The organism is Cruoricaptor ignavus, from assembly GCF_900141665.1.
Lineage (GTDB): Bacteria > Bacteroidota > Bacteroidia > Flavobacteriales > Weeksellaceae > Cruoricaptor > Cruoricaptor ignavus.
The window spans coordinates 1-56,421 of sequence record NZ_FQYI01000006.1 but is presented as its reverse complement, the minus strand read 5'-3'; the positions used below and the strand labels follow the sequence as shown (position 1 = coordinate 56,421).

The window sequence follows — 56,421 nt, the reverse complement described above, 5'->3', positions numbered from 1 at the left end:
GCGCTGAAAATGGTGGAAGATGCAGAGAAAGACGGAAGGCTGAAGCCCGGCGGAACCATTATTGAAGGGACTTCCGGCAATACCGGTATGGGTTTGGCGCTAGCTGCCATCGTGAAAGGCTACCGCTGCATTTTCGTGACGAACGATAAACAGTCGAAGGAAAAAGTAGATGTGATGAAGGCTATGGGTGCGGAAGTTGTGGTGTGCCCAGATGATGTGGCACCGGATGATGAGCGCTCGTATTACTCTGTTTCTCAGCGACTTGCAAATGAAACGCCGAACAGCTGGTATGTGAATCAGTATGACAATTTGTCAAACCGGCAGGCTCATTACGAACAAACGGCGCCGGAAATTTGGGAGCAAACTGAAGGGAAGCTCACGCATTTCGTGGTGGGTGCAGGAACCGGCGGAACGATAACAGGTTGCGGAAAATTCTTCAAGGAAAAAAATCCGGACATCAAAATTATCGGTGTGGATACCTATGGCTCGATTTTGAAAGAATTCAAGGAAACCGGTGAATACAGGCCGGAAAATGCGTATGCCTACATTACCGAAGGCATCGGTGAAGATATTATTCCGCAGAATTATGATTTTTCAGTAATTGACCATTTCGAAAAAGTAACTGACAAGGATGGCGCACTATTTACGAGAAAATTAGCAAAGGAAGAAGGGATTTTTTGCGGATATTCTGCGGGAAGTGCGATTTCGGCAATCAAGCAAATGCAGTCGCAATTTACTGAAAATGATGTAGTTGTGGTTTTACTTCACGATCACGGTTCGCGGTATGTGGGCAAGGTTTACAACGATGATTGGATGAAGGAAATGGGCTGGCTTTAAGATAAGCCGTTCAAAACTTCCGCTAATTTTTTCGTGAGATTTCTTCTTGAGAATTCTTCAATATTGCTCGTCTTATTTTGAGAATTTCCTAATTTCCATTGATTGTAGGTTTTTAAGATAAATTCTTCAATCTTTGCGGAATCATTAAATTGGAAGTGTTTTCCAGAATTTGTTTTTTCAAGAATTTTTTCAACATCTGCATTTTTTGGTCCGAAGGAAATAATATGGTTTCCTGTTGACAAATATTCGAAAAGTTTTCCGGGAATGATTCCACGGGAATTTTCCTGGGGGAAATTTGTAATTAACAGTAAATCAGAGCTTTGCATTTCCCGATAGGATTCGTCGTGAGAAAGATAACCCAAATTCTTGATGTGGTTTTTTAAAATTTTTCTTTCCAAATCCTGTAAAATTTTCTCATCTATTTTGCCGACAAATTTGAGTTGAAAATCATTGGCAAATTCAGCATTCTGTTTTATCAATTTCTCTAAGATCTGCCATAAAATTTCAGGATTTCGTAATTGCTCCAAAACACCGATATAGCTCAGCGTAAATTTTTCAGTTTTATAATTTGAAACTCCTGGTACAAAATCGAAACCATTAGTTATGGTCACAGACTTTGCGCCTCTTTCTCTGAATTTCTCAGCATCTGTAAAGCTGGTGGCAATTGTAATATCGGCAGTTTTAAAAACTTTCCGCTCAAGTTTATGGTGAATGGAATTGGCTAGCTTGCTGAGCCTCAGATGTTTATAGTATGAAATTTCTGTCCAGGGATCACGGAAATCTGCAATCCATTTTAGTTTGAGATTTGCCTTTTTCAATGCTAATCCGATGAGATGCAAAGAATGTGGCGGACCGGTTGTGATTACTGTATCTATTTGATTTTTAATTAAATACCTTTTCAGAAAATTTACGGATGGCTTCACCCAGAAAACTCTTGCATCCGGAATGAAAAAATTGCCGCGAATCCAAACTGAAAGTTTTGATTTCCAGGATTGGTGTTTCCCGACATCAAATTGCCCAGCTTTAAATTTTTTATTTTGCGGATTTAATTTCTCTGCAAAACGGTACGGTTCCCATATTTTTTTTCTTATAACTTTCAGGTTTTCAGGCACTTCCTTCAAAAGTGATTCGTCAGAAATCGGGTAGCTTGGATTTTCCGGTGCGTAGATTACTGGCTCGAAACCAAACTCCGGAAGGTATTTCGCAAACTTTAGCCAGCGCTGAACACCTGGTCCGCCAGCAGGCGGCCAGTAGTAGGTGACGATGAGGACTTTTTTACTTTGCAAAATTTTTCTGTTTTCTGAAATAGAAAATTCCGGCAAGGCTCAGCGCTAAAAATAAACCGAAGGAGATCCAGGAAAAAAGTTTGCCGCGCTGTAAAACTTCCGGCTCGAAAATCATTTTCACATCGTGCTTTCCGGCTGGAATGTGCAGCGCACGAAGCAAGTAATTCGCCTTGATGTACGGCACTTCCTCACCATCCAAAAACATTTTCCAGCCGTGCGGATAAAATATTTCTGAGAAAACTGCCAGTTGTGATGTGGAACTGTTAGTTTTAAAATGCAACTCATTCGGTTGGTAGCTTGTTAGTTGGATGCTCGCCAAAGAATCACGCTGCAAATTTTTCCCATTGAAATATTCCTTGTCATTTGCCGAAATTATTGCGAATTTTTTAGTGTCGATTTCACCGATTTTTTCAATTTCTTCGTTTGGTGTATTAGCAAACTGAACTTCGGAAACAAGCCACGCATTTCCATTGTTGTTCGGATTGGCAATCACCTGTCCACTTTCAGTGCCAAGCACAAAGTATTTGGCGTTCAGCATATTAAGAATCTCCAACGTCTTTTTTTCTTCGATGGAATCCTTCGGCGAAAAGTATTTCCCGATTAAATCATCGTACCGCCTAAGCTTTGCAGCAGAATATCCACCCACCGAAGATTTAAAATAGGAGGTGTTTGTTTCGCTGAAAGTGCCCAAAGCCTGATTGTAAATTCTGTAATGATTCTGGTCTTTTTCTGCGATTTCTTCAAGGCGTCTGTTGATTCCGATGCTTGCTAAAAGTGGTTCAAGTTTGGGATTTTCCATCATACGCTCATCGAATTCAGTTTGGAAAGGATGATCGGCGAAAACTTTTTCCACGAAATTATCATTGTTCAAATAGCGCCTATTCACCGTCCACAAATCGAAAGTGCTCACGAGTGCAATGACAATAAGCGCCACATTCCCTGAGATTTTTTTGGAAACAGCAAGGAGCATCGCAGCGGCGGTTATCACGATATAAATTATGGCTTTCAGAGTATCTGCCTGAAACATTCTGTGGCGCTCATCTATCAGATAATCAAGCAGATAGGGTGGAAGGTAAGTCTTTTCATTCTCGCTGTAGAAACCTAAAATAGGTTTCCCAAAAATCATCAGCAAAAGCAAAAATCCTACAAATCCAGCAGTCAGGAAAACCAGCGTTTTAGCTTTCGGGTTTTCTTTCAGATTGATGAATTTAGCATTACTTTCTGCTTCAAATTTCAGCTTTTCATTTTTTGTAATTTTTTGATTTTCATTGGGTTGGAAAAAATAATAAAGCCCGACCATTGCAATTAATGGCAACAATAATTCTGGTACTACAAGTATGGAACTTGGCGCGCGGAACTTGTTGTACAGCGGCACAAATTCGATGAAGATATCGGATAGCCACATTAGATTGCTGCCCCAGGCCAGCATTATGGTGAGAATTGTGGCGGCTAAAATCCAGTAGCGGTAATTTTTCGGTGCGAAGAAAAACCCTAGACATGCCAGGAAAATCACCACCGCACCCTGATAAGCCGGTCCGGAAGTTCCCGGCTGCTCACCCCAGTAAGTCGGGCTTTGAAGGCCGCGGTAAATGTTCTGTAACTCGTTTTCAGATTTTACATTGTCTTGCACAATCTGCGATATCTCCTGCATCATTTTTTCCGAACCTGGCTCATCACTTGCACCACCCATCAGTCTGGGTATCAATAAGTTAAGCGTTTCCATTTTGCCGTAGCTCCACATTAGCATACTTTCCTTATCCATCCCGGATTTTGTGGAAGAGCCGCCTTCATCCTGCAATATTTTCTTTCCGCGCACAGTTTCTGTCACATATTCAGCGTTCGCCATCAGGCGCTGTGCATTCATCCCAACACCCAAAACGCAGGCGATGCCCACGATTCCGGTGGAAATCAGGAAGTGCTTCCACGAGGATTTTTTCTGAATGGCGCGGATTAACTCTGAAATGAACAGAAATGCCAGCGCAATGAACAGATAATAGGTCATTTGTGGATGGTTGGCAGCCACCTGAAGCCCCATAAATAAAGCGGTGACGATGAAACCGAGCAAATATTTTTTGCGGATGTAAACCAGCAAGATACCGGCTAAAAGCGGTGCAAAGTACGATATGGTGTGCACTTTGCCGTTGTGCCCTGCCGCTATGATGATGTAGAAATAGGTGGAAAGCCCGAAGAATAAAGCGCCGAGAAGTGCGTACTTCCAGTTTCGCACGGCCACCATTCCCAGAAGGAAAAAGCCTGCAAACAGCGTGAACAGGTAGTTTACAGGTTTCGGGAAAATGTTCAGCACATTGTCAATTTTGTTGATAACATCGCCGCTGAAACGGGCACCCATTTGATAAGTGGGCATTCCGCCGAACATACTGTTGCTCCAGTAGGTTTCCTTGCCGTGCGCTTCGCGGTAATCCAGCAGTTCCTTCGCACCGCCTTTGTACTGGATGATGTCGTGCTGGAAAAGCTTCTGCCCGGAAAGCACAGGGTTAGCATAAATGAAGCCCAGCAGCACGAAAAGCAGTAGGCAAGCGAGAATGTACAGCCAGTTTCGTTGGTTCTTTTGCATAAAAAAACTTTGGTCTCGCAAAAATAGCAAACCAAAGTTTAAGAGTTTAAAATTAAATTACAAATCTAAGAAACGTTTTTCGCGCAAACTTTTGGCGTGAAGCACGGCGAGAATTACTACGGTTTCATCCATCACCACAAAATAAATTTTATAAGGAAAATTTTTGACAAGTACAGTGCGGATTTTCCCGCTAAATTTTATTTCGTAGCCTAAAGGATTTACAAGGATTTTTTCAACGGTTTTATGAAAACTGATGATGAAACGCCGCGCTAATTTTGGCTCGATGGCAAAATAATAATCCGCTGCTTCCTCGATGTCCAGATAAGCTGATGGACGGATGATGGATTTCCAACTAAAATCCATACTTTTTCTTCAGGCTCAGCATTGCAGCTTCAAGCCCGGTGCCTTCCGCACCGTCTCTATCCAGTTCTTCCAGCCGCTGTTTCAAAATTGGCTTGTGGAATTCCGGGATTTCGTCGGTTAAATCTTCGCCAAGGAAATCACTAGAAATTACCTTCCATTCTTCCGCCGGAATGTAAACGCCGGTTGTATTTCCCTGAGAATCCTTCAAATACTGCATCGCCACTTTTCTGCAAAACTAAAAAAAAACAAAATCACTTCTCGGGATACTTTATCCACATGTTTTTCTCGAGTGGGTTTTGGCTGTTTCTTATCGCTTTCTGCTGTGCCAGCCTTCTTTGGTCCAGCTGTGTAGGCGATGTAATCGGCTGATTGTCAATCGTTACCGTGCCGCCATCTTTCAAAACCCGAATCAAATTCTCGAACGGATTTTCATAATCATCCAGCTTTATTTTCTCGTACTGCTTCCAGCTTACCGCTATTGGCTGTGCGCCGTAGTGCGTTTCCACGAAATCCGTAGTGTTGTAGGTTTCCTTCAGCATCTTGTTCTTCACAAGTTTGTAGATGAATAGCTGCTCATCATCGGAAATCTCGAAGATTAAGCCGGGCAAGCCGCGGAATTTGTACGGCCCTTCGTTGATGTTCACATCGTGGGCAAACCACGCCGTCCAGTGCCTTCCGCCGAAATCCGTTTCCGCTTTTTGCAGCTTGTAGCCGTCCACCGTTTTCGTTTCCTTGCCCAGCTTCCATTTCATTTCGTCCTTGGTTTTCAGCTGGAAATAATCGCCACGGTTGTTGGTGAGGTAAGAAATGTTTTCGTTGGAATTTCTCTTCCGCTTCAGCACCTGTCCGCTCTGTGAGTTCGTGCGGAAGTTATGCCCCGGCGTTTTCTTTGTGAGAGAGTCCGTCTCGATGAATTTATAATCGTAAAACTTCGTCTCATCAGGGTTTACATCCAGCGCCATATAGAGTTGGGTGTAGTTGTTCCAATCCGGTTTTTTGCTTTTGTATTCATAAACGAAGCGGTTGGTTTGCGCGAAAACATTCGCGAAAACAAGGCTTAATGCCATTAGCAAAATTTTTCTCATAATTCTTTTTTTTTGATAAATTTATAATGTTTAGGTTAAATCCTTCAAGCAAATTTAATGCAATATTATAAAATTTTAGGTTAAGGTTGATATTAAGTTTTAGGTTAAGTCTTAGGGTGGGCAAAATTTTAAGGTAGAAGCAATGAAACGCAATTTGCTCTTGGCTCTTTTTCCTATCTTTACGAAAATTTTTTCCCAATGAAAAAGTTGGCATACCTTCCGCTGTTTTTCGCCCCGCTTTTCTCGGCGCAAATTCAGGATTACAAATACATTGCCGTGCCTTCCGAAATGAAGGACTTCCGAAAAAATGATTACGGCCTACCGAAAATCCTGAAGCAAAAACTGAACGCGAAAAACTATGCCGTGCTGGAAGGAAAGCAGCAGGAATGGCCTGCCGAAGCGCAGAACAACTGCAATGTCCTCAGCGCAGAAATCGCCAATTCTTCCAGCCTGCTGAAGAATAAAATCACCGTGAATTTCTCGGATTGTAATGGCAGGCAAATCGCAAGTTTCACGGGCGCTTCCAACGATAAGGATTACGACACCGGCTATCCCGATGCGCTGAACAAGGCGCTTGCCAGCCTTCCGGAATCGAAGCCTGTGCAGAAGGATTTTGCCAAAACCGAAGCTCCGAAGATAGCTGAAACGCCGGCGAAAACGGAACCGAATTCCACCACGAATTCCAAAGCGGAAATCTACAGCAATGGCACCATTTCTCTCAGCAGAATCAATCTCAATTCCAAACAATTTATCTTGTCGAACGCTTCCAGTTCTGTGCCTTTTGCAACTTTCACGCAGTCCGGAAAGCGCGATGTTTACCACTGCAAATTGGAAAACGGCAATTTTGCGCTGGGCTATTTCGATGGCAATGATTTAATCATCGAAATCCCAACAAACGACGGCAATTTTGCGAGAACGGTTTATAAAAGGGCGAAATAAAAAGTAAGGTTTGGGCTGAGGTTAAGTTTTAGGTTAAGGTTGAGATTGAGGTTTAGGCGGAGATTAAGTTTGAGCGGATTGTCACCTGAGCTTGTCGAAGGGCAAAAAATTTTTAAGGTTTAGATTGAAAAATTTAAACGCTTCGGCAAGTTCAGCGGGACGACACTTTTACCTTTTACCTTTTACCTTTTGCCTTTTTCCTTTTTCCTTGGCTCTGGGCTCTTACCCATTAAAATACTCCCACACCACTTTTCCTTTGCTTTTGCCCAGGATTTCTTCCAGCGTTTCCAGCGGTGCTTCCTTTATGCGCTTCACGGATTTCAGCTTCGTGAAAAGCAGCTGCACGCTTTTCGGACCAACGCCCGGAATTTCGTCCAGCTCGGTTTTTATCGTTGAATTTTTCCGGCGCGTTCTGTGGTGCCTTACGCCAAACCTGTGCGCTTCGTCTCGCACTCTTTGCAGGATTTTTAGCGTCTCAGATTTTTTATCCAGATATAGCGGAATGGGATCTTCTGGGAAGAATATTTCTTCCAGCCTTTTCGCAATGCCGATGACTGTGATATTGCCGTACAGCCCAAGTTGCTTCAGCGATTTTACTGCGGCGGAAAGCTGGCCCTTCCCACCATCTATCACGATGAGCTGTGGCAAAGGCTCTTCCTCATCCAGCAACCTTTTGTAGCGGCGGAAGATCACTTCTTCCATCGTGGCAAAGTCGTTCGGCCCTTCCACAGTTTTGGGATGGAAGATGCGGTAATCTGCCTTGCTCGGTTTGCCGTCCTTAAAAACCACGCAGGCTGAAACAGGGTTGCTGCCCTGAATGTTCGAGTTGTCAAAGCCTTCTATATGCCTCGGTTCTTCGGGCATTCTCAGGTTTTTCTGCATCTCTGCCATTATTCGGTTGGTGTGCCTATCGGGATCTACGATTTGGATCTGCTTCAGTTTTTCGATGCGGTATTCCTTCGCGTTTTGTGCGGAAAGCTCTACCAGACGCTTTTTATCGCCAATTTGCGGCACTATGAATTTCACGCCAGGTATTTCGAAATTCAGGTGGAATGGCAACAGGATTTCCTTTGATTCTGAAGCGAATTTCTGCCGGATTTCTATCAGCGCTTCTTCTAGGATTTCCTCGTCGCTTTCTTCCAGCACCTTCTTTATTTCCGTAGTGTAGCTTTGGATGATGTTCCCATTCTGAATTTTGAAATAATTGACATAGGCAGCCGTTTCATCACTCGCCATCCCGAAAACATCCACATCGTTTACCGCTGGGTTTACCACGGTATGCTTCGCCTGGTAGTTTTCCAGCAGGTCCATCCGTTCCTTCACGAGCTGTGCGTTTTCAAATTCCAGGTTTTCGGCGTAGCGCATCATTTCCTCCGTAAGATAGGCCTTCGCCAAGCGGAAATCCCCCTTGATAATTCCACGGATGGCATTGATTTTCCGGTTGTATTCGTCCTCCGCTTCCAGCATTTCGCACGGCCCGGCGCAGTTTTTTATGTGGTACTCCAGGCACACCTTGTATTTTCCCTCGGCTATTTTCTCTGGGCTAAGGTTCAGGTTGCAGGTGCGGATTTTGTAGATGTGCCTTATCGTATCCAGCAGCACCCTGGCTGGCTTTACCTTGGCGTAAGGGCCGTAGTATTCGGAGCCGTCTTTTATCACCCTTCTTGTCAGGAAGATTCTGGGGAAATGTTCGTTCTTGATGCAGATCCACGGGTAGCTTTTATCGTCCTTCATATTTACATTATAGAAGGGCTGATGTTCCTTTATCAGGTTGTTTTCCAGCAGCAGGGCATCGTACTCGCTTGGTACTATCGTGGTTTCCAGCCGGTGTATTTTCCCTACCATTATCCGCGTTCTGTAGCCGGAAAGGTTTTTGTTGAAGTAAGATAATACCCTGTTTTTCAGGTTCTTAGCCTTTCCTACATACAGTAGCTGATTGTTCTTGTCGTAATATCTGTAGACGCCCGGTTCATTCGGCAGAGATTTCAATTGAAGTTCCAGCTCAGAATTCATAGGGCAAAATTACGAAGTATGCGCGCCATCCGCAATTCTGTGGATTTTGGCAGTCGCCAAAAAAAAGACCGCGAACCCGCGGTTTTATTTTGTATTGTTCGGTTCATTAGGAATTTCCTCGTACTCAGCCGTCTCCGCATCCCACTTGATTTTACCCGAAGTTCCTTTCGGAAAATTTTCTTCCTTCGGTTTCCTGCTGAATCTTCTCTGGGGAAAAAAGCCCTGCAGCCAGTTCCAAACAAAGAAGACGATGGCAGTACTCAGGATAAGTTCCAGGATGTATTTCATGGCGTCTATTTATTACCCGGGTTTACGATTACTGTGGTCACCGCATTGTTTTTTATCGTCTGGCTCTGTTTCCCATCCGAGATGCTTTCGCTCTGGCTAGTCTTCACGGCGATGTTCTGATTGTAGACCCACCCCGTATTCCGGTCGAAAATTACCGTGCCGCTCTGGCTCATTTCCGAGCTGATGCTGTGCGTCATCCCGTCTTTGCTACGCTTGTCAGACTTCTTCGGAATCCCTCCGGATACGCTGAGGATAGCTCTGGTATCATCTACCGATTTCAGAGTGTAGGTAGTAGTAAGTTTTACGGAGCCATCAGGAGAGGCATTTTCCGTGTGCGTCCAGCTTTCCCCGATTTTCGCCCCCTTTTTTGGTAAAACATTCAAGTTCTTTTCCAGCTGCTCTTTTAGCGACCTATCACTTAAACTTTGTTTAAAACCAGCCATAAAATTTTGCTGCTGTTCGGCACTTTTCAGGTGTTTTTTTATCACACTTTCCACCTTAGTGTAAATATTGTCAAAACCAGAAACGGACAGCACTGTGCCATCCGGCTTCATCATCATTTTCAGCTGGTTGCCAGCCAGTGCCTTGTTCACCGCCCACATCAGTTTCAGGTTCTCGTCCTTCGGCTCGGGGGAGTTGGTATCTATGGAAATTTTCTGCCCGTTCGCTGTTTCAGAATTCTTCTTCCCGATGAGGTTTATCGTGATGTCATAAATATTATTTTCAAATTTATTCACCCTAAAGCTCATCTCGTCAGTCGCCTCCGAAGTTCCGGAGACCGCCTTGCCGTCTGGAGCGGTAAGTGTCTGTACATTTTTCGTATAAGTCGTCAGCGGGTAGCTCTGCCCCGGCACCAGTTTGTAAGATTGCGTGTAGACCCCCGCAGAGTCGGAAATAGCGGGCTTCACTTCGGCTATCTCGGGGGCAGGCTCCTCCGTCCGCTCCGTATTTGCGGGCGCTTCTGCACTGGCTTTTCCTGCTTTATTCGTCTCCTTGCTGGCGGTTTGCCCGTCCTTTTTGCACCCGGTGAGAGCTATGCCGATCAGCGCGATTGCTGTTATTTTTTTCATTCTGATGATTTTTTTTAGATTGGCAACTCTGCTATTTCTATGCCGAATTCTGCAGGAGAGCCGGAGATTTTTTATTTTAAATTTCCGCCGCCGGATTTCTGCCGTACCGCCTCGTAGAGGATCGCTCCGCACGCTACGGACACATTCAGGCTCTGCGTTTTGCCAAGGAGGGGCAGCTTTACTTTTTCATCGGCGTGATGCAGAACTTCCTTCGAGATTCCCGCCTCCTCATTCCCCATTACAATGGCGCAGGGCTCTCGCAGGTCGGCATCATAGATGTATTTTTCGGCCTTTTCTGTAGCCGCAAAAACCTGGACGCCACTCTGCTGCAGGTAGTCCAGAGTGTGCGCGAGATTGCTTTCCTTGCAGATTTTAAGGTTGTAAATGGCACCCGCAGAAGTTTTTATCGCATCGGAATTTACCGGCGCCGCGCCCTTCTCCGGGATGATGATGGCGTGAACGCCCGTGCACTCCGCCGTGCGGCATATCGCCCCGAAATTCCGTACATCCGTAAGCCTGTCCAGGATGAGAAGGAAGGGAGTTTCCCCTTGCTCAAAAATACCCGGCAGCACATCCTCAATTTTGTAAAAAGGAACATCTGAGATGAATGCCACCACGCCCTGGTGGTTCTTCCGGGTGAAGCGGTTCAGCTTTTCGGGGGGCACAATGTTCGGCTTTATTTTCTGCTTCGCCAGAAGGGCTTTCAGCTCGGCATAGTTCTGCCCCTGGAGGCCTTGCTGAAGGAAAACTTTGTCAATAGTTTTCCCAGCATCCAGAGCCTCCATCACGGGGCGGATCCCGAAAATGAAGTCTTCTTTTTTCTCCTTATTCAAATGTAAATTTTTCGCAAATTTCGGGATTTTTTAAAAATATGGATCACTCCTCCCAGCTCCTCTCGCCGAGGATGGCCCTTTTCTGCGCCAGCGCGTAGCCGTAGTGCTGGCATTCGTGCATATTGTTGAAGATAATGGCTTCCTGAATGTCGTGCAGTACCAGCCCGAAACTGGTGGTATATTTCTGGTATTCCGGGAAGAAATCCGCATCATAGTCCTTCAGCAGTATCTTCGATGTCTCCGTCAGCAAAAAATCCAGATCTTCAATCTCGGATGCATTTACGCTCAGGTTCGGCAGCGTACCCTTTTTGTAAGTCTCGATCCAGTATTTATCTATACGGAAGGGGTTCCCGCTAAGGTAGTAGTGCAGCAGCTGCTGCGTGGCCACGCTGTGCGCAATGTTCCAGTACATATTGTTATTGAATCCGTCCGGGATCAGCAGAAGGTCTTCCGTAGGGGTCTCGCGCAGCAGCTGGCGGAGGTTTAGTCTGATCTGCCGGTGCGCCTGGAAATGAAAATTCATCGGGAAACTTTTTCCAAAAGTAAGGATAAAGTTTTTAGAAAATTAAAATCAATAGATTTGTAAATTCGGCAACGGAAATCAGGCTTCAAAATTGGGTTCTGCATATTAAGATTCCGAGGGAGTTTTAGAAAATCTGGCAGGAGCGTTAATTGGCTTTAACAAATTTTAACCAAAATTAGACTTTGCCAGCTTGATTAATAGCGGGAATTATCGCAATTTTACCACTTATTTTTTAATAAAAAAATGGCAGAAGCAAATCAGTCCGATGATATTCGGCAGCTGACTGAACGCGTACGCGAGCAGAATTATTTTTTCAGCCTCCTAAGGCAGGAGATCAATAAGGTCATAATCGGGCAGCAGTATATGGTGGACCGCCTGCTGATCGGCCTTTTGGGGAACGGGCATATCCTCCTGGAAGGCGTACCCGGGCTTGCGAAAACGCTCGCAATCAAAACTTTGGCAGAGGCGGTACACGGGGAATTTTCCCGCATACAGTTTACGCCGGACCTCCTGCCTGCTGATGTGGTAGGCACGCAAATTTATAACATCAGGGAAAATAATTTTTCCATAAAAAAAGGGCCTATTTTTGCGAATTTCGTATTGGCAGACGAGATCAACCGGTCACCATCCAAGGTGCAGTCGGCATTGCTGGAAGCTATGCAGGAAAAGCAGGTAACCATCGGGGAGGAAACCCTTCCGCTGCCGCGGCCTTTCCTGGTTTTGGCTACGCAAAACCCTATAGATCAGGAAGGTACCTACACGCTGCCGGAAGCGCAGAGCGACCGTTTTATGCTGAAGTGCCGGATAGACTACCCCGAGCTGGAGGATGAGAGAAAGGTGATGAGGATGGTTTCCACTGCGCATCAGCCGAAGATCCAGCCTGTGATTTCGCTGCAGAATGTGGTGGATGCCAAGGCGCTCATCAACCAGATTTACCTTGATGAAAAAATAGAGACCTATATCCTCGATATGATTTTCGCTACGCGCTACCCGGAGCGGTACGGCTTGCCGCATTTAAAAAATTACATTTCCTTCGGCGCATCTCCCCGAGCGTCCATCAACCTTGCCATCGCTGCCCGAGCCAATGCATTTCTGAAGAATAGGGCATTTGTAATCCCGGAAGATGTGAAGGAGCTCGCCGTGGATGTTCTGCGCCACCGCATAGGCCTTACTTATGAAGCGGAGGCGGAAGATATTTCGGCGGAAAACCTTGTGTCTCAGATTCTTGCGAAAATTCAGGCGCCTTAATTTTTTAATCCTCAAAGCAAAAAGTTGCAGTTGGAAATCAGGGAAATCCTCAAAAAAGTACGCCAGATAGAAATCCGCACCCGCAGGCGAACGCACGCCGCGATGATGGGGCAATACCGGAGCACCTTCCAGGGGCAGGGGATGAGCTTTGCCGAAGTGCGCCAATATGAGCCGGGAGACGAGGTTCGCAGGATTGACTGGAATAAAACCGCAAGATTCCAGGATACCTTTGTGAAAGTAATGGAGGAAGAGCGGGAGCTCAGCGTTTTCTTCCTGGTGGATGTTTCGGCATCGATGGACTATGGAACTAAAACGGCGCTGAAGAGGGAATTCGTGGCGGAGATCTGCGCAAGTCTCGGCTTCTCCGCCGCGGCAAACAACGACAGGGTGGGGCTGATTTTATATTCGGATAAAGTTCATAAAATCATTCCGCCTAAGAAGGGGCGCTCGCACATTCTTACCATCATTGCTAGCATCCTCTCTGCCGACTATCGGCCTGCCGCGGCAAATCTCGATGAAGCCCTGAATCTCGCCGTAAAACTTAACCGCAGGAGAGGTTTTTTATTCTTGTTTTCCGATTTCGGAGAAGATTTTGACAGGAAAATCCTGAAGATTGCAGCCAAGAAAAACGCGCTCCTCGCCATAAGGATTTTCGATGAAAAAGACGAGATAATCCCTGATGTAGGCTATGCCTTGCTGCGCGATGCGGAAACCGGCAGAGAATTTTGGGCAAATACCTCCAGCCCAAGGTGGCGGTATAATTTTGCCGAGCAGCAGAAGCAGAGGGTGAGAATGCTTGGCAGCGAGTTCGAATCCGCATCCGCTACTTTCCTTAATCTGGCTACGGGCAGCGACTATGCCCGCGAGCTTTACCGTTTTTTTCAAAAAAGCTGAGGAAAATGAAGCTTTTTCGCATTTACATATTATTTATTTTTTCCTTTGCCGCCTCTCTTCGTGGCCAAACCCTTTATTCCTCCCTGGACAAGAACATTGTGGAGGTTGGCGAGCCCAATGTTTACCGGATAAAAATAGATGGCGTCAACGCTAAAGATGTAGCTGCAGCACCAAAGAACGAGCTGCTGCCGTTTCATTTTGAAGTTATAAAGGATTCCATCATACGGTCGCAGGATCTGTACGAGCGCACTGTGGAATTCTCAATTTTCCAGGAGGGGGATTTCCGAATACCGCCGCTGGATTTCGTGATCGACGGACGAAAAATCAGCACCATCCCTTACGAGATTAAAGTGACCAATCCCGCGCAGGCGGGCGACCCCATCATCGATATAATGAACAACAAGGAGCTGCCGCTGGGCATCCGCGACTACTGGGAGATGTACAAATGGTATGTTCTCGCGACGCTCACTGCTGTGGCGTTGGCTGTCGCAATATGGCAAATACTTCGTTATGGAAAGAAAATGCGCCGCCCGGAAGTGCGAGCCACCAACTCCACGCTGCGGCAGCTGGAAGATTTAAGGAAAAAAAATTATCTGCAGGCAGGGGATTTCCGCAGTTTTTATGTGGGTTTAATAGAAATTACGCGCCACTTTCTTTCCACCCAGTACCACTTTCCCGCTGAGGTGCTTCTCACAGAAGATTTAATTGAATATTTGCAAAAAAACAGTACGATTTCTGAAGAAAACGAAAAAGCTGTCTCTGGTGTTCTGCTGCGCGGAGACAATGCGAAATTTGCAAAAATATTCCCCGAGCCTCAGCAGGCAGTTCAGGATTTTGAGAATATTAAAGCCTTTGTGAAAAGATCATCAAAAGATTTGGAACTTCAAAACCTTAGGCAGGATGTTTAGATTCGGGAATTTTGAATTTCACTCCCCGTGGTTTCTGCTGCTTTTCGCCCTGATGATTCCGCTATTTCTGCGGGATATTTCCGCGCGCGAGAGAAAGGGTATTCCCGTACCGGCCACCGCCGGCATGCAGGAATCTGCCGGTATCCTGGGGGCGCTGGCTTTGCTGAAACTTTTAAAATATATCATCCTCAGTTCAATGATAATCGCCATGGCTAGGCCTAGAAGCTTTACGGTGATGAGCGCTCAGGACGATAACAAGGGGGTCGACATTATGCTCACCGTGGATGTGTCGCTCTCCATGCTCTCCCGGGATCTGGATCCGGACCGCCTCACCGCCCTGCAGGGCATCGCCAAGGATTTTGTAAGGCAGAGGCCGAACGACCGCATCGGGCTGGTGACCTATTCCGGCGAGGCCATTACGAAGGTGCCCGTAACCACCGACCACGATGTGATGCAGGAAGAGCTGGATCTGCTGAACCCGATGGAGCTTGAGCCTGGCACGGCGATAGGTGAGGGGCTCATTACCGCCGTGAACCACCTGAAAAACGGTAAGTCTAAAAGCAAAATCGTAATCCTGATGACCGATGGCGTGAACACCGTCGCGAACGCGATGCCGCCACACACCGCCGCGGAAGTTGCGAAAAACAACGGGATTAAGGTTTACACCATCGGGATTGGTACCAATGGCTTTGCGCTGATGCCCACCGCGATCGATGTTTTTGGAGATCTGGTGTTCAATCATACCGAGGTGAAAATTGATGAAGGTGTGCTGCGCGATATCGCTGCGATGACGGGCGGCAGATACTTCCGGGCGACTACTAATAGGAGCCTTGCGGAAGTGTATCAGGAGATCAACCAATTGGAAAAAAGCGATGTAAAAAGCCGGAAGCTCTACAGCTACACGGAGTATTTCCGCCCGTTTCTCTGGGTAGCGCTCCTCGCGCTGCTGCTGGACGCGCTGCTGCGCTGGGTAGTTTTTAAGACACTGCAATAATGAATTTTTATATTGACAATTACCGATATCTCCTTCTGCTCTTGGTGCCCGCGCTGGCTGGGCTGCTGCTTCTGCGCTTCATCCGCTGGCGGAAGGCAAAGCAGGATGCCTTCGCCGAGCCGCGCTTTCGAGAGGCAATTTTCGGGAAGGCAGGGCGTTTCAGAAAGCTTTTCCCGATGCTCTATTTAGCTGCGCTGCTATTTCTAATTTTTTCGATAATTGATTTCCTTGCAGGCAGCGAGGAGGCCATTGCCAAACAGAAAGTAAACAATCTAGTGTTTGCATTGGATCTTTCCAATTCAATGAATGCCGAAGATGTAGAGCCCAGCCGGCTGGCACAGGCGAGGAACATTATCACCAATTCCCTGGATAAATTCCAGAACGACCGCGTAGGCATCGTGGTTTTCGCCGGGCAGGCAGCCAGTGTAATGCCGCTTACCACCGATTTCGCAGCTGCAGAAAATTACATATCGGCGATGGAGACCAGCGTGCTGAAAGTACAGGGAACGGATTTCCTGCAGGCTGTAAAGACAGCGGCAGAGAAGTTTAAAAAAATCCCTCCTGGTGCCAGGCAGGTAATCCTCATCAGCGATGGGGAGGATAATGAAGGCAATGATGCCGAGGCGGCGAAACTCGCAAAAAAGGAGGGTATAAAGATAATAGCAGTGGGCATAGGCACGGAAGAAGGCGCGCCGGTGCCGGAATACCTCTACGGCCAGCTGATGGGCTACAAAACCGATATGAACGGGAATACGGTGATTTCCCGCCGTGCCGTATCTGCCCTGAAGGAAATGGCAGCTGCCACGGGCGGAGAATACATCGATGGCAATGATATGGAACAGGCGGTGCAGAAGCTGGCAGCGGAAGTTGCCAAGCAGTCGTCGGACTCCTCTATTATGGTAAAATCGCAGAATCCTGTACATTATTATCAATATTTTCTTGGCGTGTCGCTGCTGCTCTTTTTCGTGCTTTATCTTACCAACCCAAAGAGAGATCTGAATTTTTAAACCAGATTTTCTGCCAAAATTTTTTGCTCATTTTAACCCTATTTTAACAGTAGGAGAGGTGGTTTTTTAACACATAATCAAATAAATTTGCATCCTGAATATGGTGCATCTTTACAGGTTGTTTCTCTTTTTTTCGTTAATATCTTCCGGGCTGGCTACTGCCCAGAAGAACTATAATGCCCTGATTTTTGAAGGCAACCAGGCATTCCGGAATAAGGATTACGAAGGCTCTTCCTCAAAATTCGGCGATGCGGCGAGGCAGCAGCCCAATGATTTTGCCGCGCACTACAATCTGGGAAATTCATTTTACAAAAGAAAAATGTTCGCCGAGGCGGAGGCGGAGTATGCCAAGGCAGAAAACCTTGCCAAAACCCGGGAAGACAAAGCTGCCGCAACCTACAACCGCGGGAATGCTCTGATGCAGGCGGGCAGGAATATGGAGGCTGCGGAGTTTTACAAAAAAGCTCTGAAGATGGATCAGTTTAATGAGGCGGCGAGGAAGAATTACCAGATTGCGATAAAAAAACAGGAGCAGAAGCAGAAAAAAAATAAGCCTGAACAACGGGATCAGGATAAATCTCAGGACAACAAAAATGGCGATTCTCCGCAGGACGGCAAAGGGCAAACGCCTCAGGATGGCGGCGAGAACGGCGGCGAGAATGGCAGGGACGGCAGCGGGAGAATGCCGCAAAACAATGGCGAAGAGAGGAGGGGAATGCCGAAGGAGCTGGAGGACCAGCTGCTGAACCGCGCAGGAGATAAGGAGCGCGAAACTGCGAGAAAAATTTTAAACAACAATGCCTATTCCGCGCCGCGGAGCAGGCCGAAAGACTGGTGAGGGGAAGTTTACATTTCATATTCTATTTGTTTTTTGCCGGCATAGCGCAGGGGCAGGTTACGCTCATCACCGCTGTGAAGGACAGGGAGTATAGGGTTGGCGAGCAGGTCACGGTAAATTTTGTGCTGAGGATAGAGGGGCAGGATCTGGTGCAAGAATCGCCCCTGTATCTTCCTGATTTTTCGAAGTTTCAGGTGGTGGGGAATGCTTCTGAGCGCAACGCTTTCATTGATCCCGCAAAGAAAATAGCTGTGAACCAAGTAGTCTATCAGTGGGTGATTTCTCCTAAAAACCCAGGCAGGCAGCGCATAGGCTCCGCAATGGTGGATGTAAGCGGGGTGCGCTACAAGACTGAGCCCATCGATATCCTGGTTCGGGAAAATATGGCGCCGGAAAAACCGGCGCGCCAGGAGGGGGGGCAGGTGCACCTCGCGATGCACCTCAATAGTAAAAACACCTTTGAAAATCAGCCGGTTGTGGCTACAGTACGCGCTTACAGCACAGATTACAACAAACTCAGAAATGTGGGGAAGGTGCACTGGCAGGCACAGTCCGGCGTCACGGTAACGCCCGTATCCCTCGAAAAGGCGGAGATAGAGCAGGACGAGGAGAGTAAAATGGCTTCCCAGGTGATAGCGGTACTCACGATTATTCCCGACAAACTTGGAGAAATAGAGCTGAACCCCGTGATGGCGGAATACCGCACGGAGCAGAAGCCGGTGAAACTCTTTACCAATAAGCAAAAATTGGTGGTGAAGACATTGCCCGGGAAGGCACCGAAAACTTTTGACCAAACCGTAGGGCGCTACAAGATGTCGCTCACCGGCAAAAATGTCCGGAAAAAAGTGCCGCTCAATAAGCCGATTGATATCTACCTGAAGGTATCGGGCGAGGGAAATCTCAGCGTAGATAAGCTGCCGGGGCTTCTGGAGTCGGATGACTATACTTTCTACAAACCGAAAATCAGCACAGAGCTGATAGACACTGAAATGGGGAAAAGCGGGGTGTACACGGCGCACTATATCGTGGTACCCAAAAAGTCGGGAATGCTCAGTATCGGAACAGAGGGTTTAACTTTTTTTAACCCAAAACGCGGCGAGTATAAAGAAATTAGCGGGAAAACGCTGATAGTGGAGGTGCAGGAGGAAGCAGTGGGCAGTAATACGGCTGTGATGCAGCGCGTGAACGACTATTCCAACTCCGTACTGCAAACCGTAGAAACTCCGGTGCTTGGGACGCGGAAACTGATAATAGACCGGGATGAGGGGATCAGCTGGAGCACCGTGCTGGGGAATTTTGGTATTTTCGCAGTTGCGGCGGGGGCGCTGGGTGCAGGTTTTTATTATTTCCGAAAATCCAGAGCGAAAGTTCCCCAGGGCGAAGATAGCGCTTTAAGCCTTGCCGAAACGGAAAAACTTTTGCGCGATCGGCAGGCTCCGGATATTTCTGCCGATCTGGAATATCTTTCGAAATTAATCAGGGAGGGAAACATTGAGGAATTTTTCAAAACTTTCTATACGATGGATTTTGAAGTAAACGAGTTCCTGGTACGGAAATATCGCCAGAATACTGCGCAGTATCTTGAGGATAAATATGGATACGCCCTTGCTCAGCGCTATGCCCAGCTGATCAGCCGAGTAAAAATCGAGAAATATTCCCCGATGAGAGAGGCTGATACTCCAGCTTACCTTCTTGAAGAAGCTAAGGATATTTTTTCTCAGATTAAGTAATTTTTACCAATTATATTCTATTTTTGCGAAAAATTAACTGTATGCTGCAACAGCTCTCTTTCCGCGAAATTCTCACCTGCACCATGGTGCTTTTTGCCCTCATCGACATCATCGGCTCAGTGCCGATCATCGTTTCCCTAAAGCAGAAATTTGGCCGAATAGAGGCGGAAAAGGCGTCGATTGTTGCTGGCGTGCTTATGATTTCCTTTCTCTTCATCGGGAAGCAGATCCTCGGGCTTATCGGTGTTGATGTAAACTCATTTGCCATAGCGGGAGCACTCGTGATTTTCGTAATTGCACTGGAGATGATTTTGGGCATAGAAATACAGAAAAATACCGAAGCCTCCTCAGCGAGCATAGTGCCCATAGCGTTTCCCCTGATCGCCGGTGCCGGCACGCTTACCACTATACTTTCGCTCCGTGCTGAGTATCACGATATTAACATTATCCTTGCTATCATTATCAACTGCCTTATCGTTTACCTTGTTTTGAAATCTGCGGACTGGATTGAGAAGAAGCTCGGGGCAGGTACCCTGCAGGTACTCCAGAAAGTCTTCGGGATTATCCTTCTGGCTATTTCTATCAAACTTTTTACTGCTAATTTTGCACAATTGGTACAAACTTATATCGAATTTAATTAATTTGCATACTTCGCATCAAAATATAATAAATGAAAACGGTTTACAAAGTATTTTTAATAATTTTTGCAATAATTATAGCTGCCAACCTTTATTTTTTCGATTGGCAACTGGGAATAATGCATACTGAAAATACCAAATTTGTATTCTCAATCGCTGCAGCACTCATCGGGATGCTGCTGACGGTGGTGATGAACACCTGGTCTCAGTTGGGGGCTAAAAGATAGCGAGATTATCCAGTATGGCACGGGACTTCAGCTCTGTTTCGCGCCACTCCTTCTGCGGGAGGCTCTTGCTGGTTATTCCCCCGCCGGCGAAAAGCATCGCTCGATTCCTAAAAAGTTTTGCGCAACGCAGATTTACAAAATAATAAACTGCAGTTTCCGTCTCCGTTCGGGAATAGCCGGCGTAAAGTTCGCGGTTAAAATTCTCCAGGGACTTTATTGCGGATTTACATAGGTCTTTAGGAAATCCGCAGACCGCAGGCGTAGGGTGAAGCTCAGAAATAAGAGTTTCGAGATCCTCAAGATTGATGTCCGCACTAAAATCTGTACGGAGATGTTTGATGCTGCCCGAAATGTGATCATAGGTTTCGGAAACCTCTACATCATCAGCGTATTGGCGCAGAATTTTTAAGATAAAATCTGTAACGGGTGCCTGTTCCTCAATTTCTTTCGGAGTCCACTGCTCCTCCACGGGCAGGGTTCCCGCAAGGCTCATAGTGGTAAACTTTTGGCTTTTTTTATCAAATTTCCCGAGAAGTTCGGAAAATGCACCAATCCAGCTTTGGCTCTCATCCCGGAAAAAATACACAAATGCATTGGGATAATTTTTGGAAAGATTGAGGAAGCTTTCGGAGATATTTATATCATTAAAATCAACCCCGATTTTCCTCGCGATGACTATTTTCTGAAGCTGGTTTTCGTTAACTACACCAATTGCCCGGTTGATTTTTTCAAGATAATCTTCCCTGCTCTCCTGGCTAAATTCCGGGGTTGCCGGCAGCTGCTTGAAATCCAGAGCCCGGATTTCATCTGCGCTTAGGGGCTTAAATTTCCCTTTAAATACGGATGATCTTTCTCCACCGAAGGTATGAAATGCCACAGAATCTCCGCCTTCTCCATAGCAAGTATGGAAAACCCCATCGGGTAAACGGAAGATAATCAAGGCTTTGTGATGATATTGTTGGTCATCACGATATGAGAGATAAGGTTATCGTTTTCATCCTTTACCATTATTTCCGATACATGCATCGTGTTGCCTTTCCGGATAAATCTCGCAACGCCCGTTACCAACCCGGAAGTGGCGGAACGCAGGTGGTTGCAGCTGAGGTTGGTACCTACCGGAACCTGTTTTTTCTGATCTATGTGCAGGAATGAGAGGGTGGAGCCTAGTGTTTCTGCAAGTGCTGCTGTGGCGCCGCCGTGCAGCAAGCCCATCGGCTGGTGTACGCGCGGGCTTACCGGCATAGTAGCTGTGAGGCTGTCTTCGCTTATATCTGTAAAGCGGATTTCTAGAGTATCCAGCATTGTTTCGGATCCCCAGGTGTTCAGCCGCTGGAGTGTTATTTCTTTTTTCTGCTCAGTCATTTATAGTAAAATTTGGGTTCCAATTCTCAGGGACGGCAGGCACAAGATTTTTTTCCTCTACATAATCGCTTATTTCCTGCAGCACGCCTGCATAGCCGATTTTTAAAATTCTTTCGTAAGGAATTTTATATCCGAGGTAAACGGTTTTTGTGGCATAATCTCCCGCACCTATTACGATGGGTACTTTTGCCGCAAGCGCCATCTGGTAAAAGCCGCTGCGCCAGCGCTCTACCCGCGTCCTTGTGCCTTCCGGGGCTATCACGAGGCTGAAATCTTTATTCTCCAGCTGCTCTGCCACGAAGTTTACGAGGTCATTTTTTCTGCTCCGGTCTATCCCGATGCCGCCGATGCTCTTTACCAGCCCCCCGTACCAGGCGCGCGTGTGTTTGTCCTTTATAATGATTCTCAGGTCTTTGCCTAGCGCCATATAGGCAAAATTCCCAATGAGGTAGTCTGAGTTATGCGTATGCGGCACTACCACGAGGATGCACCTGTCCAGGTTGTCCGCATCGCCGTCCAGCACCACTTTCCAGCCGATAATTTTCAAAATGGCTTTGCCAAGAAACTTTCTCATCCGAAAAATAAAAAAGTATAACCATAGCGGTTATACTTCACAAATATAAGAAAAAAGGAAATGCTACCTGGCCTTTATTGTGATTTCTTTTTTGCCGTTTTCGATTTTTACGCTCACGCTTTTGGCTTCACTGTTTTTGGCATCACGCAGCATTTTTTCTGCCTGATTTTCAGTCACTTGCTTTCCGTTTACAAAAATGCTGTCTCCGCTGATTCTCAGCGTAGTGCCATAATCTTCGTCGCCGTTTTCGTCCGCATTGTCATCATCATAATCATCGGCAGAATCTTCAATTATTGATTTTGGAAAATTGTTGATAATGGTTTTATTTGCCGGAATTACCAGCTCATAATTCGTGCGGTACCCTCTCCCAATTTCAGAATATGGATAGCTTATGTAATTGGGAATCAATACTTTATTATCCAAAACTTCCACCGCCACTTTGGATTTTAGTGGAAGATTATAGCCGTCGGCTTCTTTGGTAATGATAAGGTAGGGCTTCACATCGCCTTCCTTTCTGGTAATGCGGATTTCCGGCGTTTCACCATCGTAAACCGTTTTTTTATCACTGAAATAATCGTGGCCTACCGCCTTGAAATTTACCGGAATCTGAATTTTTTTCTGCTCGATGAAAATCGAGTCCGATGCTGAATTTATCGCCACATTCTGCACATCGCTGTTTTCGCCGGAATAGCGGAATTCCTTGCGGAAAAATAGCGCCGAAAGCACGATGAGAAGCACGAACCAGGAAATCAGCATTCCGCCGAAAACATAGCCTGTGGATTTTAGCGTGGTTTTTGGCGAGAGCAATTTTATGGCGAAATAAATGAAGAGCGATGCCGGAAGCAAAATGCTGATGAGCGTGAATGCCAGGAAGAGGTAGCGCAAAAGCGGGTCGTCCAGATAGAAACGAAACTTGCCCGGAAGCTGCAGCATATTTTCGGAAAATGATGCGAAAACTACCGACATTGCACCGAAAATCAGGGCGATGCCAACCAGCGCAAAAATACCGCCGATAAAGTAGCGGAGAACATTCCAGATGCTGCTGAACGCCTTTTGGCTGCCATTTTTTCTCACCGCATTTCCAGAATTTGGCTCGATGATGAATTTTGCATTTTTCGCAGATTCCGCTTTCAGATTGTCAAAACCCAAGGGCTGCCCTTTCATTTTCAGGAAGTCTGACGCCGTTACAGCATTTGGGATGATAATCCATAACAGGCAGTAAATCAATACGATAAGCAGTGTGGAAATGTGCGCCGTGAAAATTCCAAGCACGGCAACTGCCGCCCAAATCAGCTGCATAATGTACGGCTGTATGCCGAAATAATGCGCCAGCCCGGAACAAACGCCGCCGATTTTTGCGTTGGTAGGATCGCGGAACAGCGGTTTCTCGTAAAACTTTTGCTGCGCTTGCTGCACTTCAGGATTTGCGGTGTAGCCTTCGTTCTGCATCTCTATTTCTTCGGGGTTTCCAATTTGTGTGATGACTTTCTGCACATCGCTTTCGTTGATAACTTCCCGTTTTCCGAGTTCTTCGCGGAAGATTTCCACCATCCGTATTTCGATGTCGTGCATTACCTCGTCGGCTTCTGCAGCATCCAGCGTGTTTCGCAGCGCCGATAAATAGTCACTTAGCTTGATGTAAGCGAATTCATCGATGATGAAAGAGTAGCCTGCAAGCGCTACCGATATTGTCTTATTCATGATCTTTAGTTTTATTTTGTGAAGTGATTGAATTGATCGCCGTGCTCAGTTCGGTCCAGGTTTTCTCCAGCTCGGTTAAAAATTCTCTGCCTTTTTCCGTGATTCTGTAATATTTCCTGGGCGGTCCGCCCGTAGATTCCTCCCAGCGGTAGGCTAGGATTTCAGCATTCTTCAGGCGCGTCAGCAGCGGATATACGGTGCCTTCCACCACTTGCAGCCCTCCCTTTCGAAGCGCTGCCAGCAAGTCGGCTACATACATTTCCTGAATGTTTATGAGGCTAAGTATCGCGTATTCCAGGATGCCTTTGCGCATTTGTGCCTGCGTGTTTTCCAAATTCATCTATGCTAATTTTCTGTTGCAAAGATATAAAAATTAAAATGTAATATGCAAAGCAAAGTATTAGAATTTTGATATTTACTAAATTTATGCCGTGGATTTATTCAGCACAAACATAGATACACCGATTGGGGAAATGCTGGCAATAGCAAATGCCAATGGCGTGCTGCTACTGCTTTTCAGGGATGATGAAAAGCTGGAAGGGGAGACGGCAAAAATAAGGCAGCATTCCCAAATGCAAATATCAACACAAGAGAATCCAGTGCTCTGCTCATTGGTATCAGAGCTTGAAGAATATTTTTCCGGAAAGAGGGAGGGTTTCAGCGTGAAAGTTTCCCCTCGTGGCACGGATTTTCAGCAGAAGGCGTGGCAAGCTCTCTCGGAAATCCCTTTTGGGAAAGCCGTTTCCTACCGGAGGCAGGCAGAGATGATGGGCTCTGCGTCGGCGATCCGAGCCGCTGCTGCAGCCAATGCCGCCAACAGAATTTGCATCCTCATTCCCTGCCACCGCGTGCTCACATCCTCGGGGAAGATCGGCGGCTACCGAGGCGGCGTCTGGCGGAAAAAGTGGCTGATAAATTTTGAACAGAAATCGCATCATATCCTCTCCAGCTCATCACCCGAAATCTGAGTTTTGAAGCTGCCGTAGTTCACGGTTACTTTGCCGTTTTTGTCGATGTTTTCTATGGTGCCTACAGAAGTCGAGCCTTTTATGCGCACTCTTTGTCCGGGTTTCAGCCAAACTGCCCGCTCCTTCTTTCGTTTTTCCTCGAGTTTCTCGTTTGTTTCCGCGATTTTTTCTTGAACATCCTGCTTCTTCAGCTGCTGCGTTATTTTCCGCTTTATCACTTGTAGCCGTTTGCTCTCATCCTTGTCTGCACCAAGCTTTCGGAATTTTTCCTGCTCCAGGATTTTCACGAAATCCCGTACCAAATCCTTCCGCGGTTTTCCATTGATGTATGATTTGATGAAGCCCTCAATTTTGTTCCCGAACTGCAGCTTGCGGTGCTCCTCCTCGTAAAGTTTTTGGAAATTAAACAGCTTCTGCTCCAGTTGCTCATTCAGTTTCTGCAGGTTTTCGCGCTTATCCTCCACAGATTCACGCTGCTCCGTAAGGTTCGTTTTCAGCTTCTCCACTTCAAACTTCTCCTGCTGCAGTTTCACGATGGTTTTATCCAGGTTCACCACATCTTTCTCCACCTTTTTCCGCGCATTTTTGATGATGAATCTCGGGATTTTATTCTTCTCCGCCACTTCAAAGGTGAACGAACTTCCTGCCTGCCCTATTTCCAGTTTGTACAGCGGCTCCAGCGTTTTTTCATCGAAAAGCATCGCAGCATTTGTAGCGTTCGGAAGCTGCTCCACCAGCAGTTTTATGTTGGTGTAATGCGTGGTGATGATGGCGAAGGATTTTTTATCGTAAAAGAATTCCAGGAAACTTTCCGCCAGAGCGCCACCCAATTCAGGATCGGAACCTGTGCCAAATTCATCGATGAGAAGCAGCGAATGTCTGTCGGCTTCGCGAATCATCGCTGCCATTTTTTTCAAGCGGGAAGAATAGGTGGATAGGTGATTTTCAATCGACTGATTATCACCAATGTCCGTCATTATTTTCCCGAAAAAGAACATTTCCGATTTTGGATGTACCGGCACTAAAATTCCACTTTGAAGCATCAGTTGAAGAAGCCCTACGGTTTTCAGCGTGATGGATTTTCCGCCGGCATTTGGTCCCGAAATTGCGATTATCCTGTTGTGCTCCGTTAAAGTCAGCGATTGCGGAAGAATTTTTTTGCCCTCATTTTTGTTCTGGATGAAAAGTAGCGGATGATAGGCATCGCGAAGCCTGAGCGTTTGGTGGCGGTTGATTTTCGGCAGAACGCCGTTGATTTTCAGGGCAAATTTCGCCTTTGCCATCGTTAAATCCAAATCGAAAATGTAGTGCTGATAATCCGAGAGCTGCGGCTGAAACTCCGCAATTTCGGCAGTTAGTTTCCGTAAGATTTTATCAATTTCCCGCTTTTCTTCTTCCTGGTTTTCCCGAAGTTTGAAGTGATGCTTGATCACGCTTTCCGGCTGAATATAGGTGATAGAGCCCGTTTTCGAAATGCCGAGAACTCTGCCGGAAACTCTTTTTTTGAAGCCTGATTTTACCGCCAGAACTCTCTGGTCATCAATGATGGTTTCCCTTATATCTTCCAGAAAATCAGCGTTTTGCGACAAGGCTCTGCTGAAATTTTCATCAATGGCTTTCCTCGATTGCTGAATTTCCGTGCGGATGTTTTTCAGGCTGGGCGATGCATCGCTTTTCACCTCGGCAAAACGGTTGAAGACACGGTCTATTTTTTCGATGATTTCTTTCCTGAATTCAATTGCGGAAATTTCTTCCGAAAGAATCGGGAAAGCTTCCTTAAACGATGAGAAAAATTTCTGAAGTCTGCCGATTTGTTCCGCCAGCTGTTTTATCTTTACAAAACTCTGATTATCAAGCCGATAGTTTTCAATCAGCATCAGCTTTAGCTCCGTTTCAATGTCATCAAATTCATTAAACGGAATGGTGTTTTCGCTCTCAAAACTTGCGAGAAATTCCGAAGTTTTTTTCAAAGAAATTTCCGCTTCATCGATTGGCATCGGGCGAAGCTGCGCAATCATTTCCGCTGTTTTTCGGGAAAAGGCAAATGGCGAAATTTCCGCAAGCAATGCCGGAAATTCAAGCTCGTCCAAATCTTCCTGCTGAATAATCACAACGCAAATTTAGGCTTTCGCCGCCAAATAAAATTTCGGTTTCATCAGATTTGCTCTAATTTTGCAGTTGATTTTCTGATATGAACTGGACTGAAATTTTGGCGCCGGTAAAGAATTCCGACGAGTTTAAAACGCTGTGGGCAAAAGTGAAAACCGAATATGCCACGGCTAAAATTTTCCCGCCAAAGCATCAGATTTTCCGTGCCATTGAGCTTACGCCGTTTGATGAGGTGAAGGTCGTTATCATCGGTCAGGATCCGTATCACGGTGATTTTCAGGCAAATGGGCTCTGCTTTTCCGTTTCGGAAAATGTGGAAGCGCCGCCTTCTCTCAAAAATATTTTCAAAGAACTGCACGCTGATTTAGGAATTTCGCGAACTTCCACAGAACTTGACGACTGGGCAAAACAGGGCGTCCTTCTGCTGAATTCTACGCTTACAGTACGGGCTTACAGCGCCAATTCGCACAAAGATTTGGGCTGGGAAAATTTCACGAACTATATCATCCAACAAATTTCTGAGCGGAAAGAAAGCGTGGCCTTCGTTCTTTGGGGTTCATTCGCACAGAAAAAGGCAGAGTTCATCGATGAATCCAGGCATTTCGTCATCAAATCAGCGCATCCTTCGCCGCTTTCTGCGCACCGTGGATTTTTCGGCAGTAAGCCTTTCTCAAAAATCAATAACTATTTGATTTCCAAAGGATTTCAGCCAATAAATTGGTGAAAATTATCTCACTATTACAGGCTGCTTTGTTTCGCCTTTTTCAATTTTCAAGGTCGCGGAATACAGCCCGTTGATTTTCCCGTCAGCATTTTTCGTAGGTTTCAGATTTGTAAGCGTGATGAGGTTTCCGTTAAAACTTGCCGATGAAAATTGCTCTTTCGCCTTGTCGTCAGAAGTGCTCAGCTGCACCTTTATCGGCCTGGAATAGGTGGCCATCAGCTCAAGCTCGATGGTTGCATTTCCCGCGTGAACGCAGTTTACATTTTCCGGGCAGCGTGAATCCTGCACAAGGCGAAGGAAGGTGATATTCATTTCGGCTTCCTGCACGAACTGGTTTTCGCCCAGTTTCAGCGTGATTGTTTTAGCCTTACTCTCTTCGTATTGAGAATTCTGCACTGCTGCTTTTTTTTCGCTGGGGTTTTCCCGGGGGTTGGCGGTGCAGCAGAGCATCATCATAGAGGCGGCGAGTGTGGCAAGTGGCATTTTCATATTTTAAAGTTTGGTTAAAATTAGAAAAAAATATAAGTCAGCAATAAAACTTTGCTAAATTTGTAAAAGTGAAAGACGAGTTAATAGGTACGCAGGGTCTCCTTCAGACTCTCAGTGATGAGATCCACCGCTGGACTTTCCGCGCAGTGCCGGAAGGCTTTATACTTTTTTCTCAGATATCGTTAAAAATTCTGCTCCTGCTGGCGGTTGTAGCCATTTTTAATTTTATCGCCTGGTATTTTCTGAAGAGTTTCCGCTCGCTGTTTTATAATAAGCTTAAAGACAATGCCGTGGTGGCGGCGCTTTACCAAAGCAAAGTGCTGGATTCCGTGGCGAATTTTATTGCGCTTTTTATAGGCAGGGCTTCCGTTCAACCGATTTTTTACCGCCACCCCAATAGTTTTGAGGTTCTATCGAGGATTTTTGCTGTGCTAATGATCATCGCCGGTTATGTCCTCTACCACAGGATTCTTACTACTGTAGACCGATACTTTATCATTAAAAAAGATTTTTATCGAATGACGGCGATGCGCGCAGTGACCTCCTCACTGGACATCGTGGGGATCTTCATCTTCGGGTTCATCGGCATTACAGTGCTTTTCGGCGTTAGTGCCAGCGCCATTCTCGGGGTGCTCGGTGCCCTTACGGCGGTCATCCTCCTGGTATTCCGCGACACGATTCTGGGATTCGTTACCGGCATCCATGTCTCCACATCGAGGATTGTAAAAGTGGGCGATTGGGTCATTATCCCGAAATATCAGATTGAGGGAAATATTGAAGACATCAGCCTGCTGACGACTAAAATAAAAAATTTGGACCGCACGGTTTCCACGATACCGACCTATGATCTGATGAGTACCGAGATTAAAAACTTCCAGGTGATGCTGGACAATAACCGGCGGCGCATCAAGCGGTCCATAGTACTGAATGTCAAATCTTTCAACTTTTTGGATGAGGAGCTGCTTGCGAGGCTCAGCAAAATAAATCTCATTAAAGATTACCTCTCGGAATCGGAGACAATTTTGAACAGAGAGCGCGCCCTGCTGGACAATCAGGAAGAAATCATAAACGGCAGGCAGCTTACCAACATCGGGGTCTACAGACATTATATTTACCGATATCTTGAGAGTAATCCCTACATTGATCAAAATCTCAACCTAATGGTAAGGCAGCTGGAAGTCACGCCCACGGGTATGCCCTTGGAGATTATATGCTTTACAAAAACCTCCGAATGGAAAAAATATGAAACTATAATGGCAGACATTTTCGACCACCTGCTTACTGCAGCCAAAGAATTTGATCTTGTGATTTTACAGGTAACACGAATTAACGGAATTACAGAAAATGACTAAATTATCGGTAAATATTAATAAAATCGCAACGCTGAGAAATTCACGCGGGGGAAATCTTCCGAGCGTTACGCAGGTTGCAGTTGATGCGCAAAAGTTTGGCGCTCAGGGAATTACGGTTCATCCAAGGCCTGATGAAAGGCACATCACGAGAAGAGATGTCTATGATTTGAAACCGCTCATCACCACGGAATTTAACATAGAGGGAAATCCGCACAGAAATTTTGTAGAAATGGTGCTAGAAGTGCAGCCTGAGCAGGTTACGCTGGTTCCCGATGCAGATGATGCGCTCACTTCAAACGCTGGCTGGGATTGCAAAACGAATCAGAAATTTTTGCGCGAAGTCATTTCTGAATTTAAAAATGCAGGCATCCGGACTTCCATTTTTCTCGACCCAAATCCTGAAATGGTAAAATATGCAGCCGACACAAACACTGATAGAATCGAGCTTTACACGGAATCTTACGCGAAAAATTTTACGCAGAATAAAGCAGCGGCGATTGAAGATTATATCAAAACTGCTGAAGAAGCGGCAAATTTTGGATTAGGTCTTAATGCAGGCCACGATTTGAATTTAGAGAATATTCAATATTTTGTCGAAAATATTCCGAATTTGTTAGAGGTGTCCATTGGCCACGCTTTAATTTCAGAAGCCTTATATTTAGGGTTGGAAAATACCATTCAGGCTTATCTAAAACGGCTTTCGCTAGCTTAACGACAACTTAGCAAGTTAAAAAAATGCAACAAATTTTGCACTCAAAAATTTATGGGAAAAAACAGGGCGGAACACCGCTGCTGGTTTTGCACGGGCTTTTCGGAATGCTCGACAACTGGGGAAGTTTCGGCAAAGAATTCGGTGAGAAAATGCCGGTGCACTTGCTTGATTTGCGGAACCACGGCAGAAGTTTCCATTCCGATGAGATGTCGCACGATGCAATGGCGGCGGACATCCTGATTTATATGCAATCGAAAAACATCGAAAAAGCCCATCTTCTCGGGCATTCTCTCGGCGGAAAAGCAGTGATGCAGTTTGCCATAAATCATCCCGATAAAACGGAAAAACTCATCGTGGCAGATATTGCGCCGAAATCCTATCCGCCGCATCATCAGGGAATTATCAAGGGTTTGCAGAGCGTAAATTTCGATGAGGTGAAATCGCGAAGCGATGTGGATGAAGTGCTGAAACAGTACATTCCCGAAGAATTTGTGCGGCAGTTCTTGATGAAAAGCCTTTACTGGACGGATGACAAGAAGTTGGCGTGGCGTTTTAATCTGGAAATTCTCGACAAAAAATATCAGGATTTTGTGGCGAATAATATAAAATTTGGAGTTTTTCCCGGGAAAACGCTTTTTATCCGTGGCGAAAATTCCAACTATATTTTGCCACAGGATGAGCTGGCGATAAAGCAGCAATTCCCTGATTATAAGATAGTTAGCATCGCTGATGCAGCGCACTGGCTTCACGCCGACAATCCTGCGGATTTCAATGCGGCGGTTGCCGATTTTCTCGGCAGTTAATAGCATTTGCCTATCTTTGCGAAGATGGTTTTAGTAACGGGTGCTACGGGAATTTTGGGCAGGGTGATTGTGCTGCAGCTGCTGCAACGCGGTATGAAGGTGCGTGCCACCAAAAGGCCGGGCAGCATACTTTCCGAAGTGCAGGCATCGTGGCGGTTCTACACCGAAAACTACGCCGAACTTTTTGCGGAAATTGAATGGGTGGATGTGGATTTTACCGATGTCAATTCGCTGGAAGCTGCGCTGGAAGGCATTTCCGAAGTTTACCATTGTGCGGCGGCAGTTGGTTTTGATCCAAGGGACGATAGGAAAATTTTCGACACCAATATTACAGGAACTCAGAATTTGCTGTATGCCGTGGAAAATTCTGCGGTAGAAAAATTCCTTTTCGTGAGCTCGATTTCCGTGCTGGATGAGCCGAATGAAAAGGGTGAGCTGGACGAGGATTCTGCCTACAATCCTAAGCTGGATCACGCTGCGTACCCGATTTCCAAGCACTTCGCAGAAATGGAAGTTTGGCGTGCCTCAGCGGAAGGCCTGAAGGTCATCGTAGTGGTGCCAGGAATGATTATCGGTAGCGGAAACTGGGGGCAGAGCAGCGGTAGCATATTTTCCACTTACGAGAAAAATAAACTGATGTTTCCCGGCACTGGCTCTTTTGTAGATGTTCGCGATGTGGCACACGCATCTATAGAACTTATGGAAGGAAACCACTTTGGCGAGCGCTTTATTCTCATTTCCCAGAACCTTCCTTACCTGCAGGTAGGGAATATGGTGAGGAGAAAGTTAGGACTAAAACCCGCAGCAAAAATACCAGAGAAACCGCTGCATATGCTTGTGAAAATCAGCCCGTTTCTCTCTTGGCTCGTTCCGCCACTGAGGCTAGCAACGCCTTACAATATCAACGCTATGACGGGGATCAACAGGATTTCCAATAATAAAATCCGCGAGACTTTGAAATTTAATTTCATTCCTGTAGATCAAAGTATTGACTTTCATGTAAATAACTATATCACTGATCATAATTCCAGGAAAAAATAAATCAATGAACATAGCCGAACTTCTGAACATCAACGCTGAAAAATTTCCGACAAGGCCAGCCATCGGTTTCCAAAAAAACAATGCCTGGAATGATTTGGACTGGAAGAGGTTCCGCATTCTGGTGTTCAAAATTGCGAATGCGCTGAAGAATGCCGGCGTTCAGCAGGGCGACCGTGTGGCGATATTTTCGGAAAACTCTGCCGAATGGATTTCCTTTGATTTGGCAGTATTGAGTTTGGGCGCAGTTACGGTGCCAATTTATGCCACCAACGGCAGGGAGGAGGTAAGATATATTTTGGAGGATGCAGATGCCAAAATAATCCTTGCCGGCGGGCAGGCTCAATATGATATTTTAATTGGTTTGCTAGCGGAAGGTGTTGATATTCAGAAGATAATCATTTCAAAAAAATCTGTCTGGCAAAAGGATAGAATCGGCATTTACCTCGAGGATTTTATTGCTACGATGCCGGAGACTTTTGAAATTGTCTCCAAAAATGCGGAAGATCTTGCCACCGTGATTTACACCTCTGGCACTTCCGGGGAGCCGAAAGGCGTGATGCTTTCTCACGGCAATTTCCGAAGCACCTTCCGTGCGCACCACGAATATTTTCGGTTTAAAAACTTCGAGAAGGAACATTCGCTGGCGTTTCTGCCGCTCACTCATGTATTTGAGCGTGCCTGGACGCTGCTCTGCCTGGATGGCGGGGCGAAGGTTTCGTTTCTGGAAGACCCAAAGGCTATTGCCGACACACTGCCGGAGGTACGCCCAACGATGATGTGCTCCGTGCCCAGGTTTTACCAAAAAATATATGCCGGCATCCGTGGAAATATCAATAACGGCAGTAAGGCTATTCAGAAACTTTTCCGCTGGGCAATGGGTGTGGGAGCACGAGCTGCTGAACTGAGGAGAAAGGACAGAAAACTGCCGCCAGTATTAGCAATGCAAAAAAAAATAGCAGATGCTCTGGTTTTCAATAAAATCAAGATTAAACTGGGCGGAAAACTTAGGTTTCTGCCGTGCGGCGGCGCAGCCATTTCTCCCGAAATCACGCGGTTTTTCGATGCAATCGGAATTCACATCATCGCGGGATACGGACTTACGGAAACCACTGCCACTGTAGCCGCCAGCCCGCTCACAGGCTATGTACACGGGACTAACGGCGCTGCATTCGGGAAAACGGAAATACGGATCGGGGAGGAAAATGAGGTGCAGGTGAAGGGCGAAAATGTGATGCTGGGCTACTGGAAGAAACTTGAGGACACGGCGGCTGCTTTCACCCAGGATGGCTGGTTTCGCACCGGGGATGCCGGAGAGCTAGATGAGAACGGGTTTCTTATCATCACAGACAGGATTAAAGATTTGATGAAAACCTCCAATGGGAAATATATAGCACCCCAACCTATTGAAAATCAATTGACTGAGGATGATTTCATCGAGCAGATAATGCTTGTGGCTGAAGGCAGGCCTTATCTGTCTGCGCTGATAGTGCCGAATTTCCCTTTGCTGGAAAAGGAACTTGCTTCGCTGAATGTAGAATTTACCAATTGGAAAGAAGTCTTGTCGAATTCTGCTGTTAATGAATTTTATGAAAAAAAAATTGGGTACCTTCAAGCCGCTGCTTCCAAGGTGGATAAAATAAAAAAATTCAAGCTGATGCCGCAGGAATTTTCATTGGAAACCGGCGAAATAACGCCAACGCTGAAAATCAAGCGTAGGATTCTGATGCAGAAATACGCCCAGGAAATTGAGAATTTATACAAATGATTCAGGACACGGAATTTATTGGAAATCAGGAATTTACAGTGAATGATGCAAAGGTTTCTGCATCCTGCCCAAGCAATATTGCCATCATAAAATATTGGGGGAAATATGAGAATCAGGTGCCTGCAAATCCGAGCATCAGCTATACTCTGAACAATTCCAAAACCAACACGGAAATTGAATTTAAGGCTGGCGAAAATTTCTCTGTTCGGACATTTTTGGCAAATGAAGAAAATTCAAAATTTTCCGAAAAAATTGAGAAATTCTTCAAAAGTATCGAACGCTATTTACCGTGGATTTTGCAGGGAAGTTTTGTAATCAGAACTGAAAATACCTTTCCGCATAGTTCCGGAATTGCAAGCTCAGCATCAGGTTTTGGTGCGATTGCAAAGTGCCTGATGCAGCTTGATGGGTTTTTTTGCGGAAAGGTTTCGGACGAATTTCATCTGAAAAAAACTTCTTTTCTTGCAAGATTGGGCAGCGGAAGTGCGGCGCGAAGCATTGAGAACGGACTGATTGTTTGGGGCGAAACGCCTGTGGTGAAAGGCAGTTCGGATTTATTTGCCGTTTCTTTTCCGCCAGAAAAAATCCATCCGATATTTAAGAATTTCAACGATTGGATTCTGCTGATTCACGAAGGCGAAAAAGCGGTTAGCTCTACCTTAGGCCACAGTTTGATGAAAACTAATCCCTATGCAGAACGGCGTTTTCAGGAAGCAAGAGATAATTTTTTCACGCTTGAAAAGATTCTGAAAAGCGGTGATTTACAAGGGTTTATAAAACTAACCGAACACGAAGCGCTCACGCTACACGCAATGATGATGGTGAGCGATCCGGCTTTCATTTTGATGCAGGCAGGCACCGTGGAAGTCATCCATAAAATATGGAATTTCCGGAAGGAAACAGGCTTGCCACTTTTTTTTACTTTGGATGCCGGTGCCAATGTTCACCTGCTTTTTCCTGAAAATGAAGATTCTCAAAAAATATGTGATTTTATTGTAAATAATTTAATTAAGTTTTCGCAGAAAGGAGGCATAGTTCGAGACTTTATGAAATTTTATTGAAACTTCAATTTTATGAAAATTGGCATTTTAGGCGGCGGGCAATTGGGCAGGATGTTCATACAAAACGCCCTGAAATACGACGATGAATTTTTTGTTTTGGATCCAAATCCGGAATGTTCCTGCGCGGGAATTTCGAAATTAATGGTTGGCGATTTCAATGATTATCAGGCAGTTATGGATTTTGGTCAGGATAAAGATGTGGTGACGATTGAGATTGAGCACATTAATGCCGATGCGCTTTTCGAGCTGGAGGCTCAGGGTGTGAAGGTGATTCCTTCGCCGAAAATCATCAGCATCATCCAACAGAAAATTTTGCAGAAGCAGTTTTACCAGAGCAAAGGCATTCCAACGCCTGATTTTCAGATTGTTCACAGCAAATCCGAAGTGGATTTTCCGCTGCCGTTCGTTCAAAAACTAAACACCGGCGGTTACGATGGAAAAGGTGTGCAACTGATTAGAAATGAGGAAGATAAGGCGAATCTTTGGGATGAGCCTTCCGTGATTGAAACGCTGATTGCTATTGACAAAGAACTTTCCGTAATCGTGGCGAAGAATGAAAGCGGCGAGACGAAAACTTTCCCGGTAACTGAGATGGTGGCGGATCCGAAACTGAACCTGCTGGACTTTAATATTTCGCCGGCTGAAATTTCGGAAAGTGTTCAGAATCAGATAGATGAGATTGCAGCGAAGTTTATTGAAGCGGCAGATTCTGCGGGAATTTTTGCAATTGAATTGCTTCTGGACAAAGCCGGTAAAGTGTGGGTGAATGAAACTGCGCCAAGGCTGCACAATTCCGGGCATCAGTCTCAGGAAGGTAATTCCAACTCGCAGTTTGAGCAGATGTACCGCACACTGAAAAATTTGCCTTTGGCAGATACGGACAATCTGAAATTTTCTGGGATGGCCAACTTGGTTGGTGCCGATGGTTTCAGCGGAAAAGTGAAGTACGAAGGGCTGGATGAAGTGCTGAAAATGCCGCAGACTTTTGTGCATCTTTACGGAAAAAACATAACAAAACCGGGCAGAAAGATGGGGCACATCAATGTTTTGGGTGAAAGCAGGGCAGAAGTTTTGGAGAAATTAATGAAGGTGAAGGAACTTGTGAAGGTTGTATCAGAATAATTTTTTAGCATTTATTGAATTCTCAATAATTCGTAATATTTTGTAAAAATTCGCAAAGGTATGATTGGTATAATAATGGGCAGCAAGAGTGATTTACCCATGATGTCTCAGGCTGCAGATTTTTTAAAATCGATGGAGATTTCGTTTGAGCTGACGATAGTTTCTGCACACAGAACACCGGAACGAATGTTCGATTATGCGAAAACAGCTGCAGATCGCGGCATAAAAGTCATCATCGCTGGTGCTGGCGGCGCTGCGCATTTGCCGGGAATGGTGGCAAGCTGCACCACTTTGCCTGTGATTGGCGTGCCGATTTTGTCTTCCAATTCGATTGACGGCTGGGATTCTATATTGTCGATTTTACAGATGCCGTCTGGAATTCCAGTGGCAACGGTTGCGCTGAACGGTGCGACAAACGCCGGGATTTTAGCCGCGAAAATCCTCGGAACCTCAAATGAAGAAATCGCAAAAAAACTGAAAAATTATCAGGATTCGTTAAAGCAAAAAGTTTTAGATTCTGTTGGGGAAATTCAGAACGAGCATCCTAACTTTTTCGATAAATAAAAAAGCGGCTTGTGAATGCCGCTCTGAAAAGTTTTTAACTGAAATTATTTTAGCGCTTCCAAAAGTGCATCTGCCACTTTCCCTGAAGAAAGCGGATTTTGCCCGGTAATCAGGTTGCCATCCTGCACGGAATGTGGCGCAAAAGGAATCACAGAATTATCAATCTCAGCGCCAAGTTCTTTCATACGGTCTTCTAGCAGATAAGGCACATTGTCTTTTTTGAAAACCAATGCTTCTTCGGCATTGCTGAAGCAGCTTATCTTCTTGTCTTTCAGGAAATTAGGCTGATGTTTGGTTGCTGCAATTAGTGCCGCAGGTCCGTGGCACACTGTGGAAATCGGTTTGTTGTTTTTGTAAAATTCCAGAATAATTCTTCCTGTGGCATCGTCATCTGCCAAATCGAACATTGGGCCGTGCCCTCCCGGAAAAAATACCGCGTCATAATCGGCAGCGTTGATTTCGGTAAGCTTTAAAGTATTGTTGAAGGCTTCCTGCGCAGCATTGTCATCGTTGAAGCGGCGGTTAGCGCCAGTAATATTTTCTGTTAGCTGGCTTGTTTCATCAATGGGCGGACGACCTCCAGCCAAAGAAGCTAGTGTGACTTCGTGTCCGGCATCCAGGAATTTGTAATAAGGTTCAGTAAATTCTCCCAGCCAAACACCAGTTTTGGTATTGGTGTTGAGCATATCAGCGTGAGAGGTAATGATAATTAGGATTTTTTTCATAAAATAAAATCTGCCAAGACCTCAGCAAATATTATACCTCTGTTATTATTGCTTCTGAATCCGCAATTGTAGATTTTCACACAACAGAAAAAAGATGCACTTATATTTTGAAAATGGGAGCAGTATTTTAGTATATGGATATTAGAAACAAGCTCACAATCCATCCAGACAAAAAAAAGGTAAAACTAAAGTGGTAATATCTTATCAGTACGAACAGTAGTTAATCCAAAAGAATTTAAGCAGGCACTGTAAAAAAAATAAGATGACAATAAGCGGTGGGACTCGAACCCACTCCTACTGGCTAGGCCAGCCGCCGTTCCGACATCATGACTCTACTATATTGCCATCTTGTTTTGCAAACTTATAAAATATTTTACATTGCCAATTATAGCGCAAATTTTTGAAACGAAAAAAACCGATCCTTAAAAAAGCGGCTTTTGTGAGCGCGATAGGATTCGAACCTATGACCGTCTGCTTAGAAGGCTGTAATTTTTTATTTTCTCTTGTTTTCCTTTATTTTGTAATTAATTGATATTTAATCGATTGTGTAATTTGTTTTTTTTCTTATGTTATCTATTTTTATCTTTTATTTCGTAAATTTGTGTTACCTATGTGTAACCCAAGATATGAGATTGAACTATGGCAACATCAAAATTAGTTCTTAAAGATAAAGTTCTTTCAAATGGATTGTATCCAATTTTTCTTCGAATTACTAAAGATAGAAAAAGGAAATATATTTCTACCGGATTTTCATGCGAAAAATCTCAATGGAATGATAAAACTTCAGAATTTAGAAAAAACTGTCCTGAATATCAACAAAAAAATGCATCTATTCTTAAACTTAAAAATAGATGTGAAAAAATATTTCTGGATAGTTTTTCTGATGGGAAGGATTTGTCAATAAACGAATTTGAAGAAATTTTTTATGATTTCAAAAGGAATAAAAAAATTACTGTTAATCAATTTTGGGAGAATAAAATTGAAATGCTGGTTAAATCTAAACAAACCGGAAATGCTAGAGCTTATAAAGATGCAAAAAGAAGTTTTTTCAAATTTCTTGGATCTGAAAAAAGTATTGATTTCAAATATATCACCCCATCGCTACTTAATAATTATGAAGTTTTTTTAAGATCAAATAACGGGACTGATGGAGGTATTTCTGTGAAAATGAGGACAATTAGAGCCTTGTTTAATGCTGCTATTAAAGAAAAAATCGCTTCCAAAGATGATTATCCTTTTGATGTTTATAAAATATCTAAATTAAAATCTTCTAGCAATAAGAGGGCTTTAGCAATTGAGGATATGGAAAAAATTAAAAATTTTAATTGTGAAAATTATCCAACATTGCTTAATTCGAAAAACTACTATTTGTTTAGTTATTTTACTAGAGGAATGAATTTTTATGATATGATGATGCTTACTTGGAGTAATATTGAAAATGAAAAAATTATCTATAAAAGAAGAAAGACAAAAACAAATTTTAGTATTAAAATTACTCCTCCTGTGAGGAAAATTTTAGATTTTTATAAAGAAAATAATAAGAATAATACAAGCTATATTTTCCCAATTTTACTAAGTGATAACTTAACTCCGATGCAAATTGAATATAGAAAAGATAAAGTTTTAAAGAAATTTAATAAAGATTTGAAAAAAATAGCAGAATTGTGTGGAATTGATGCAAAAATTACCAGTTATGTAGCAAGACATAGCTTTGCAACAAATCTAAAACAGAAGGGTATTTCGACAGATATTATTTCTGAGGCAATGGGACATCAAAATGTTTCAATTACGCAGGTCTATCTTAAAGATCTTGAAAGTTCGGTTATTGATGAGGCGATGGAAGTTTTATTGTAACTAATTCTTTATACCTCTATCGTGTTGTAAAATAATTTACTATTCTCTTTTATTACTTAAATAGTCTTCCATCTCTTGCTCTATTTCTGAAGTGGATTTAGTACTATTACTTGTTAGCCATAAATCTATTTTTTTTCTTTCAAAAAATAAGACTTTTCCATTAGGTTTAGAGTAAGGGATAAGGTTTTTATGGACTAATTTGTATATATAGGATTTTCTTAATCCTGTATAGTGTGAAAGTTCTTCCACATTTAGAATATCTTTGAGTCCGAAAATATATTTCTCTATACGATCGAGCTTTTTTATTATTATCTCATTTTCTATTTGCATAGTTTTATTTTGAAGTTTATAATTTGTTTTTGATTGAAAAATCGAGAATAGTCTTTAATAAATTATAGAAAGTTTTCTATTTTTTAATGAGTTCAATTAGAGAAGCTACTTGTTTCATACTATCTGATAGCTGCTCCTGGCAGGTCTTCAATCGATCGCTAAGCTCACGCTGCATTTCCTGATAACCTTTCTGGATGTCAATCATATTGGAAAACTCACTATGGGAAATAGTAACATTTCCACTGATGTTCCCATTAATATTGCTGTTTACATTGTTGCCGTTACCGTTATGGTTAGACTGGTGATTGGTTTTTAGCATTGATCCAATTTCAGAAATAAACCACTCCGGGCTTAAATCGTCGTAAGCAGATAGTATTTTTTCTATAGTGTCAGAGTTTAATCCGGAGTTATTCTTAATCGCCCTTCCGATTAACCCGTTCGATAACCCCGCCTCCACAGTAATCCTGTTCGGGTTTAAGCCTTTGTGCGCCATATAGGCTTGAAGCCTTTCTGTGATTGTCATGATATGTAAGATTGTATTTTTGTTTAAAAAGCTTTATTTACATAGATTAAAATCTATATATTTGCAATGTTGTACAATGCAAATATAGTTAAAATAATATATTACAATGCAAAATAACATGAAAGTATCTTTTTTTAGACAATTAACACTATTTTGTAATATAGGAGCTAAAGTTAAGATACTGAGGAACGGAATAAGCTAAAAATAAAAAACATAAATGGAAGATTTAAGCAAGCCTTTATGGCAATTAACCATTGGAGAGTTTGTAGAATTATTAGACTCCAAAATTCCTTCAACAAAAACAGAAGAAGCAGACTCCGAAACTCTGAATAAAAACTATGTCTACGGGCTTGCCGGCTTAGCCAAAATTTTAGGCTGCTCAAAAAACCATGCCAGCAAGCTCAAAAGCACGGGGATGTTTGATGAGGCCATCATCCAAAACGGCAGAAAGATTATCATTGACTCAGAGAAGGTATTAAAATTATTCAATAAAAACCTATGAAAAACATAGACCCTAAAACCCCGATTTGGAAGCTTACTGTAGAGGAATTTATAGATGTTTCAAATCAGATACAGAGAGAAAGTAAATATACCTTTGGCTTGCAAGGTTTGGCAGATCTTTTAGGCTGTTCTGTTTCCACGGCATCAAAAATAAAATCATCAGGGATATTAAAAGGTGCCATCTTTCAGAGAAAGCATTTAATCGTTACCAATAAGGAGAAGGCGTTAAAGCTTTTTGACGAAGCATCATAGGCGATGTATTATTCGGAACTCATCCATAAATTTTGGAAATTCAATGAAAAAATCAACATCGGGGCCACTGCCATTGCGATGTACCTCTACCTTTTAAAGTTAGCAAAAGATGCCAACGGATATGCAGTCACGGCTTCCGATGTCGCAGTAGGCAGGGCTTTGGGCATAACCAGAAAAACCGTGAAGGCCACCAAGCAGAAATTAAACAAACTCGGACTCATTGAGTATGGGACTAAAAATGGCATCTCCGGATCATACAGGATTATTGTGGATTATCCTTTCCGGGAGGCCGGGGCTGTTTGTCGCAAAGAGACAGAGCGGAAGAAATATAGCAGGGATAAGAAGCCTGAAGAGGAAACTGCTTTAACGCCTTACCATCAAAAACAAAAGCGAAATGATAAGGATAGCAATAGGAATCTCAATTCAAGTGAGGGAGAACTCCCGCAAACCAGTACGCCAAATATTGGGCATCAATCCTGCATTCCCACTTTGGATGAGTTTTTAGAATATGCCCAAACCCTGGACGCCTTCGTGCCACCGCTTCACTCTGAACTAATCCAAAAGTATAGCTTCTGGAAAGGCAATGGGTGGAAGAACAACTCCAATCGTCCCATTACCAATTGGAGGCTAGCCTTAAAACAGCTATTGCCGTATATGAGGGAGAATTCAAATCAAGAATTAAATGCAATTCTACCAATCCCCGACATCAAAGTCCCCGAAGAATTAGGCCATAATTAGAAATTATAATAGACATTATTCTATATCGAGATAGCAGAATGACCGTGCCAGAGAAGGATTCAAAAATCATCCGAAAGCAATTTGAATCGCCCAAAACGACCGAGCCAGAAAAAATTCGGTTGGGCAATTCTTTTGCAGATGATTTCCTTTTTGAAGGGGCGGAAGCGGCGGATATTCCCATCAATGCCTTACGGGTTATATTCAATATCGTTTCTATAATCGGCAGCGAACAGTTTCGCCCGCAGGACAGGCCTAAGCAGCTTTCATTGTTTGAGGATGAATTTGAAACCGAAAACAATATTTTTGTATCCCTTAAAATCCCGAACCATAAAATATCTCCTAGCGGTTCCACGAAACAGGTGGTAGAGGCTTATGAATTCCTCGCCAGGTTTAAGATGGGCTGGTATAAATCTACAAACCGGCAGGGTAAAGAAATCAAAACTTTCGGGGGGTTGATCTCCACGCCCGCCTACGACCAGAGGGGATACACCCGCTTTCTCATAAGCAGCTACTGGCTCAAAAAGCTCTTGGTCATTCCTGAATATAACTATGTTCTGTATAATCTGGTGTACCATATCCGGAATAATAAGCACATCCTTCTGGCGATATGGTTAACGAAACTTCCCAAGGAAGGCGTCCCGCTAAGACTTTCCACCTTAAATAAAAAATTCGGATTAAACTATAGAACCGCCAACGACTTCTGCTCCAAATTTTTAAAACCCGCAAAGCTCAAGTTTAACCAATACAACGACCGCTCGTTTCTTTACCATTATAAAGGCGATTTCATTACGATAATTCCTTTTGCCAATCCAAACCCTATGGCCGAAAAGAGCATTGAAATTTCGCAGGATAAAAAGTCTGTCAACAGAAGGCTGCTTTACTTCCGTAAGCGCTATGGACTAAAAACAGAGGAAATGCAGCGGTTTTCCTACCAATACCAAAACATTGCACAAACCAGGGAGCTTATCGAGAAAGCTTTTAAACGATTTGTCAGGATCAGCCGGCAGAACAATATCAAGTCAACAGAGTGGCAGGGAAAAGCGTTCTTGCAACAGATGCAGGGCTTCATTATTGAAATTTATGGGGAGACCAAAATGGGACAATTATTACCGAACGGGTATCCCGTTATTGTATGAATTCGGAATTGCACTCCTGTGCTTTTCGGAATTGCACTCTTAAAACTTAAGGAAATGTTAAAATCAAAATTTTTACCGACCTCTTTTCGGAATTGCACTCGTGTCCCGATTGAAGAACCGAAAAAACCTGTGGATAACCCCATGAAATTGTGGATAAAATCGGAAATTAGGCCAAAATTAAAAAATCAATTCGGAATTGCACTCCTGCGAAAAACAGCCTTTTTTCGGAATTGCACTCTTGATTTTTCGGAATTGCACTCCTGCCAAAAGTGGCTCTATCGCCTTGCTGAAAGGCGATAACGAGAATCATTAAAAGTATTATAAAAGTAATAAAAAAGCTTTTTTTATTTAAAAGGAAAATGTGGATAACTCAATTGCTCTAAAAACAAAAAAAATGAATTGTAAAAACATCAAAGAAAAAGTCGACATCCGTACGGTTTTGGAGTCCTTTGGAAAATTTCCGGCGAAAAAACATTCAAAGACGGCATTTTATTTCGCCCTGGATCGCGAAGAAGAAAAACCCAGCCTTTGTGTAGATTTTGAGAAGAAAATAGCATTCGACTTCGGAACCGGCAAGAGCTATGATGTAATTTCCATCGTTCAGCAGTTAAAAAAATGTTCTGTTTCGGACGCTTTGAAATACCTGTCTCAATTTGTGGTTCTCAACCAGAATTTTACTCCAAAAACACTCACTCCCAAACCGGAAAATTATCAAATTCTCAACGTTCAGGAAGTTAAACATCCGGCATTGTTGGATTATCTGAAATCCCGCAAAGTCCTTGAACAAAAAGATTTAGTAAAAGAAGTCCATTACCAACTTGGCAGAAAACAAGGCTTTGGAATTGGTTTTCAAAATAATTCCAAAGGCTTTGAAATCAGGAATGCTTATTCAAAAATTTGCCTTGGGAAAAAGGATATTACACTGATTCAATCGGAAATAAAACATAAAGAAATAGCTCTTTTTGAAGGTTTCTTTGATTATTTAACCTTCCGAAATTTAGAACAAGACAATACACCGAGTTGTGATTATTTGATTTTAAATTCTACGGCGATGTTTTCAAAGCCGAAGAAATTTTAAGGGGATATGATAAGATCTTACTGTTTTTGGACAACGACAACAATGGAATTTCTCTAAAAACAAAAATCAAAAACCTTTACTCAGATGTGGAAGATTGCTCCCTGATTTACCACAATTGTAATGATTTGAATGAGTGGTGGTGTAGGGAAAATTAATATTAAGTTGTCTTAAATATTTAGTCAATAACACATTTAAAATGTTGTTTTTAGGATTTTAATACTTATATTTGTAAATGAATTACAAATAATAAACTTAAAATGATTTCAAAATTCACTGTAGAAAATTTTGGTTCGATAAAAGATCGTGTTATACTATCTATGGAAGCAGATAATTCTACCCATTTGGAAGACTATTATATTGTAAAGCCGAATAATAAAGACCGTTTATTGAAAATGGCTTTTATTTATGGTGCCAATGCGTCAGGAAAAACTAATATTATAAAGGCAATTACATTTTTAAGAGCTTTTGTTTTAGCAGCTCCACGAGTTAAAAATCAAGAAATTAATTTTATGCCTTTTTTATTTCAAGAAAATGCGTTGGAAAAGTTATCACGATTTGAAGTTGAATTTTATTCAGATCAGACGAAATATCTTTATGAAATTAGCTTAACCAGAAAAGCGGTTCATAGCGAGAGGTTATACAACCTTAAAACTAGAAAATCCTTAGTTTTTGAAAGGGTTTCAAATCTTAATTCAGAAACGACAGTAATTACATTTGGATCTACTGTAAAAATCAGCAAAACAGATAGGGAGATATTGGAAGCCAATACTCTGTGGAATAATTCTGTATTAAGTGGGTATTTAAAAACAAATTTGGAATCTAAGGATCTACAAAATGCCGTACATTTTTTCACTCAATATTTGGGGGATATTATAGTTCCAAATACCGACTTAATGGGGTTCACCAATAACCTGTTAAAGAATAATTCCTTTTTAAAACCCAGTATCATTGAATTGCTTCAGAAAGCTGATTTCAAAATTTCTGATGTGAGCATAGAAAATGTAAAAATACAAGTTACAGAAGAATTGCGTTCATTGGTTCCCAATAAATTTAAAGAGATTTTTGAAGAAAATGTTGTCCGGGGGGCCAACGAAATTGAAGCCCAGCAATTGATGTTCAAGCACACGGTTGAAGGACATACCTACAATTTACCTTTTGATATGGAATCAGAAGGAACCAAGAGATATTATGAATTCAGTGGAATTTTATCGAGTCTCATTCATTCTTCAGCAGGATTAATGATCGATGAAATAGAATCCTCCCTGCATCCGGACTTACTAAAGCACTTTCTACTGCTATATTTAGTAAATTCCAAAAATTCGCAAATAATTTGCACTTCGCATTATCGTGAATTTTTGATGGAAAAAGACCTTTTCCGCCCTGATGCTGTTTGGTTTGCAGAAAAACAGGAAAATGGTTCTACGGATTTATACAGCTTAGTTGATTTTGATACTTCGGTTATCAGAAACACGAGTTCTGTTTACAATGCGTATAAAATTGGAAAATTAGGTGCGGTTCCCGAATTGTCTGACCCTTACATTAATGGAAATGGCAAGGAGGATTAACCATAGAGAAATAAAGAAAAAATCTGCAATTATTGTAGATGGTGAAACCGAAAAATGGTATCTCACAGCATTGGCTCGTATTGAGCAGCCAAAATATTTTGATATTAAGCCTGATTTGGTTTCTCGAAAAGATATTCAAACCTGCTTCTATGATTTAAAAGAAAAGTTGCAAGTCTATGATAAAGTTATCTGGATAGTTGATTTGGATGTGCTATTAGCACAAGAAAACTCCGCAGGTAAAGGAGGAGAAACGCCATTGAAAAAATTTTTGAGATTGAAAGAAGAATTTGTTAAAAAATATACTAATGATAAACTTGAGATATTGATCAATAACCCATGTTTAGAATATTGGTTTCTTTTACATTTTCAAGAAACTGCTAAGCCCTACAAAGGCTGTTCGCAGGTTCATAAAGAATTAAAAAAGCATTTTCCTGAATACGAGAAAAAAGAAGATTTCTTTGTCAGAAAGAATATATACAATAGGCTTAAATCAAATTTAGCCACCGCTATTAAAAGCGCTGAAAAAATAGGAGAATTTAATAAAGAGAATGAAGAAATGAGCGTTGCTGAAATTTATAAACTTTTTCACTTTTTAAACATCGAGCTTTAAAGTAAAAAAAACCAAAAATTTATCACGGATTATAATGACGGCTGAAATGAATGGTGGCAATTACAAAATCGTTTCATTTGATTATTTGAAGTTTTTAAAAGCCTTTGCCATCAATTCCTGTTCGCCTCTTGAAATGCCTATTTCTGTAGCGACATTTCTCCAGTTTTTTACGGAACCGAAAACCTCATCAATGATTTGATTCATGTCGGTATTATTTAATCTGAAGTATTCTCCAACGCTTTTGGCTAATTCTATATCTATGTCATTTTCATCATAGTTGATGTTGAGTGATAAGCCATTTTTATCAACAGAAGGGTTAAGGTCGTAAGCCGGAGACAATATCCAGCCGTTTTCAGTTAGGATAAATCCGTGGTTTCTCAAATGATCATCGGTGTTGGAAATGGCAATATTAAAGACAATTCTTCGCCAGAGTTGTTTGAGGTTGTTGTCTATATCTGTACCGTTGTTCATGAGAAACTCTGCAATATCAAGATAACTCGCTGTGTGTTCTTTCAATTTTTCTTCATTATTTCCTGTCATCGTCATTGCAGAAGAAAAGTGGATTCTTTGCCTTCCTTTTCTGTCAAATCTTTTGGTAAAAAAAGTATGATGAGGGTGGTTTATTTTCTCTATTTTGCTTTCAGACATTTCAATACCGCAATCCAGGGCCAACCGATAAGCCAAAAATTCCCAAGCACCTTTGTTGATGGTGTCATTTTTTGAAGGAAATTTTGCAATCCAAAGTTCGTTCTTTTCATCCAAGATATTAGCTTTTGGTCTTGCACCGCCGAGGGAAGAACCCGGAGCAATGAGAATTTCCAACCATTGTTTAATGTGCTTTTCGTCTTCGTTTTCCAATTGAGATACGGCATATTGCAATTCTCTAACAGATGTCCAGGGCGGAGTTGGATAATCTTGATTATTATCCAAAAAATCTCCGTTTAAATCAGTTTTAAAACGAAGCGCTCCAATTCTGGTTTCATCATAAACACCTAATAGATAATCAATATCGTATAAAATTTTAGGGGTTTCATCGAGTTCTTTAGCAATTTGTAAAGCTCTCCGCTTCATCAAAGTTCTGCCCCAGGTATCTGGCATACTGTCTAAAAAAACACCAAAATTTTCTTTTCCATTAGGAAACTGTTTCCCTGAAAATAACTGAATATCCGGATCTAATAAAAATTTATGAGGAGATAATAACCATTGTTTATCATACCCGAAACTAAAGGATTTTCTCCCCTTTGCGAACTGTGCTGTAAGGACTCCGATAAGCGTAGGTTCTTTAATACCCATCCAATCGGCAAACACGAAAATATCTGTTTTTATTGATGCAGCCATTCTTTGTGATTATAAAAGTTCTAAATCCTGTAATCTGCGTCCGAGTTCATCATCTGATGCTAATTTCAGAAAATCATCCTGCAATCCTAATACTCTTAACACATTGAAATATGCCCCCATAGAAACCTTTGCATCTCCCTTTTCAATAAGGTAAAGTGTTGACCTGGAAATTCCGGCCCGCTCGGCGACTTGTATCGTTGAAAGATTTCTCCTTTTCCGGGCAAGTTTAAAATTCTCACCCATCTGCTGTAAGGTGGATTCATATTTGGGCAGTATAATTTGTTTCTTGACTTTCATTTGTCTTATATTATACACAAAATTACTAAAAATGTTTATAATAACAATCAAATTAATTTTTTTATAAGGATTTTAAAATCTTGGAGTAGTTCGACTTGAAAAACGTCCGATCCTAGTATAAAAAAGACAGCAATACTTTCGGTTAATTTTACAAGAGCTGGGAGGCTTATCACCGGTGATGTGGAAAAATGGACAGCAAGCCATCCCAAAGGCAGCCGCTTTTCTTGGCCACTTTTCCATATCATTTAACAACAAAAACTAAAAGAAATTAATATTTTTGAACAATACTGAAAAGGGGAGGTGCCTACACAAAACCAAGGAGCCGAAAAAATCCACGATTCTGAAAAATTCATACTTATTGTTGCCAAAAATTCAATTACTAAATCGTCAAATAAGTTTAAATACAGATGGTAAGTGGTCTACTTTTTTGACAGTTTGTAAATATAGTTTTTTCATTTGAAATTTGTACCCGCCAACCGAAACGGAATCGGGCTCTGCTGAGGAGCAACCCGAGAACTAAAATAATGAATGTTTGAATAAAAAAAATAGTGTTTCAAAAAACGGTCGTTTATGAAAACTTATTTTGCAGGAAAGAACTACACTTTTGTGTAGCAGTTAAACTTCCTAAGCTCCATAATTTTGAAGAAAAATTACAATGGACGAAAGATATTCCAGAAATAGGTTATATATAACTGGCGAGGAGCAAGATAAAATAAAAACAACACCGATATTACTTGCCGGGAGTGGTATAGGAAGCAATATTGCCGAATGCGCACTAAGATTTGGATTTGAGGACATAACTGTTGTAGATGGAGATGTAGTGGAGCTTTCCAATCTAAATCGCCAAAATTATACGGAAGAAAATATATCCGAAAATAAGGCTGAAGCACTTTGCAACCGTTTAAAGGCTATAAACCCAGCTGCGGATATTAAATTCCATTCCGAGTTTATTACTCCTGAAAATATAGATGAAATAGTTGATAATTGTCAGATTGCAATAAATGCATTAGACTTTACGAGTGATGTGCCTTTAGTTTTTGACGAGCTTTGTCAAAAAAAGGGAATTACCGTACTGCATCCATATAATCTTGGATGGGGAGGACTTGTAACGGTAATTACTCCCGACAGTTTGAAACTGGATAGCTTAACTTCCGGAGAAAACTTCAACGAGCTTAAGATGGTGGAGTATGTTTCTGGCTACACAAGATTTTGGGGAAACCCAAATATTTGGTTAGAGAAAATTATCGAGGATTATAAATCGGAAAAAGAAAATTTACCGCCCCCACAATTAGCCGTTGCTTCGTGGATAGTGGCAGGTATGTGTACCCACATAATGTTCAATATAGTCACGCAAAAAAAATATAAAAAGTTTCCCGAGTTTTATATCAATTCAATATCAAATTAAACTATGAAAGCAGTCCCTAAGAAGGCTGCTTTTTTATAACAATTTATTGTTAGTAGCATATGCCAGTGCTTCCGTAATATTTTGCACGCCTATTTTTTCAAACAGTTTCCTCCGATGGAACTTAACGGTATCGGCCGATACAAATATCTGTTCTGCAATTTCAGTAATCGTAAGACCTCTTGCGTAAAGCCTTAATATCTCAATTTCTCTATCCGATAGTTTAGCCTTCGCCTCCTCAACCCATTTCTTCCTTTCCAAATTGTATTTCCAAAATGTTTCCGACCCCTGTTTAGAGATGGTTATATTTCCTGCAGTATGATTTGGGGATAATGCCACGATGCACATCGCCTTCCATATTTTGCCATCCTCGGTAAGAAACATCGGTGTTAGCTTATGGTTGATGAGTATGGAGTTTTTCTTTTCATTTATAATATGGAAGTCATAAGAAATTGTGTAGTTTTTCCTATCCTCTAACGGCAACTTTTCGTAAAAATCAAATCCTACCTCGTTGATTTTTAGTAACAGCGGTAAATCTTCCTGTTTTACATTCCGGAAATAAAAGCCATATCCTAACTCCTGTACTTCGTCAGGAGTCAGACCGCAAAGAAAAAGAGGATTATCGGATACATATTCAAAACCTTTATTTTGATAATCTATTACATAGATACTCATATAGGTGACTCTTGCAAATGCCTTCACTATTTCTAAATAATTGCCGGTTTGTACAGCATCTTTTTCGGAAATAGACTTTACCGTGTTTTTATCTGAAAAGAATTGATTTTTTTCTTCCATAACTCTAAAATTCAGAATACTACACAACAGTGTAGTATTTAGCTTAATTAAACAAATCTACACAAAAGTGTAGCATATAACAACATGATAGAGAAATATTTTTGATAAAAATTTAACGATTTAAAAATATTACTATATGCTCAACTATTATTCTTTAGACAGGCAAAACCTCTTTGAATTGGCAAAATTTGTTGTAGAGGAAAATTACAGCCATCATCTTATAAACAACCGATTACTTGATAAAGAGGTTGATGAAATATATCTTGAAGAGTTGAAGCTGGATAATTCAAAAATATTTGTTTCGATGGACCAGCATTCAATAGTAGGTTCCATCAGGGTTTCAAAATGGAATGGAAAAGAGGTTCTACCAATGCAGAAGTTATTTAACATCAACATTGATGGTCTTAGGCAAGATAATAAATATAATGTTTGGCACATTGGAAGATTCGCCATAAAAAAAGGGATCGATAAAACGGGATTCAATGTTTTTAAAACCTTAATGGTTTGTGCTATAAATGAAGTTTGCCAAAACGAAGACTGCTTTGCATTGGCAGAATGCGACGCAAAGCTTCTAAGAGTACTAAAGTTATTAGGGATTGAAGCAATTACCCTTGCCGATTCGATAGACTATTTAGGCTCTGAGACTATTCCTGTCCTGCTTACCTATACAGGGCTTAAAAAATTTCTTGATAACAATAGTCATTTGCTTCCACAAAATATGAATTCGACCAGAGCTTGGGCTACACTACACCAAAGTGTAGTTTTTCAGGCGACAGCATAGAACTACACCAAAGTGTAGCAAAAATGAAAGCATAAAACTCCATTTTTGAATCAGAAAAAAACAATAAAGATTTATCTAAAAAATATTCCAGTAGCTACAGATTGCGAGAGTTACACTCAAAGAAAAAAGTAAATAGTGAGACTATGTGAACACGAAAAATTAACATAAGGTCACCGGAAGCTCAAGACCAAATGGAGCAATAATTAAACAAAAAAATCAAAAAAGTTAAAAAAATGAAAAAACTATTTTTTCCGCTAGTAGCGGTAGTGGGTTTGACAGCGATGTCATTTACAAAGGCAAACACCAAACAGGTAAGCGCTCAAGAAGTATCAGTGCAAAGTTTAATGGATATGGATTCTGAAGGCGCTAGTGTGGCTACCAAACATTTATGTATGGACTTTTTCACAGAACATATCTATAATGTAGTGGAAACAGAATCAGGAGCTAAAATGGATAATATTCTGTCCAAATACTAAAAACAATCATACTGAGCGGTGTAATATTAAATTCCGCTCAGTATTTTAAAAAGGTAAATCATGAATAAATTACAAAAACTATGTGCGGTAATAATAGTTAGTGTGATATTTATTATCATGTGTTCTTTTTCTATTTTGTCAGATTTAGAAAGTTATTATTCTTTTTACAAAAAAGATAGACCTAAGTTTTTAGACAAAATGGAAGCTTTTAGTAAATGGGCACCTATTGATTTTTTTGGAAAATATACCGGTTTTGAAACAGGATATGGATTTTTCGGACCAAATGTATCAAGCGACTTCGTTTTTAATATTCGAATCTATGATGAAAAAGGAAATATAATAAAACAATTGAATGAAATCCCGACTAACTCGAAAGAAGGAAAATTGAGATTGTCATGTATGAACCATATGTTTTTAGACAAGCTTGACAAAATTGATGAGAGACATGACCGGTATTTGGATATCGTAATGAAACAGGTGGCGATAAAAATTAAAAAAGACCACCCGAAAAGCAGTAAGGTAGAACTGAAAATGTATCTGTTTGATTATCCATCGATCAAAAATTTCAATAAGCAATCTGCACCGCGAATAGCAATGATAAAAAAATATGAGGTATGATAGCACTAACCCATAAATTACAAAACTTCTTTTTTCAAGAATTAAAAAATCAGAGGTGGGTCACCTTTTTTAGACAATCTATAGGAGTATTACTAATACTACATTTAATCTCTATACTTCCAGATTTTAATAACCTATATTCAACCAAGGGTTTTGTTCCTAGCGATATAATGGATGTATTTGTCCCTAACTATCTGTTAACGCTACCTAAGATAATTTCCTATTTAAAGACTTTTGGTATCCAAGAGGATCAAGTTCTTATAGGATTCAAAATGCTATATATTTTATTAGGAGTACTGTTAGTAACAGGAGTAAGAACAAGGATAGTAGCCTTTATATTACTTGTAATGCAAATTGCAATGGTAAAAGGTAGCGGATTTTACACCTATGGGATAGACTTTTTTATGAGTATGTCACTATTCTACCTGATTTTAATTCCTTGCAATAATATGGAGAAAACCCCATATAGGAGGTTATTTCAAGTCCATTTAAGTATTTTATATTTTTTGTCCGGCTTAGGAAAAGTAACAGGGTTTAACTGGTGGAATGGAGAAAGTATTTGGAAGGCGATACATCTTCCATTTGCTAACCAGGATTTCCAATTTGATTTTTCCTTTTTAGGAAATAATCCAACGCTACTGATAATTATAGGCTGGGCAACAATAGTGATAGAAATGGCATATCCACTTTTTATATGGATAAAACAAACAAGAAATATATGGCTGTTTCTGACGATATCAATGCACTTAGGCATAGCGGTATTCTTAAACTTATATTTCTTTTCTGCAATGATGATAATTTGGAATTTAACCAATTTTTACAACTTTAATATAACAATAAACAATAAAAAATTATGAGACATTTATTAGTATTTGTATTCGTTACAATGTTCAGTGCATTTGGTTTTGCACAATCACAACAAGCGTTAGGAAGAGAGTGTATCTATAATCTTTATCAAAAGAAAGATTATAATAAGGTCACCACCTATTTTAGTGATAATCTTAAAAAGGATCTTACAGCAAGCAAACTTTCGCAAACAGATTTGCTATTACAGAAACTAGGTGACTACAAAGGTATTATAGAAATAAACAAAGATGAAAAAGGAATTTATTACTACTATGTAAGGTTTGAAAACCAACCAATGGATGTAATCATGAAATTTGATGATAAAAATAAGATTACAGGACTGACTATGAGTTCGGTTCATAAGGAATTTAAATCCGCCAAAAAGTAGAATTAATTTAAAAAAGAAAAGCTATGAAGAGAAATATCATATTTACCCTACTTATACTAACAGGCACTCTCGCTTTCGGACAGTCTAATCAAAAAGAAAAGACAATAGAAGAAGTTGTGATAAAGACGGAAAAGACGACAAAAATTGTAAAAAAAGAGGGTAAATATGAAGTTTCTGTTGTAGGGAAAGATTTCCAGGATACACCAAGTGTCTGGGAGGGAATGAAACAAATTCCATTATTAAGCATTTCTGACGGGTCACCAATAAAAGTTCAGGGGAAAGTAGCCATATTGGAGGTGAATGGAATACAGATGCAGATGGATGCTGCAGACTTAGAAAGTTATCTGAAGACACTAGACCCTAAAAGTATTAGAAAAATAACTATTGATACCACACCCGACTCCTCTTATGGATCAGAAGTATATGCCGTAATCAATGTCCAACTTACTCAAAGAGAGGGAAGTTACCAAATGGGCATTAATACAACCAATGGGATAAAAACTAAATTTTATAATTCAACGGGGGTAAATTATGGGCTTAGCGGAACAAAATTAAGATTCTATACTAGTTATAATTTTGGATATACACCTACAAATAATAAGGCAGAAGTTCAACAGATTATCGAGGAAAATCCTTTAATATCAGTAGGGTATAAAGACAATAACACCTTTAGAAGCCATCGATTTTTCATCAATGGAACTTTAAATATAGGAGAGAAGAGTATAATAGATTTTTCAGGAACCTATGCCCTCTCTAATTCTGATAAAGTAGGAATAAGTAAAAATGAAACCTTCAACAAGGGGATAGAAATAGATTCAAAGAGTAATTTTTTTCAATTTTCGGAAACACTCAAACATAATTTTAATGATGATAATACGCTGAAAATAGGTAGTCATCAAGTTATTAATAAAGGGAAGTCTGATATTTTGGGAACATTTAATGGGTTGCAAACAGATCAGCAACAAGTGGACACGAAGACCCCGATAATAATTGTTTTTGCAGATTATAAGAACAAGAATAAGCTTGGAGAAACAAGTGCAGGTATAAAACTACATAATATAAATGTTGAAAATAATAATAAGGATATATTTACAAACTCTATACTGGATGCCCCATTCAGATATAATGAAAAAGTGCTAGCATCCTACATCAGTCAATCTTTTTCATTTTCTAATAATCGTTCATTAAGGATAGGCCTTCGTTCAGAAACCTCTTATATCAATTACTCTTTCAGAGAAGGAATAAAAGAATATCAAAATAAGAAGGATTATACAAACTTACTATATGATGTAAGTTATAATTGGACATCTTCTGGCAAATGGGAAAATAATATTACTTTTAGAAAGCAAATATTTCGCCCTAACTATAATTATTTGAACCCTTTTAAACGGGTGGGCAGTGATATCACCTACGAATCGGGAGACTCGGATATTAACCCTACGAAGTTTTTTGCAGTAAGCTATCAAACAATGAAAAATAAATGGTCATTATTTTCATTAGCAGGATATATGAAAGATTTTACAAGCTCTTTCTATGATTTGGAGAATGGGAGGATAAACTCAACATACAAAAATTTTGAAAATTTATATGTAGTCCAGGCGGGGACGGAGTATAATAATGCCTTTCTCAATAGGAAGTGGATCTTAAAAGCATCTGCAGCAGTGCAGTATGTGAAGATAGATGATAAAGAATACAACCGAATGCTTTCTAAAAGCACCCCATCGTTAATTTTCGAAACCAATAATATAATCAATATAGGGAGAGATTTTAAATTAAATGTGAATTATGAGGTTAATCCCACGAATAAAGACGGATTAATAAAACATTATACAAATCAAAAACTAGATATAACCCTGTCAAAAAAGATAAATTCAAATCTAAACATTATGTTTTTTGCTTATGATATTTTAAAAACAAATAGGACATGGGAGGAAACAACGGTTCCGAACTACTTTTATGGAACAAAAAGATACGCGGATGTAAGAAGCTTTGGAGTAATTTTAAAATGGAATGTTACAGGAAAATCTTACAAGCCGGGTAATCAAGAGAAAACCAATGATGACACCATAGATAGACTGAAATAATATGAATATAATATATGATGACAAGTGTGGTTTCTGCACTAAATTTTCAGAATGGTGTGTAAGGAGCAATAACAAATTTATTACTCTTCCTGTAAGGAGTAAGGAAGCTCGCCAAATTCTTAGAGCGCGGGGGATTCAATTTATAGACTTACAAACCATATATTTTGTAAACGGGGGTAGGGTCTTTAACAGGTCGCAGGCGGTTTTCAATATTTTTAAAAACTTTAAATTTCCTTACTATTTTATAAGTTTTGGGTTGTTACTTCCTATATCTATCACCGACTATTTATATAAAATTGTTGCGAAAAATAGATATATTATATCCTCCAAAATTTTTAACTAAAATATTCTTTGTCAATGGGCGGCATTAATAAGAACTTTCAAAAATGTTTTTTTGTCTGCCGCCAATTTTTAGAGTGGTTGGTTTATTCCTCAATATAAATGAAGGTTCCCTTGGTGACTGGTTTGACAGTTCCATTGGTTTCTTCTTGGATCGGAGTATTAACTGGCTGCTGTATGTCTTCAAAAGAAAGTGTACTTTTACTTAGAGAGTATTTTTTGTTTATTATGAATAAAACTATCTTAGTTCTGAACTAAATCAGTACACTTTTTGCTTATAATCTTGATTATTATCCAAAAAATCTCCGTTTAAATCAGTTTTGAAACGAAGCGCTCCAATTCTGGTTTCATCATAAACACCTAATAGATAATCAATATCGTATAAAATTTTAGGAGTTTCATCGAGTTCTTTAGCAATTTGTAAAGCTCTCCGCTTCATCAAAGTTCTGCCCCAGGTATCTGGCATACTGTCTAAAAAAACACCAAAATTTTCTTTTCCATTAGGAAACTGTTTCCCTGAAAATAACTGAATATCCGGATCTAATAAAAATTTATGAGGAGATAATAACCATTGTTTATCATACCCGAAACTAAAGGATTTTCTCCCCTTTGCAAACTGTGCGGTAAGGACTCCGATAAGCGTAGGTTCTTTAATCCCAATCCAATCGGCAAATACGAAAATATCTGTTTTTGTGGTTGTTGCCATTCTTTGTGATTATCCGAATTGGTAGAGACTACAGACATTAATGATGGAGGGAAGGTTTTAGCAAAAGTTTTACTTAGCGGCCAATTTGATGAATTAAAAAAAAATAAGGAGCTTCAGAAGATAATTCTTTGGGAATTGTCCGAGTCAAAATCTGCATTAAGGAAACTAGCTGATGAACGGGAGGCTGCCGGAGAGGAAATGTTTGTTAACATTGCAGACAAGCATTTTGGCTCAGAAGCAAAAAAGTTTAGAGCTTTAATGGCGATACTTGTTTCATCCAGTTATTATCTCAATTTGCATACAGATTTTAATGGAAGTGCTTTTTGCGGGCTAGATTTAAAAGATGATGAAGATCGGAATGTCGTCAAAGGCGTGATTTCCGAAATGATAGATATG

At 41.7% G+C, this 56,421-nt stretch carries 62 protein-coding genes and 1 pseudogene (1 of these 63 only partly in view); 39 read left to right on the top strand and 24 right to left on the bottom strand.

The window, feature by feature from the left end; genetic code table 11:
- On the top strand, positions 1–837 hold the 3' portion of the coding sequence (locus BUB43_RS07155; protein WP_073179666.1) for a PLP-dependent cysteine synthase family protein. It extends 144 nt beyond the left edge of the window; 837 of the gene's 981 nt are visible here — the last part of the coding sequence; its start codon lies beyond the left edge, outside the window; the stop codon is at positions 835–837.
- Here BUB43_RS07155 and BUB43_RS07150 read toward each other — a convergent pair.
- Genes BUB43_RS07150 through BUB43_RS07130 form a run of 5 tightly spaced genes read right to left on the bottom strand, consistent with a single transcriptional unit; the run spans position 834 to position 6,128 of the window.
- Positions 834–2,123: a glycosyltransferase family protein gene (locus tag BUB43_RS07150; RefSeq protein WP_073179860.1), complete on the bottom strand. Its 1,290-nt coding sequence runs from the start codon at positions 2,121–2,123 to the stop codon at positions 834–836. The two genes, BUB43_RS07155 and BUB43_RS07150, sit on opposite strands and share 4 nt — an antisense overlap.
- Entirely contained in the window at positions 2,113–4,698 is a 2,586-nt protein-coding gene (locus BUB43_RS07145; protein ID WP_073179664.1) for a YfhO family protein, read from the bottom strand. The genes BUB43_RS07150 and BUB43_RS07145 overlap by 11 nt, the downstream gene beginning before the upstream one ends.
- Before the next feature lie 57 nt (positions 4,699–4,755).
- The gene (locus BUB43_RS07140) at positions 4,756–5,061 is read right to left on the bottom strand and encodes a type II toxin-antitoxin system RelE/ParE family toxin (protein WP_073179662.1); all 306 of its coding nucleotides are present in this window, start codon (positions 5,059–5,061) and stop codon (positions 4,756–4,758) included.
- A complete protein-coding gene (locus BUB43_RS07135; RefSeq protein ID WP_073179660.1) occupies positions 5,051–5,278 on the bottom strand; it encodes a hypothetical protein in 228 nt (75 codons plus the stop codon). Before BUB43_RS07135 ends, BUB43_RS07140 begins: the two co-directional genes overlap by 11 nt.
- Before the next feature lie 34 nt (positions 5,279–5,312).
- A complete protein-coding gene (locus tag BUB43_RS07130; protein WP_159430234.1) occupies positions 5,313–6,128 on the bottom strand; it encodes a GLPGLI family protein in 816 nt (271 codons plus the stop codon).
- A 216-nt stretch (positions 6,129–6,344) separates the two neighbouring features.
- Between BUB43_RS07130 and BUB43_RS07125 the strand changes: the two genes are divergently transcribed.
- Positions 6,345–7,085: a hypothetical protein gene (locus BUB43_RS07125; RefSeq protein WP_073179656.1), complete on the top strand. Its 741-nt coding sequence runs from the start codon at positions 6,345–6,347 to the stop codon at positions 7,083–7,085.
- 222 nt (positions 7,086–7,307) lie between these two features.
- Here the strand turns inward: BUB43_RS07125 and uvrC are convergent, their stop codons facing one another.
- From uvrC to BUB43_RS07100, 5 genes are all read right to left on the bottom strand, one after another.
- The gene (uvrC, locus tag BUB43_RS07120; protein WP_073179654.1) at positions 7,308–9,098 is read right to left on the bottom strand and encodes an excinuclease ABC subunit UvrC; all 1,791 of its coding nucleotides are present in this window, start codon (positions 9,096–9,098) and stop codon (positions 7,308–7,310) included.
- 84 nt (positions 9,099–9,182) lie between these two features.
- Positions 9,183–9,386, bottom strand: coding sequence for a hypothetical protein (locus tag BUB43_RS07115; RefSeq protein ID WP_073179653.1), 204 nt, complete (start codon positions 9,384–9,386; stop codon positions 9,183–9,185).
- Between the two features lie 5 nt (positions 9,387–9,391).
- Entirely contained in the window at positions 9,392–10,456 is a 1,065-nt protein-coding gene (locus BUB43_RS07110; protein ID WP_073179651.1) for a DUF6263 family protein, read from the bottom strand.
- 71 nt (positions 10,457–10,527) lie between these two features.
- Positions 10,528–11,289: a 23S rRNA (guanosine(2251)-2'-O)-methyltransferase RlmB gene (gene rlmB / locus BUB43_RS07105; RefSeq protein WP_260200513.1), complete on the bottom strand. Its 762-nt coding sequence runs from the start codon at positions 11,287–11,289 to the stop codon at positions 10,528–10,530.
- 43 nt (positions 11,290–11,332) lie between these two features.
- Positions 11,333–11,812 (bottom strand): DinB family protein, encoded by a 480-nt coding sequence (locus tag BUB43_RS07100; RefSeq protein WP_073179648.1) that lies wholly within the window; start codon positions 11,810–11,812, stop codon positions 11,333–11,335.
- Positions 11,813–12,055: 243 nt separating this feature from the next.
- Here BUB43_RS07100 and BUB43_RS07095 point away from each other — a divergent pair, with 243 nt between their 5' ends.
- The 9 genes from BUB43_RS07095 (at position 12,056) to BUB43_RS07055 (ending at position 20,296) form a co-directional block, all read left to right on the top strand.
- Positions 12,056–13,060: an AAA family ATPase gene (locus tag BUB43_RS07095; RefSeq protein WP_073179646.1), complete on the top strand. Its 1,005-nt coding sequence runs from the start codon at positions 12,056–12,058 to the stop codon at positions 13,058–13,060.
- A gap of 30 nt (positions 13,061–13,090) precedes the next feature.
- Complete coding sequence (locus BUB43_RS07090; protein ID WP_073179858.1) at positions 13,091–13,954, top strand: DUF58 domain-containing protein; 864 nt, start codon at positions 13,091–13,093, stop codon at positions 13,952–13,954.
- Positions 13,955–13,959: 5 nt separating this feature from the next.
- Positions 13,960–14,862: a BatD family protein gene (locus BUB43_RS07085; protein WP_073179644.1), complete on the top strand. Its 903-nt coding sequence runs from the start codon at positions 13,960–13,962 to the stop codon at positions 14,860–14,862.
- Complete coding sequence (locus BUB43_RS07080; protein ID WP_073179642.1) at positions 14,855–15,856, top strand: VWA domain-containing protein; 1,002 nt, start codon at positions 14,855–14,857, stop codon at positions 15,854–15,856. The genes BUB43_RS07085 and BUB43_RS07080 overlap by 8 nt, the downstream gene beginning before the upstream one ends.
- Positions 15,856–16,863 (top strand): vWA domain-containing protein, encoded by a 1,008-nt coding sequence (locus BUB43_RS07075; protein ID WP_073179633.1) that lies wholly within the window; start codon positions 15,856–15,858, stop codon positions 16,861–16,863. The genes BUB43_RS07080 and BUB43_RS07075 overlap by 1 nt, the downstream gene beginning before the upstream one ends.
- Before the next feature lie 100 nt (positions 16,864–16,963).
- The gene (locus BUB43_RS07070) at positions 16,964–17,701 is read left to right on the top strand and encodes a tetratricopeptide repeat protein (RefSeq protein WP_083541199.1); all 738 of its coding nucleotides are present in this window, start codon (positions 16,964–16,966) and stop codon (positions 17,699–17,701) included.
- 26 nt (positions 17,702–17,727) lie between these two features.
- Positions 17,728–19,431 carry a BatD family protein gene (locus tag BUB43_RS07065; protein WP_073179631.1) on the top strand — a complete coding sequence of 568 codons (1,704 nt, stop codon included), beginning with the start codon at positions 17,728–17,730 and terminating at the stop codon, positions 19,429–19,431.
- Positions 19,432–19,472: 41 nt separating this feature from the next.
- Complete coding sequence (locus BUB43_RS07060) at positions 19,473–20,072, top strand: MarC family protein (RefSeq protein WP_073179629.1); 600 nt, start codon at positions 19,473–19,475, stop codon at positions 20,070–20,072.
- A 29-nt stretch (positions 20,073–20,101) separates the two neighbouring features.
- Positions 20,102–20,296 (top strand): hypothetical protein, encoded by a 195-nt coding sequence (locus BUB43_RS07055; RefSeq protein ID WP_073179627.1) that lies wholly within the window; start codon positions 20,102–20,104, stop codon positions 20,294–20,296.
- On the opposite strand, the gene BUB43_RS07050 is transcribed toward BUB43_RS07055, so the two are convergent.
- From BUB43_RS07050 to BUB43_RS07030, 5 genes are all read right to left on the bottom strand, one after another.
- The gene (locus BUB43_RS07050) at positions 20,286–21,173 is read right to left on the bottom strand and encodes a chorismate-binding protein (protein ID WP_260200507.1); all 888 of its coding nucleotides are present in this window, start codon (positions 21,171–21,173) and stop codon (positions 20,286–20,288) included. The genes BUB43_RS07055 and BUB43_RS07050 overlap by 11 nt on opposite strands.
- A gap of 59 nt (positions 21,174–21,232) precedes the next feature.
- The gene (locus tag BUB43_RS07045) at positions 21,233–21,658 is read right to left on the bottom strand and encodes a PaaI family thioesterase (RefSeq protein ID WP_073179624.1); all 426 of its coding nucleotides are present in this window, start codon (positions 21,656–21,658) and stop codon (positions 21,233–21,235) included.
- The gene (locus tag BUB43_RS07040; protein WP_073179622.1) at positions 21,651–22,232 is read right to left on the bottom strand and encodes a 1-acyl-sn-glycerol-3-phosphate acyltransferase; all 582 of its coding nucleotides are present in this window, start codon (positions 22,230–22,232) and stop codon (positions 21,651–21,653) included. Before BUB43_RS07040 ends, BUB43_RS07045 begins: the two co-directional genes overlap by 8 nt.
- Positions 22,233–22,295: 63 nt before the next feature.
- The gene (locus tag BUB43_RS07035) at positions 22,296–23,933 is read right to left on the bottom strand and encodes a PspC domain-containing protein (protein ID WP_073179620.1); all 1,638 of its coding nucleotides are present in this window, start codon (positions 23,931–23,933) and stop codon (positions 22,296–22,298) included.
- Positions 23,926–24,273 (bottom strand): PadR family transcriptional regulator, encoded by a 348-nt coding sequence (locus BUB43_RS07030; protein WP_073179618.1) that lies wholly within the window; start codon positions 24,271–24,273, stop codon positions 23,926–23,928. Before BUB43_RS07030 ends, BUB43_RS07035 begins: the two co-directional genes overlap by 8 nt.
- 91 nt (positions 24,274–24,364) lie before the next feature.
- Here BUB43_RS07030 and BUB43_RS07025 point away from each other — a divergent pair, with 91 nt between their 5' ends.
- Positions 24,365–24,901 carry a methylated-DNA--[protein]-cysteine S-methyltransferase gene (locus BUB43_RS07025; RefSeq protein WP_083541194.1) on the top strand — a complete coding sequence of 179 codons (537 nt, stop codon included), beginning with the start codon at positions 24,365–24,367 and terminating at the stop codon, positions 24,899–24,901.
- On the opposite strand, the gene BUB43_RS07020 is transcribed toward BUB43_RS07025, so the two are convergent.
- Positions 24,868–27,012 carry an endonuclease MutS2 gene (locus BUB43_RS07020; protein WP_073179616.1) on the bottom strand — a complete coding sequence of 715 codons (2,145 nt, stop codon included), beginning with the start codon at positions 27,010–27,012 and terminating at the stop codon, positions 24,868–24,870. The genes BUB43_RS07025 and BUB43_RS07020 overlap by 34 nt on opposite strands.
- Positions 27,013–27,092: 80 nt before the next feature.
- Between BUB43_RS07020 and BUB43_RS07015 the strand changes: the two genes are divergently transcribed.
- Positions 27,093–27,734 (top strand): uracil-DNA glycosylase, encoded by a 642-nt coding sequence (locus BUB43_RS07015; RefSeq protein ID WP_073179614.1) that lies wholly within the window; start codon positions 27,093–27,095, stop codon positions 27,732–27,734.
- A gap of 3 nt (positions 27,735–27,737) precedes the next feature.
- On the opposite strand, the gene BUB43_RS07010 is transcribed toward BUB43_RS07015, so the two are convergent.
- Positions 27,738–28,223: a hypothetical protein gene (locus tag BUB43_RS07010; RefSeq protein WP_073179612.1), complete on the bottom strand. Its 486-nt coding sequence runs from the start codon at positions 28,221–28,223 to the stop codon at positions 27,738–27,740.
- 68 nt (positions 28,224–28,291) lie between these two features.
- Here BUB43_RS07010 and BUB43_RS07005 point away from each other — a divergent pair, with 68 nt between their 5' ends.
- Genes BUB43_RS07005 through purE form a run of 8 tightly spaced genes read left to right on the top strand, consistent with a single transcriptional unit; the run spans position 28,292 to position 36,643 of the window.
- The gene (locus BUB43_RS07005; protein WP_073179611.1) at positions 28,292–29,575 is read left to right on the top strand and encodes a mechanosensitive ion channel family protein; all 1,284 of its coding nucleotides are present in this window, start codon (positions 28,292–28,294) and stop codon (positions 29,573–29,575) included.
- Entirely contained in the window at positions 29,568–30,287 is a 720-nt protein-coding gene (locus BUB43_RS07000; protein WP_073179609.1) for a pyridoxine 5'-phosphate synthase, read from the top strand. The genes BUB43_RS07005 and BUB43_RS07000 overlap by 8 nt, the downstream gene beginning before the upstream one ends.
- Before the next feature lie 23 nt (positions 30,288–30,310).
- Positions 30,311–31,090, top strand: a complete 780-nt coding sequence (locus BUB43_RS06995; protein WP_073179607.1) for an alpha/beta fold hydrolase — start codon at positions 30,311–30,313, stop codon at positions 31,088–31,090.
- 24 nt (positions 31,091–31,114) lie between these two features.
- Positions 31,115–32,131 carry an NAD-dependent epimerase/dehydratase family protein gene (locus BUB43_RS06990; RefSeq protein WP_073179605.1) on the top strand — a complete coding sequence of 339 codons (1,017 nt, stop codon included), beginning with the start codon at positions 31,115–31,117 and terminating at the stop codon, positions 32,129–32,131.
- Positions 32,132–32,135: 4 nt separating this feature from the next.
- Positions 32,136–33,896, top strand: a complete 1,761-nt coding sequence (locus BUB43_RS06985) for an AMP-dependent synthetase/ligase (RefSeq protein WP_073179603.1) — start codon at positions 32,136–32,138, stop codon at positions 33,894–33,896.
- Complete coding sequence (locus BUB43_RS06980; protein WP_073179601.1) at positions 33,893–34,957, top strand: diphosphomevalonate decarboxylase; 1,065 nt, start codon at positions 33,893–33,895, stop codon at positions 34,955–34,957. Before BUB43_RS06985 ends, BUB43_RS06980 begins: the two co-directional genes overlap by 4 nt.
- 12 nt (positions 34,958–34,969) lie before the next feature.
- Entirely contained in the window at positions 34,970–36,079 is a 1,110-nt protein-coding gene (locus BUB43_RS06975; RefSeq protein ID WP_073179599.1) for a 5-(carboxyamino)imidazole ribonucleotide synthase, read from the top strand.
- 60 nt (positions 36,080–36,139) lie between these two features.
- Positions 36,140–36,643, top strand: a complete 504-nt coding sequence (gene purE, locus BUB43_RS06970) for a 5-(carboxyamino)imidazole ribonucleotide mutase (protein ID WP_073179597.1) — start codon at positions 36,140–36,142, stop codon at positions 36,641–36,643.
- 44 nt (positions 36,644–36,687) lie between these two features.
- Here purE and BUB43_RS06965 read toward each other — a convergent pair whose 3' ends face one another.
- A complete protein-coding gene (locus tag BUB43_RS06965) occupies positions 36,688–37,368 on the bottom strand; it encodes a type 1 glutamine amidotransferase domain-containing protein (protein WP_073179595.1) in 681 nt (226 codons plus the stop codon).
- 639 nt (positions 37,369–38,007) lie between these two features.
- Here BUB43_RS06965 and BUB43_RS06960 point away from each other — a divergent pair.
- Positions 38,008–39,222 (top strand): site-specific integrase, encoded by a 1,215-nt coding sequence (locus BUB43_RS06960; RefSeq protein WP_073179593.1) that lies wholly within the window; start codon positions 38,008–38,010, stop codon positions 39,220–39,222.
- 39 nt (positions 39,223–39,261) lie between these two features.
- Here BUB43_RS06960 and BUB43_RS06955 read toward each other — a convergent pair whose 3' ends face one another.
- Positions 39,262–39,552 carry a helix-turn-helix transcriptional regulator gene (locus BUB43_RS06955; RefSeq protein ID WP_221404000.1) on the bottom strand — a complete coding sequence of 97 codons (291 nt, stop codon included), beginning with the start codon at positions 39,550–39,552 and terminating at the stop codon, positions 39,262–39,264.
- 76 nt (positions 39,553–39,628) lie between these two features.
- On the bottom strand, positions 39,629–40,075 hold the full coding sequence (locus BUB43_RS06950; RefSeq protein WP_073179591.1) for a hypothetical protein: 447 nt from the start codon (positions 40,073–40,075) through the stop codon (positions 39,629–39,631).
- Positions 40,076–40,292: 217 nt separating this feature from the next.
- Between BUB43_RS06950 and BUB43_RS06945 the strand changes: the two genes are divergently transcribed.
- From BUB43_RS06945 to BUB43_RS06915, 8 genes are all read left to right on the top strand, one after another.
- Positions 40,293–40,577 carry a DUF3853 family protein gene (locus BUB43_RS06945; protein ID WP_073179589.1) on the top strand — a complete coding sequence of 95 codons (285 nt, stop codon included), beginning with the start codon at positions 40,293–40,295 and terminating at the stop codon, positions 40,575–40,577.
- Positions 40,574–40,828, top strand: a complete 255-nt coding sequence (locus BUB43_RS06940; protein WP_073179587.1) for a DUF3853 family protein — start codon at positions 40,574–40,576, stop codon at positions 40,826–40,828. The genes BUB43_RS06945 and BUB43_RS06940 overlap by 4 nt, the downstream gene beginning before the upstream one ends.
- Positions 40,829–40,831: 3 nt before the next feature.
- Complete coding sequence (locus tag BUB43_RS06935; RefSeq protein ID WP_073179585.1) at positions 40,832–41,566, top strand: helix-turn-helix domain-containing protein; 735 nt, start codon at positions 40,832–40,834, stop codon at positions 41,564–41,566.
- 38 nt (positions 41,567–41,604) lie between these two features.
- The gene (locus BUB43_RS06930; protein ID WP_073179583.1) at positions 41,605–42,702 is read left to right on the top strand and encodes a hypothetical protein; all 1,098 of its coding nucleotides are present in this window, start codon (positions 41,605–41,607) and stop codon (positions 42,700–42,702) included.
- Positions 42,703–43,063: 361 nt separating this feature from the next.
- The gene (locus BUB43_RS06925) at positions 43,064–43,780 is read left to right on the top strand and encodes a CHC2 zinc finger domain-containing protein (protein ID WP_260200501.1); all 717 of its coding nucleotides are present in this window, start codon (positions 43,064–43,066) and stop codon (positions 43,778–43,780) included.
- A gap of 26 nt (positions 43,781–43,806) precedes the next feature.
- Positions 43,807–43,935, top strand: a complete 129-nt coding sequence (locus tag BUB43_RS11465) for a hypothetical protein (RefSeq protein ID WP_260200500.1) — start codon at positions 43,807–43,809, stop codon at positions 43,933–43,935.
- A gap of 102 nt (positions 43,936–44,037) precedes the next feature.
- Positions 44,038–45,345, top strand: coding sequence for an AAA family ATPase (locus BUB43_RS06920; RefSeq protein WP_073179582.1), 1,308 nt, complete (start codon positions 44,038–44,040; stop codon positions 45,343–45,345).
- A complete protein-coding gene (locus BUB43_RS06915) occupies positions 45,329–45,955 on the top strand; it encodes an RloB family protein (RefSeq protein WP_073179851.1) in 627 nt (208 codons plus the stop codon). Before BUB43_RS06920 ends, BUB43_RS06915 begins: the two co-directional genes overlap by 17 nt.
- A gap of 81 nt (positions 45,956–46,036) precedes the next feature.
- Here BUB43_RS06915 and BUB43_RS06910 read toward each other — a convergent pair whose 3' ends face one another.
- Both BUB43_RS06910 and BUB43_RS06905 read right to left on the bottom strand, forming a co-directional pair.
- Complete coding sequence (locus tag BUB43_RS06910) at positions 46,037–47,293, bottom strand: type II toxin-antitoxin system HipA family toxin (protein ID WP_073179580.1); 1,257 nt, start codon at positions 47,291–47,293, stop codon at positions 46,037–46,039.
- 9 nt (positions 47,294–47,302) lie between these two features.
- Positions 47,303–47,590 (bottom strand): helix-turn-helix domain-containing protein, encoded by a 288-nt coding sequence (locus BUB43_RS06905; protein WP_073179578.1) that lies wholly within the window; start codon positions 47,588–47,590, stop codon positions 47,303–47,305.
- A 655-nt stretch (positions 47,591–48,245) separates the two neighbouring features.
- On the opposite strand from BUB43_RS06905, the gene BUB43_RS06895 reads away from it, so the two are divergent.
- On the top strand, positions 48,246–48,995 hold the full coding sequence (locus BUB43_RS06895) for a ThiF family adenylyltransferase (protein ID WP_073179575.1): 750 nt from the start codon (positions 48,246–48,248) through the stop codon (positions 48,993–48,995).
- 33 nt (positions 48,996–49,028) lie between these two features.
- Here BUB43_RS06895 and BUB43_RS06890 read toward each other — a convergent pair whose 3' ends face one another.
- Entirely contained in the window at positions 49,029–49,787 is a 759-nt protein-coding gene (locus tag BUB43_RS06890; RefSeq protein ID WP_073179573.1) for a response regulator transcription factor, read from the bottom strand.
- A 136-nt stretch (positions 49,788–49,923) separates the two neighbouring features.
- On the opposite strand from BUB43_RS06890, the gene BUB43_RS06885 reads away from it, so the two are divergent.
- The 7 genes from BUB43_RS06885 (at position 49,924) to BUB43_RS06855 (ending at position 55,323) form a co-directional block, all read left to right on the top strand.
- Positions 49,924–50,568, top strand: coding sequence for an N-acyl amino acid synthase FeeM domain-containing protein (locus BUB43_RS06885; protein WP_073179572.1), 645 nt, complete (start codon positions 49,924–49,926; stop codon positions 50,566–50,568).
- A gap of 233 nt (positions 50,569–50,801) precedes the next feature.
- Entirely contained in the window at positions 50,802–51,044 is a 243-nt protein-coding gene (locus BUB43_RS06880; RefSeq protein WP_143154060.1) for a hypothetical protein, read from the top strand.
- A gap of 60 nt (positions 51,045–51,104) precedes the next feature.
- Positions 51,105–51,662, top strand: a complete 558-nt coding sequence (locus BUB43_RS06875; RefSeq protein WP_073179569.1) for a hypothetical protein — start codon at positions 51,105–51,107, stop codon at positions 51,660–51,662.
- Entirely contained in the window at positions 51,659–52,519 is an 861-nt protein-coding gene (locus tag BUB43_RS06870; protein WP_073179567.1) for a hypothetical protein, read from the top strand. The genes BUB43_RS06875 and BUB43_RS06870 overlap by 4 nt, the downstream gene beginning before the upstream one ends.
- Complete coding sequence (locus BUB43_RS06865; RefSeq protein WP_073179566.1) at positions 52,516–52,896, top strand: DUF3887 domain-containing protein; 381 nt, start codon at positions 52,516–52,518, stop codon at positions 52,894–52,896. The genes BUB43_RS06870 and BUB43_RS06865 overlap by 4 nt, the downstream gene beginning before the upstream one ends.
- A 23-nt stretch (positions 52,897–52,919) precedes the next feature.
- On the top strand, positions 52,920–54,980 hold the full coding sequence (locus tag BUB43_RS06860; protein WP_073179564.1) for an outer membrane beta-barrel protein: 2,061 nt from the start codon (positions 52,920–52,922) through the stop codon (positions 54,978–54,980).
- 1 nt (position 54,981) lies between these two features.
- Positions 54,982–55,323, top strand: coding sequence for a thiol-disulfide oxidoreductase DCC family protein (locus tag BUB43_RS06855; RefSeq protein ID WP_073179562.1), 342 nt, complete (start codon positions 54,982–54,984; stop codon positions 55,321–55,323).
- A gap of 255 nt (positions 55,324–55,578) precedes the next feature.
- On the opposite strand, the gene BUB43_RS06850 is transcribed toward BUB43_RS06855, so the two are convergent.
- The gene (locus BUB43_RS06850; protein WP_073179560.1) at positions 55,579–56,025 is read right to left on the bottom strand and encodes a HipA N-terminal domain-containing protein; all 447 of its coding nucleotides are present in this window, start codon (positions 56,023–56,025) and stop codon (positions 55,579–55,581) included.
- An 18-nt stretch (positions 56,026–56,043) separates the two neighbouring features.
- Between BUB43_RS06850 and BUB43_RS06845 the strand changes: the two are divergent.
- A pseudogene (locus tag BUB43_RS06845) lies at positions 56,044–56,421 on the top strand (TetR/AcrR family transcriptional regulator); the annotation flags it as partial.

Excerpts from the sequence above, each read along its gene's own strand:
- BUB43_RS07145 (WP_073179664.1), bottom strand. The coding sequence starts at position 4,698 with ATGCAAAAGAACCAACGAAACTGGCTGTACATTCTCGCTTGCCTACTG.
- BUB43_RS07140 (WP_073179662.1), bottom strand. The coding sequence starts at position 5,061 with ATGGATTTTAGTTGGAAATCCATCATCCGTCCATCAGCTTATCTGGAC.
- BUB43_RS07135 (WP_073179660.1), bottom strand. The coding sequence starts at position 5,278 with ATGCAGTATTTGAAGGATTCTCAGGGAAATACAACCGGCGTTTACATT.
- BUB43_RS07130 (WP_159430234.1), bottom strand. The coding sequence starts at position 6,128 with ATGGCATTAAGCCTTGTTTTCGCGAATGTTTTCGCGCAAACCAACCGC.
- BUB43_RS07125 (WP_073179656.1), top strand. The coding sequence starts at position 6,345 with ATGAAAAAGTTGGCATACCTTCCGCTGTTTTTCGCCCCGCTTTTCTCG.
- uvrC (WP_073179654.1), bottom strand. The coding sequence starts at position 9,098 with ATGAATTCTGAGCTGGAACTTCAATTGAAATCTCTGCCGAATGAACCG.
- BUB43_RS07115 (WP_073179653.1), bottom strand. The coding sequence starts at position 9,386 with ATGAAATACATCCTGGAACTTATCCTGAGTACTGCCATCGTCTTCTTT.
- BUB43_RS07110 (WP_073179651.1), bottom strand. The coding sequence starts at position 10,456 with ATGAAAAAAATAACAGCAATCGCGCTGATCGGCATAGCTCTCACCGGG.
- BUB43_RS07100 (WP_073179648.1), bottom strand. The coding sequence starts at position 11,812 with ATGAATTTTCATTTCCAGGCGCACCGGCAGATCAGACTAAACCTCCGC.
- BUB43_RS07095 (WP_073179646.1), top strand. The coding sequence starts at position 12,056 with ATGGCAGAAGCAAATCAGTCCGATGATATTCGGCAGCTGACTGAACGC.
- BUB43_RS07085 (WP_073179644.1), top strand. The coding sequence starts at position 13,960 with ATGAAGCTTTTTCGCATTTACATATTATTTATTTTTTCCTTTGCCGCC.
- BUB43_RS07080 (WP_073179642.1), top strand. The coding sequence starts at position 14,855 with ATGTTTAGATTCGGGAATTTTGAATTTCACTCCCCGTGGTTTCTGCTG.
- BUB43_RS07075 (WP_073179633.1), top strand. The coding sequence starts at position 15,856 with ATGAATTTTTATATTGACAATTACCGATATCTCCTTCTGCTCTTGGTG.
- BUB43_RS07070 (WP_083541199.1), top strand. The coding sequence starts at position 16,964 with ATGGTGCATCTTTACAGGTTGTTTCTCTTTTTTTCGTTAATATCTTCC.
- BUB43_RS07060 (WP_073179629.1), top strand. The coding sequence starts at position 19,473 with ATGCTGCAACAGCTCTCTTTCCGCGAAATTCTCACCTGCACCATGGTG.
- BUB43_RS07055 (WP_073179627.1), top strand. The coding sequence starts at position 20,102 with ATGAAAACGGTTTACAAAGTATTTTTAATAATTTTTGCAATAATTATA.
- BUB43_RS07045 (WP_073179624.1), bottom strand. The coding sequence starts at position 21,658 with ATGACTGAGCAGAAAAAAGAAATAACACTCCAGCGGCTGAACACCTGG.
- BUB43_RS07040 (WP_073179622.1), bottom strand. The coding sequence starts at position 22,232 with ATGAGAAAGTTTCTTGGCAAAGCCATTTTGAAAATTATCGGCTGGAAA.
- BUB43_RS07035 (WP_073179620.1), bottom strand. The coding sequence starts at position 23,933 with ATGAATAAGACAATATCGGTAGCGCTTGCAGGCTACTCTTTCATCATC.
- BUB43_RS07030 (WP_073179618.1), bottom strand. The coding sequence starts at position 24,273 with ATGAATTTGGAAAACACGCAGGCACAAATGCGCAAAGGCATCCTGGAA.
- BUB43_RS07015 (WP_073179614.1), top strand. The coding sequence starts at position 27,093 with ATGAACTGGACTGAAATTTTGGCGCCGGTAAAGAATTCCGACGAGTTT.
- BUB43_RS07010 (WP_073179612.1), bottom strand. The coding sequence starts at position 28,223 with ATGAAAATGCCACTTGCCACACTCGCCGCCTCTATGATGATGCTCTGC.
- BUB43_RS07000 (WP_073179609.1), top strand. The coding sequence starts at position 29,568 with ATGACTAAATTATCGGTAAATATTAATAAAATCGCAACGCTGAGAAAT.
- BUB43_RS06995 (WP_073179607.1), top strand. The coding sequence starts at position 30,311 with ATGCAACAAATTTTGCACTCAAAAATTTATGGGAAAAAACAGGGCGGA.
- BUB43_RS06990 (WP_073179605.1), top strand. The coding sequence starts at position 31,115 with ATGGTTTTAGTAACGGGTGCTACGGGAATTTTGGGCAGGGTGATTGTG.
- BUB43_RS06985 (WP_073179603.1), top strand. The coding sequence starts at position 32,136 with ATGAACATAGCCGAACTTCTGAACATCAACGCTGAAAAATTTCCGACA.
- BUB43_RS06980 (WP_073179601.1), top strand. The coding sequence starts at position 33,893 with ATGATTCAGGACACGGAATTTATTGGAAATCAGGAATTTACAGTGAAT.
- BUB43_RS06975 (WP_073179599.1), top strand. The coding sequence starts at position 34,970 with ATGAAAATTGGCATTTTAGGCGGCGGGCAATTGGGCAGGATGTTCATA.
- purE (WP_073179597.1), top strand. The coding sequence starts at position 36,140 with ATGATTGGTATAATAATGGGCAGCAAGAGTGATTTACCCATGATGTCT.
- BUB43_RS06965 (WP_073179595.1), bottom strand. The coding sequence starts at position 37,368 with ATGAAAAAAATCCTAATTATCATTACCTCTCACGCTGATATGCTCAAC.
- BUB43_RS06960 (WP_073179593.1), top strand. The coding sequence starts at position 38,008 with ATGGCAACATCAAAATTAGTTCTTAAAGATAAAGTTCTTTCAAATGGA.
- BUB43_RS06955 (WP_221404000.1), bottom strand. The coding sequence starts at position 39,552 with ATGCAAATAGAAAATGAGATAATAATAAAAAAGCTCGATCGTATAGAG.
- BUB43_RS06950 (WP_073179591.1), bottom strand. The coding sequence starts at position 40,075 with ATGACAATCACAGAAAGGCTTCAAGCCTATATGGCGCACAAAGGCTTA.
- BUB43_RS06945 (WP_073179589.1), top strand. The coding sequence starts at position 40,293 with ATGGAAGATTTAAGCAAGCCTTTATGGCAATTAACCATTGGAGAGTTT.
- BUB43_RS06940 (WP_073179587.1), top strand. The coding sequence starts at position 40,574 with ATGAAAAACATAGACCCTAAAACCCCGATTTGGAAGCTTACTGTAGAG.
- BUB43_RS06935 (WP_073179585.1), top strand. The coding sequence starts at position 40,832 with ATGTATTATTCGGAACTCATCCATAAATTTTGGAAATTCAATGAAAAA.
- BUB43_RS06930 (WP_073179583.1), top strand. The coding sequence starts at position 41,605 with ATGACCGTGCCAGAGAAGGATTCAAAAATCATCCGAAAGCAATTTGAA.
- BUB43_RS06920 (WP_073179582.1), top strand. The coding sequence starts at position 44,038 with ATGATTTCAAAATTCACTGTAGAAAATTTTGGTTCGATAAAAGATCGT.
- BUB43_RS06915 (WP_073179851.1), top strand. The coding sequence starts at position 45,329 with ATGGCAAGGAGGATTAACCATAGAGAAATAAAGAAAAAATCTGCAATT.
- BUB43_RS06910 (WP_073179580.1), bottom strand. The coding sequence starts at position 47,293 with ATGGCTGCATCAATAAAAACAGATATTTTCGTGTTTGCCGATTGGATG.
- BUB43_RS06905 (WP_073179578.1), bottom strand. The coding sequence starts at position 47,590 with ATGAAAGTCAAGAAACAAATTATACTGCCCAAATATGAATCCACCTTA.
- BUB43_RS06895 (WP_073179575.1), top strand. The coding sequence starts at position 48,246 with ATGGACGAAAGATATTCCAGAAATAGGTTATATATAACTGGCGAGGAG.
- BUB43_RS06890 (WP_073179573.1), bottom strand. The coding sequence starts at position 49,787 with ATGGAAGAAAAAAATCAATTCTTTTCAGATAAAAACACGGTAAAGTCT.
- BUB43_RS06885 (WP_073179572.1), top strand. The coding sequence starts at position 49,924 with ATGCTCAACTATTATTCTTTAGACAGGCAAAACCTCTTTGAATTGGCA.
- BUB43_RS06880 (WP_143154060.1), top strand. The coding sequence starts at position 50,802 with ATGAAAAAACTATTTTTTCCGCTAGTAGCGGTAGTGGGTTTGACAGCG.
- BUB43_RS06875 (WP_073179569.1), top strand. The coding sequence starts at position 51,105 with ATGAATAAATTACAAAAACTATGTGCGGTAATAATAGTTAGTGTGATA.
- BUB43_RS06870 (WP_073179567.1), top strand. The coding sequence starts at position 51,659 with ATGATAGCACTAACCCATAAATTACAAAACTTCTTTTTTCAAGAATTA.
- BUB43_RS06865 (WP_073179566.1), top strand. The coding sequence starts at position 52,516 with ATGAGACATTTATTAGTATTTGTATTCGTTACAATGTTCAGTGCATTT.
- BUB43_RS06860 (WP_073179564.1), top strand. The coding sequence starts at position 52,920 with ATGAAGAGAAATATCATATTTACCCTACTTATACTAACAGGCACTCTC.
- BUB43_RS06855 (WP_073179562.1), top strand. The coding sequence starts at position 54,982 with ATGAATATAATATATGATGACAAGTGTGGTTTCTGCACTAAATTTTCA.
- BUB43_RS06850 (WP_073179560.1), bottom strand. The coding sequence starts at position 56,025 with ATGGCAACAACCACAAAAACAGATATTTTCGTATTTGCCGATTGGATT.